We start from the raw sequence: 52,874 nt of genomic DNA on the forward strand, positions 1-52,874 counted from the left end.
GGCCTCCAATCCAGCCAGCATCTTGAATCACAAACATCCGGCTTTGGGAATCCTACGATTCTCTCAAAATAGGAATCGCTCTAGCGGTTATCGGCCTTTCCGGAGTATCGAAAATCATAGCTCTCCGCCGTCATCACAGGAGAGCAGCCATGAACACCCTCGTCACATCAGCCTTTCTCGCCGTCATCGGCATCGCAGCCGCGCCTGCCGCCGAGGCTGGAGAACTCTGGCGCGCCACCGGCCTCGAACAACCGGAATCGGCACTGTTCGACGCAGCCAACAATCGCCTTATCGTTTCCAACATATCAGGCAATCCCGGCGAGGCCGACGGCAACGGCTATCTCAGCGTGCTGTCCGTGGACGGCAGGACGGTCACCCGGCACTGGACCGACGGCATGGACGCGCCCAAGGGTATGGCGATAGCGGGCGGCAAGCTCTATGTCGCCGACATCACCAAGGTTCGCGTCGTCGACCTCGCTAGCGGCAAGCTCGTCGCCAGCATCACGGTACCGAACGCTGTTTTCCTGAACGACATGACATCGGACCAATCAGGCAAGATCTATGTCACCGACATGCTGGCCGACACGATCTATCGCATCGACGGCGAACAACCGGAACTGTTCGCTAGGGATGCGATGCTGGCTTCGCCCAACGGCGTCTTCGCCGATGGCGACAGGCTGATCGTCGCCTCCTGGGGCAAGGGCATCAAGCCCGACTTCAGCACGGCGGAGCCGGGTGGGCTGCTGTCGGTCGACATCGCCAGCAAGGTGGTTTCGCCCTTGCCGGGCGCGCAGAAATTCGCCGATCTCGATGGCGTCATAGCCATCGGCGACACCATCTACGCCACCGCCTACATGACCGGCACGCTCTACCGCTATCAAGCCGGCGGCGCGCCGGAAGCGTTGGCGCATTTCAAACCGGGCAGCGCCGACATCGGCACCGACGGCAAGTCGATCCTCTATGTGCCGTTGATGAACGAGGGCGAAGTGGCTGCGCTGAAGCTCGACTGAGAGCCATGATCGGTGCCTCAGGGCCGATCTCTGAGACGTTCGCCAACAGCCCCTGTCGTTCATCGGCGAGGATCGCCAACTCGAACTCTTATTGTGGCTAGTAAACGACGTCGCCCGGATCGGCCCGCCAAGCGCCAATAGCGTACATTGCCAAGCAGATATTTTGATGTCGCCTTTGGGCCGGTAGCAGTCCGTCAGCTTCTAGTGGAGAGGCATCGAAAGCGGACATCGGGTTGCGGGCGTACCGACGGCTCAATTGGGGCCGGCAGCAGACTGGCTGGTATTGTCGGGCAGCCGACGGTGGCGACGACGTAGGGAGACCGGTGCGGAGAGGGGAATCTGTGTTCTCAAACCAGCATCGACTGCTGGGCGGAGATACCCGCCGTCGCGCCTTGCGATATTGCCGTGGTGACCGAGGCCATGGCCGGGTTCGCAAGATCGCCGGCAGCATAGATGCCGGCTGTGCTGGTTTCGCGGCGCTCATCGACCTTGATGGCGATGCCGAGGGGCGTATTGACCGTGGCGAGGCCCACTAATTCATGCAGGCTTGCGGACGGCTTGTTGCGCGGATGCGCGAACAGGATGTCGACCGCGGCATTGCGGCCGCTCTCGAGATTAACGGTGGTGATATGGCCCCGGTGATGGGCGATTTCGGCGATCCGGCCATCAACGATAGGTATGTTGCGGCGCGCCAGATCGGCTCGAACATCGGGTGAAATGTCGTGACCATCGGCGAAGACCGTCAATGTTTCGGTCCAGTCGTGGTACAGCCTGACATAATTGTGCGACGGCGGGCCGGACCAGACGAGGCCCCAATGCTGGTCGGCGACTTCAAAGCCATCGCAATAGGGGCAGGGCACAATGGATGTGCCCCAGCTTTCGGCAAAGCCCGGAACATCCGGCATCTGGTCGGCGACGCCATAACTCAGGATCAGGCGGCGCGCCCCAAGGCGTTCGCCATCGCCAGTGAGGACCGAGAAATCGTCGATGGTGCCGGAGATGCTGTCGGCCCGGCCATTGACCAGCCTGATCGTGGGATAACGCGCCAGTTGCTTCCGCGCTTCGGCCAGGATGTCCAGCGGTGGCTTGTGATCGTGGCCGAGCAGACCATGCGAGTGGCCGGCGAAGCGGTTGCGCGGCAGGCCGGTATCGAGAACGGTGACCTTGCGGCGGGCACGTCCGAGCTGCAGGGCGGCGGCGAGACCGGCAAAGCTGCCGCCGATGATGATGACGTCATCCATGGTGATGGGCTCCGTGTGTGGATGAGGGATGGCTTGGCCTGGCTTGCACATTTTTGACACTGCGTGGTATCGTAATTCAAGAATTATGATACTGTCAAGGACTGGAATTGTCGTGACCGAAAACAGCCAGGGCCGGCGCGGCCGGCCCGCCAATGAGGCGCTTGGCCAAACGATAGTCGACGCCGCGTGCGAACTCTTTGAGGAATTGGGTTTTCATGCGACGACATTGGACAAGGTCGCCCAGAGAGCGAAGATATCCAAGCTCAGCATCTATCGGCACTTCGAGAACAAGGAGGCGCTGTTCAGCGCGGCCATCGCGGCCCGCTGCCATCAGTTTGCACCACAGGCCCTTTTTGAAGGCGTCGACGGTTCGGCCGAAGATCAGCTCATGGTGGTGGGATCATCCCTGCTTCGCACGCTGTTGAACCCGGACGTCCGCAGTGTCGAAGCCATGATCATGGCCGACAAGACGAATCAAAAGTCGTTAAGCAAGCTCCATTACGAAGCCGGCCCCGCCCATGTCATCGCCCAAATCGAGGCCCTGTTGCGTCAGTTGCACGCGAAGGCGGTTCTGAACGTGACCGATCCTCTCCGGTCCGCCCGCCTGTTTGCCGCGCTTATCAAAGGATCCGATCTCCTGATTATCGCACGCTTCGATGAGGCGAGAGCAGAGGACGACAACGAAATCGAATCCTATTGCCGGTCGGCCGTCGCCATGTTCATCGCCGCGCACGGTGGCACGACCACCCGGGCGGATAGCCCAGGAGTACTTGCATGATATTTGGGGCTCGCATTGACATCAACGCGACTATTATCGTTGGGCAGCGGGCTGACCGGCGGCGTAACCTGCTACCACCCCATTCGAGGCCTTAGTGCTGGCTTAGCAGACCGTCAGCTTTCGGGAAGCTGCAACGATAGTCTGAATGGCGGAAACGAGGGCGCAAAGCGGCCGTTCACGTCGCGCCGTGCGTGAGTCAACCCAGGGCCAAAACGTTTGCGTTCAACCGGCGGACACCTGTGTGGCCCGCCGACCGGCAAATCCCGATTTCTACTCTGCCTCCAGCTTCCCTTTCAGCTGCGCCCGCGCATCCTTGATCGAGGCGGCATAGGTCACCAGCGGGCGCTTGACGCCGTGGTTGATCAGCATACGCCGGATCTGCGGCGCGGCACCTGATATGATGAAGCGGACGCCGGCGCGTTTCGCCTTGTGGGCGGCGCCCTCGATGACGTTGGCCGCCGTCGAATCGAAGAACGGTACGGCCGAGCAATCGAGGATGAAGTTTTTGCGCTGGTCGGCGATGCGGTCGAGCACGGTGCCGACGGTCGACGCGGCGCCGAAGAAGAAAGCGCCGGAGATGCGGTAGACCACGGTGTCGGCGTCGGTAGCCTCGCTGGCATCGTAGGCGTTGGTGCTGTCGGCGACATCCTCCTGCACCAGCGGCTGATCGGCCTCGACGGCAATGGACTTGGCCATGCGGTCGATGAACAGGATCGACCCCAGCACGAAGCCGACGACGATGCCTTCGGTCAGGTCGCGGAAGATGACGAGCAGGAAGGTCGCCATCAGCACCAGCGCGTCGCCGCGCGACGTGCGCAGCAAGGTGGCGAAGGCCTGTTTCTCGAACATGTTCCAGCACACGACGGCCAGCACGCCGGCAAGGGCGGCGAGCGGGATGTAGCTGGCGAGCGGCGCCGCCACCAGCATCAAAGCGAGCAGGATGGCGGCGTGGACGATGCCCGAAACCGGTCCGTGGGCGCCGGCCCGCACATTGGTCGCCGTGCGGGCGATGGTGCCGGTGGCACAGATGCCGCCGAACAGGGCGGACGCGATGTTGGCGAAGCCTTGCGCCACCAGTTCGCAGTTGGAGCGATGCCGCCGGCCGGTCATTCCGTCGGCGACCACTGCCGACAGCAGCGATTCGATGGCGCCCAGCAAGGCGAAGGCAATGGCATCCGGCAGCACGTCAATCATCCTGTCCAGGCTGACCGGTGGCAGAGCGGGCATTTGCAGGCTGCGCGGGATACCGCCAAAGCGGGTGCCGATCGTCTCCGCCGGCAGCGCAAGAAGCGCCACGACCAGAGACGCCAGCCCGATGGCGATGAGCATTGCGGGCCATGTCGGCCGCCAGCGCTTCAGGCCGGCGATGGTGACGAGGGTCAACACCGCCACCAAGGTCGCCGCCGGGTTGATGGTGCCGGCCGCCTCGGCGACCGCCATCAACTTGGACACCAGCGGTCCGGGCTCCTTGCCGGCAAGCCTCAGCCCGAACAGTTCGACGATCTGCCCGGAAAAGATGATGACGGCGATGCCGGCGGTGAAGCCGACCGTCACCGGATAGGGAATGAACTTGATGTATGTCCCAAGACGAAGATAGCCGATGGCGAGCAGGAAGACCCCTGCCATCATCGTTGCCAAAAGCAGCCCATCGATGCCGACACGGGCAACCGTCGCTGCCACCAGGACGATGAAGGCGCCGGCCGGACCGCCGATCTGGAAGCGGCTGCCGCCGAGCGCCGAAATGATGAAGCCGCCGACGATCGAGGTGTAGAGGCCGCGCTCGGGAGCGACGCCCGATGCGATCGCGATCGCCATCGACAAGGGCAGCGCGACGATGGCGACCGTCAGCCCGGCAATGGCGTCCGCCTTGAAGTCGGCGAAGGTGTAGCCCTCGCGCCAGACCGTCACCAGCTTGGGCGTGAACAATTCGGAAAATGTCGGCTTTGCCGACCCGTGGGCCGACCCGTGGCCAAACCGGTGGGCCGACTTATGGACCGGTTGATGCACTGCCCGCTGCGTCTGATCCATGGACTGCCTTTCGCACCCTGAAAGGCGGCGGGATCGTCGGCAGGGCTGTCGGCGGTCGCCGTCGCGACTTTATGCCGGCTCAGCCTTGGGACCCCGCGGCACGGCAGGCTTGAGGCGCACGCCCCGGCCGCCGCGCTCGCTGGTCTGGTTCTCGCCGATCAGCTCCACCCCGGCCTCGTCGAGAGCCTGGATGACCTTCATCAGCGTGTCGACCACGCCCCTGACCACGCCATCGCTCGCCTCCATGCGCTGGATGGTCGGAAGCGAAACGCCGGCGCGCTCGGCGAGCGTCTTCTGATCGATGCCGGCCAGCGCCCTTGCGGCGCGCATCTGCGCGGCAGTGATCATCGGCCACAATCCCCGTCTGAGTCTGCAGGAGTAAGGTGTAATACCATCATAGTGATGTTTCAAGCATTAGTATGAACCTCTGAGACGTAATGGGGCGGGCGTGACCGATCATTTTCAGATACTTCCCGGGATTGCGCGCTAGGGTGTCCATCTGGGCAGGGGGTAACGCGGTTGAGCATCCTCAAGACCTTCATGACGTGGGCGGCCTTGCTGTCGGCCGGCTGCGGGCACGGGCTGATCAACCGGCTGATCTAGGACGTAAACTCATAAACGCGGAATTATGAGGATAGAAAAGCGGTCCTTTCAAAAGTGGCCGGTTGGGTCACGGTTTTGAAGCGTAAACCAGACCGAGGAGGCTCTTTCCGAACCGTTCATCCCATAGCCGACCCCAATCCGCGATAAGCCGCTCCTCTGGTGTGACTGCGCGTCTATATTCTACTAACCTCGATATGCCGCCGTCTTCCGTCTCAACATCTGCATGGGTCATTTTCGGAGTTCCGTCAGAAAAGCGTAGATACATGTACGCAAAAACAATCAGGTGCCGCTTTCCCAATGACGCGACACGCTCGTCAATTGTCTTGACCGCAGACTGCACTGCATTGAAATCAGCAATCCTTACCGCTCGCTCAAGCCGAACGAAGTCCAGAAAAACCAACTGATTCGTGATCGTAATAAGCCCGTCGGGCGTCTTATCGACGCCATGGGAAATCAGTTTCTCCTTGACGAATCCATAGATCGAACCGGGCATTCACAGCGTTTACAATGTGAACCACTGCGTTCGCTAGGAGTCTTTTCGACTGGCGGCTTTCTTATTGCTGCTAAATCTGATTCAGGCTCGGCATGAGCCGATATGACCTGACCGACTTCGAATGGGGCGTGATCCAGCCGCATCTGCCCAACAAGGTGCGAGGCGTGCCGCGTGTAGACGACCGACGTGTAATGAATGGCATCTTCTGGGTTCTGCGCTCCGGTGCGCCGTGGCGCGACCTGCCCGAGCGGTACGGCCCACGAACCACCTGCTACAACCGCTTCGTGCGATGGCGGAAGGCGGGCGTGTGGGACCGGCTGATGGATGCCATCACCGCCGCGCACGACGGTGACATCCAGATGATCGACAGCACCTCTGTTCGCGCCCACCAGCAGGCCGCGACGGCAAAAAAGGGGGGCCAGATCACTGTCTCGGTCGATCGCGCGGCGGGCTCACGACGAAAATCCACGTCGTTGTCGATGCGCAAGGGCTCCCCATCCGGCTCGGCCTGACCGCCGGACAGGCGCATGACAGTCAGATCGCAGATCAACTGCTCAACCACCTCAGCCCGCGCACCATCGTGCTGGCCGACAAGGCCTACGATGCGGATCGCATCCGCTCCTTGATCGAGGAGCAGGGTGCAACGCCCAACATCCCGCCTAAAAGCAATCGGCGCTGGAAGCCGTGCTTCAGCAAACGGCTCTACCGCGAGCGCAATCTGATCGAGCGCTTCTTCTCCAAGCTGAAGCACTTCCGCCGCATCGCCACCCGCTACGACAAGCTCGCCGCCAACTTCCTCGCTATGGTCCAGCTCGCTTCAATGCGCCTGTGGCTGCGCGCTTATGAGTCTACGGCCTAGTCTCCAGTCTCGCCGTCCGGGTGCTGCCCACGCCATCGCTGCCACGCCCGGGCAGCGAGCCAGCAAAGCATCGCCCAGACGAAGCCCGCGCACCAGCCGGCAAGCACGTCCGATGGCCAGTGGACGCCAAGATAGATGCGGCTGATGCCAACCAGCAGCGTCGTCAGAACCGCCAGCGACAGCACATAGATCTTCGTCATTCGACCGGGCAGGAAGCGTGCCGCCAGCGCGCCGAGCGTCAGATAGGTCACCGCCGACAGCATGGCGTGGCCGCTCGGAAAAGACAGCGTCGTTTCGTTGACGAGATGCGAGACGAGTTCGGGGCGCGGCCGGTCGATGCCGGCTTTCAGCAGGCTCGACAATACCTGCCCCCCGGCCACCGCCACGAAGATGAAAAGGGCGGTCGCCGGCCTGCGGATAAGCAGGAGATACACGATGACCGCCGTCACGATCAGCACCAGCACGCTGCCGCTGCCGAGGCTGGTGATGTCGCGCATCGCCCCTTGCAGCCACAGCGGGCCGACCGGGCTGTCGGGGCGGCCCGCCTGGCGGAAGGCGAGCAGGATTTCGGTATCGAAGGCGTGCGGCGTGGTGGCGCGCGCCATCTCCATCAGCTCCTCGAATCCCCACAGGCCGGCGGCGATGACCAGGCCGGCCAGCAGCACCGGGAATTCAACCCGGTTGAGCAAAGCGTTCGCGGCGTTCTTCATCGGCAATTCGCCCGTTACAGCCGGCCTTGCAGATAGGGTCCGAGCGTGATCAGCGCCACCGCTGCGATCGCCAGCATGATCCCGGTCGCCTGCAGCGCATTGACGCGCTCGCCGAAGAAGACCAGTGCCACGACGTTCACCGAGACCAGCTGGATGACGGCGGAAAGGCTGAACGACACCGACATGCCGAATTCGCGGATCAGCCGCAGCATGATCAGATTGCCCAGCGAATAGAGTGCCAGCGTCAGCGCGATCTTGCCAAGGCTCGGCGCCAGGCCCCATTGCTTGGCGGCTGTCGCCGCCAGCAGGAAAATGACCGTCGAAAAGCCGAGCTGCAGCAATCCTGAAAAACTCAACGCTCCGTCCCCTCTCGAAGCGGCTCCCGCCGCGTGTGTCGCGGACGTTGTTTCCCAAGCGCGCCGGGACGTCAAGCGACCTCGACCAAACGAAGCTCTTGGCAATGGCAAGCCGGAAGCTCAAAGTACTACCATCGCCCAATCTGTCGGTTCGAAGGGCGGTCAGGGGCTCATGATTCGCAGTTTTCAAAACCTGGTGCGGCGCTGGAGCGAGCTTTCCCTTGCCCTGCAATTCGTCATTGCCGGCGGCTTTGGCCTGCTGGCTGTCATGTTGGTGGTCGGCACCTGGGTGACGGCGCAGATCCGGGACGGCGTCATCCGCAATTCGGCCGCCACGACGGCCCTTTATGTCGACAGCGTGATTGCGCCGCTGCTTCCCGACTTGCGCAAGGAGCAGGAGCTCAGCGAGTCCGTCAAGCAGGCGCTGGACGAGACGCTTGGCCAGGGCGCGCTTGGTAAGCGCCTCGAATCGTTCGTACTCTGGCGCCGCGACGGGACGGTTCTCTACGCCAAGGAGACGGCCCTGATCGGCCGCCGCTTCGGTCCGAGCGACAATCTGCGTTCCGCCTTCGAAGGCAACGTCGTCGCTGAATTCAATACATTCGATGATGATGAACGCGAGGAGAAGGCTACCCGCTTGCCCTTGCTGGAGATCTACAATCCCGTGCGCGAGCCCTGGTCGGGCGAGGTGGTGGCGGTCACCGAGTTCTATGAGATCGCCGACGATTTCCAGGCCACCCTGGCGTCCGCTCTGTGGTCGAGCTGGCTGATCGTGGCCGGCGCGACCCTGGCGGCATTCCTGCTCCTGTCGGGCATCGTCCTGCGCGGCAGCCGCACCATCGACGACCAGCGTGGGGCGCTGCGCCGCCAGGTGTCGGAGCTGCAGGGTCTGGTGGCGCAAAACAGTGCCTTGCGACTGCGCGTGCAACGGGCCTCTCGCCGCGCCACCGCGCTCAACGAAAGATATCTGCGCCGCATCGGCGCCGACCTCCATGACGGCCCGGCCCAACTCGTGGCCCTGGCGGCGCTGCGCATGGATAGTCCGATATTTTCCAGCGATGGCCATTCGGGCGTAAGCCGTTCGACCGAGGTCGCGATGATCCGCAAGACACTGGAGGATGCGATGCGTGAAATACGCGGCATCTGCACCGGCCTTGTCCTTCCGCAGATCGAGACGGCTGCCGCAAACGACATTCTGCGGCTGGCCGTCAAGGAACACGAGCAGAGGACGGGAACGTCGGTGACGCTGACGCTGGCCGGACAGTTGCCGGAACCCGGCGCTTCCGAGAAGATCAGCATCTATCGTTTCGTTCAGGAAGGGCTGAACAACGCCTATCGCCACGGGCTAGGCAAGGATCAGGCAGTGAGCGCCGGGATGAAAGGTGGCAGGCTTTTTGTCGAAGTGTCGGACGGCGGGCCGGGTTTCGATCCGGCGGCACGGGTCGAGGGTCTCGGCCTCGCCGGCCTCAGGGAGCGGGTCGAAAGCATTGGCGGACAGTTCGAAACCTTGACCGGGCCGCAAGGTACGCGTTTGGTGATCCGTCTGTCGGTCGAGGAGCAAGCATGACTGGTACCATCCGCATCGCCATTGTCGACGATCATCCCCTCTTTCGCGAAGGTGTGACGCGCAGCCTGTCGGAGATCGGGGGCTTCGAGATGGTTGGCGAGGGCGCCACGGCGCAGGATGCCGAACGCCTCGCCACGACGGTGCGGCCCGACATCTTGCTGCTCGATATCTCCATGCCTGGCGGCGGGCTGACCGCGGTCGCAAGCATCCTCGCCAGCCATCCCGCCCAGAAGATCGTCATGCTGACCGTTTCGGAGGCCAATGCCGATGTGACAAAGGCGCTGAACGCAGGGGTGAATGGCTATGTCCTCAAAGGCGTCGGGTCGCGCGGGCTCGCCGACATCCTGCGCAATGTTGCAGCCGGCGAAAGCTATCTGTCGCCGACGCTGTCGGCCCGGCTGCTTTCGGATCTCCAGTCCCAGCAGCCGACCGACGGCATTGCGGAACGGCTGCGGCAGCTCACCGATCGGCAGACGGAAATCCTGCGGCTGGTGGCGGAGGGGCTGAGCAACAAGGAAGTCGCCTTGCGGCTTGAGCTGCAGGAGAAGACCGTCAAGCACCACATGACCGGGGTGCTGTCGAAGCTCAATGTGCGAAACCGCACCGAAGCGGCCTTGATGATGCGTGAGTTGCGCGACCGCGACAGGCCTTCTTAGAGCATTTCACCGTTTCACGGAAACGGCGAGCTGCTCTAATTCTTTGTTTTGACGCGATTCTAGACGGAAAACCGCTTCACACTTTTCCTAGAATTGCTCTAGGCCAGGTACGGGGAAATGCGCAACGGTTTCCCGTCCCGGATTGCGCAAAAGCACGTCGCGCCTCGGGACTGCAGCCATTGCGGTGCCGAAAACCGAGACGCTGGCCAAAAACGAGGTCACCTCCGCCGGGGGGCGGCGGAGGTGACGTGCAAAGCTGACCGTTGCCTGTTGGCCAGCTTCACAAGGCCTTGAGACGATTGGCATCGGCCGGGGTAGCCTGGCGGTCGATGATCGTGCGACCGAGCGCGTCCTTCATGCTGAAACGACCGTTCTCGAGCTTTTCCGTTATGCCGTCGGGGTGCCGGACCGTGATCTTGTTGTCGGTCACGTCGACCTTGTCACCGGTCTTTGCATTGACATGGCTCCCGCTCTTACCCTGATTGGATCCTGATTTGCCGCTGTTGCCGCTGTTGCCATTCCCATTGCCGTTGCCGCTGTTCCCGCTATTGCCTCCGCCGGAATTGCCGCCGTTGCCGCCCCCACTGTTGCCTCCGCTCCCACCACCACCGTTGCCGCCGCCACCTTTGCCGGCATATGCGCTGGCGGTCTGGATGCCGGAAACGGAGCCGTCCAGGACAATTTGGTAGGGAGCAATCGTCAACGCCAGCGCCGCTGCCGATTTGAGCGCCAGCCGGCAACAACGGGTCGTGACCGATCTGTGCATTTTGATCTCCGACGACTGAGCCCGGCGCGCCCCACCCCAACGTTGCAGTGCAACAACATTGCCGAAAGACGCGGCGCCCGGAAGCGACCTCCGACCGTTGCGGTTGTCAACTAGGACCTTTGCAAGCGCAAGATTGGACTAAAGTCCCAAGCCTATGCTACATTAGCTTTGCATGAACGGCGCCGCGACCGCCATCGCTAAACGGGAGACTCGCTTTCCCGACGCCTGACGACGGCAGACGCCGAACATCAAGTCACCTCCGCCGGGGGCGGCGGAGGTGACTTGTCGAGCCGGCTTTGTCCGTTGATCCGTTGGCAACGACTGACGTCATGCGCCGTTGTAAGATGCGCGCGAAACATGCCGCCGAAGGTCTCCTTCCTCTCGAAAAGACGGTTCCGGAGCAGCTCACGGCCTTCGGGAATGCTGAGCCAGCGCTGCGCGTAGTGCCTGTCGCGTCTGAAAGGTCTCCCGATGTCACGAAAATGTGACCCGGCGATTATAAGGGGGGTCAACAGGTACCCCACGCTCCAGCCACCCGACAGCCAGAGGCAAGCCACGATGACTGACCTTCGCTCCCCCGACACCCGATTCCGCACCAGCCTGCTCGAGGAAAACGACGGCCCGGCCATCAACGCCTCCGACAACCGCACCATGGGCGAGATCATCGCCGCGCGGTTCTCGCGCCGCGGCTTCCTCAAGGGCTCGCTGGCCGTCTCGGCCATCGCCGCCACCGTCAGCCCGCTGGCGCTGATCAGCGCCGACGAGGCCAGGGCAGCGGGAGGCTCGGCCTTCGCGTTCGACGAACTCGAGGCCGGCATCGACGACAAGCACCATGTCGCGTCGGGTTACGATGCCGATGTCCTGCTGCGCTGGGGCGATCCGTTGTTTGCCGATTCGCCCGACTTCGACCCGACGAAACAGTCGGCCGAGGCCCAGGCCAAACAGTTCGGCTACAACAATGACTATGTCGGCTACATCCCGATCGACGGCTCGGCCGAACATGGCCTGCTGGTGGTCAACCACGAATACACCAATCCGCATCTGATGTTCCCGGGCATCGTGAAGATCGTCGAAAAGGACGGCAAGAAGTCGGCAGAAGTCGCACCCCTCTCGAAGGAGCAGGTCGATGTCGAGATGGCCGCCCATGGCGGCACCATCGTCGAGATCCGCAAGGACGGTGGCAAATGGCAGGCGGTGCGCGACGGCAAGCTCAACCGCCGCATCACCTCCAACACCGAAATGGCGCTGTCCGGCCCGGTTGCCGGCCATGACCGCGTCAAGACCAATGCCGATCCGTCCGGCACCAAGGTGTTCGGCACGTTCAACAATTGCGCCGGCGGCGTCACGCCCTGGGGCACCTATGTGATGGCCGAGGAGAACATCCATGGCTATTTTTCCGGCGAGCTGCCGGAAGGCCACAAGGAAGCCGCGAACTACAAGCGTCTCGGCATTCCCGAAGGCGCCTATGAATGGGCGGCGCATTACGAGCGTTTCGACCTCGCCAAGGAACCCAACGAAGCCAACCGCTTCGGCTGGATCGTCGAGGTCGATGTCAACGACCCGACCTCGACGCCGAGGAAGCGCACCGCCATGGGCCGCTTCAAGCATGAGGGCGCCGAATCGATCGTCGCCAAGGACGGCCGCGTCGTCTTCTATCTCGGTGACGACGAGCGCTTCGACTATGTCTACAAGTTCGTGACCAGGGCCGCGTTCAATCCGAACGATCGTGCCGCCAACAAGGACCTGCTCGACGATGGCACGCTGCATGTCGCCAAGTTCGCCGAAGACGGCACGGTCGAATGGCTGCCGATCGTCTTCGGCCAGGGGCCGCTGACGGCTGAAAACGGTTTTGCCAGCCAGGCCGACGTGCTGATCGAGACGCGCCGCGCCGCCGACCTGCTCGGCGCCACCAAGATGGACCGCCCGGAAGACGTCCAGCCCAATGGCGTCAACGGCAAGGTCTATGTCATGCTGACCAACAATTCGAAGCGCAAGGCCGACCAGGTCGACGCTGCCAACCCGCGCGCCGAAAACGCCTTCGGCCACATCATCGAAATCGCCGAGGACGGCGGCGATTTCACCGCCGCCAAGGGCAAGTGGGAAGTGCTGCTGAAATGCGGCGATCCGGCGGTCGCCGATGTCGGCGCCACCTTCTCGACAGCAACGACGGCCAATGGCTGGTTCGGCATGCCCGACAATTGCGCGGTCGATTCGGCCGGGCGTCTCTGGGTCGCGACCGACGGACAGGGGCCGAAAGCCACCGGCCGCACCGATGGCCTGTGGGCAGTGGACACCGAGGGGGCGGCGCGGGCGACCTCGAAACTGTTCTTCCGCGTGCCGATCGGCGCCGAGATGTGCGGTCCGCTGTTTGCGCCCGACGACCAGACCGCCTTCGTCGCCGTCCAGCATCCGGGCGACGGCGGAGAGGACTGGGAAGCGTTCGGGCGCCCCTCTTACTATGAGGACCTGTCGACGCGCTGGCCCGATTTCAAGCCCGACATGCCGGTGCGGCCGTCGGTGGTCGCCATCACCAGACAGGGCGGCGGCAAGATCGCGGTCTGATTGCCCACTCGCATGGGCAGCAGCGGAGCAGAATTTGCGCCGCTGCTGCGCCTTGAAGCCGCGGCATGTATCCCTTGGGCTGCGGAGCAGCTCCAGAGGTCTGCGCCGCGTCGCTTCGCTTCTTGCTCCGCCCCAGGATGACGAGGTGACGGGGGGAAGTCGGTCAAGCCTCGGGAAAGACTGGCAATTTAAACGTGGCGCTCTAGGTCGTTATCAGGAGATCGCCATGTCGAAGTCCGTCTATGACCGTGGCTTGCTCAAGCCAGCCGATATCGCCAAGCTGCAGCGCGTGTTCGACGAGGCCTGCCGGCGGCGCGAGGCACATCCCGATTCCGCCGACGCGCGGGAAATCGCGCTTAACCTGCTCGCCCTGCACAATGCCGGCATGGTGGAAGAAGACATGCTGATGGAAGCCGTCGGTTTCCGGCGGCTGGAACCGAAATCAGCGTGATGCGCTGGATTGGTGCGGGGCCGACCTTGCAATTCGTTTGGCGATCGCCTTGGCCAGGATGCCGGCATTGGCGAAGCAGCCGCGAATGCTTGGCCGCATGCCGGTGAACCACAGACCGGGCAATTTTGGATCAGCTTCGCCACCGTTGAAGAGCGGAACGCCCTTGGCGTCGAGCACGCCGAGCTTGCCGACCATGGGCTCCAGCCCGGTGCGGTAGCCTGTCGCGGCAATGACGATGTCGGGATAGATCAGGCTGCCATTGGCCAGGATCACGCCATCGCGGGTGAATTCCCGTATGCCCGGCACGACGGTGATCTTGCCGGCCTTGATGGCGCCGACGGCGCCGTCGTCGGCGGCGATCGCGGTGTAATCCGAGCTCAGGCGGCTGGCGCCGCCCGCAGGCGCGGGCGGCAGGCCGAATTTGGTCAGGTCGCCGAAAACCAGCCGCTGCGTTGCCGCCATCACGGCATCGGCGATCCGCAAAGGCAGGCGCGCCATGAGCGGCGAAAGCCTATGCACGGCGATCTTGGCAATCCGCTTGGGCAGCAAAGCGGGGCCGTTGCGGGCCGACAGCCAGATGGCTGCCGTGTTGATGCCGGCCAGATGATTGAGCGCGTCGAAACCCGAATTGCCGGCGCCGACGACCAGCACTCTTTGGCCCGCATAGGCTTGCGCGTCACCGAAATCCGCCGAATGAACGATGCGCCCGGCGAAATCCTTCATGCCTTTCCATTCGGGGGTGAATGGCTGCCTGTCGCGGCCGGTGGCGATGACGACATTGCGGGCGAAGCGCGGTCCGGCGCTGGTGCGCAATGCCCAGTGATCGCCCTTGAAGGTGATCTCTTCGACCGCGACGCCAAACTGCACCGGCAGCCGGTTCTCCTTCTGGAAATCGTTCATGTGGCGGATGACGACCATCCTTTGCGGAAAGGCGGGCGTGCCAGGGGGAAAGGCGAGACCAGGCAGCGAAGAAAGATCGCGATGGGTGTTGAGATGCAATTGCTGGTGGCGCCGGTGCCAGGGCTCGGCCAGCCGGCTTTCCTTTTCCAGGATCGCCGTCGGCACGCCGGCGTTCATCAAGGCATGCGCGGCGGCCAGCCCGGCAGCACCGGCGCCGACGACGATTGCCGGCTCGACCATGGCCGGCAGATCCGCAACCGATCTGATTGTCGTATCAGTCATTCACTCGAATCCCATTGGACGTCCCGCCGCAAGGCTCGCAGGACGCTGTAACCGTTTGATCGCGCGCAGGATCCCTGCAGCAAACCGCGGCCGAATTTCGAGCGATGCGATTTAGCGCCACACGCCGGGCCGCGGTTGCGCTCTATATGGCATATGCGCGATATCAACGGTAATCAGTTCGCGGCAATGTGATTGATTCGAGGCCTTGGGTGGCTGGCGGGTCTCGGTTATCCCCCACGCGCATGCCCGAAGTCGAGTCCGATTTTCGAGTCATGCGCAGAATCAAAGTGTTACAGCACCTTGGCGCGTCCTGGACGGCCGGCGCTGTAGGTGGCACGCGGAATCTCGACCATGCCCTCCTTGCGGTTCTATTTCGACAAGATCCTTGAGGCCGCCGCGCCCGAGGTCGAGCGGCAGGCGCTGACCCATGTCGAACGCCTGGCACTGGTGCGCCGCTATGGCGACTTCTCGCTCGCCTATTCCACCGCCGTGCAAGGCAAGCTTTCCTATTTCGGCGACGCCGACGGCTACATCGCCTTCGGTACCAAGATGAAGCACCACTTCGCGCTCGGCGACCCGGTGGCGGCTCCGGCGCGTCGGGCCGATTACATCAAGCGCTTCGTCGAGACCGCCGGCAGCCCATGGTTCGTGCAGGTCGGCGAGGACACCGCATGCGTGCTGGCCGGGCTTGGATACAAGGTCAATCGCCTCGGCATCGACACCCGCCTCGCCCTGCCCGAGCATGATTTTTCCGGGAAGCGCAACGACACCGTGCGCTACTCCGAGCGCTGGCTGCTGAAGAAAGGCTTTTCGTTCGAAGAGGACAAGCGCACCATCTACCTCGACGAGATCGCCCGGCTTTCGGAAAACTGGCGCGGCGACCGCATCGTCAAGCGCTGGGAGATGGGTTTTCTCAACCGCCATTTCGCCGACCATCTCGGCACCGACATGCGCCGTTTCGTCCTGCACGGTCCCGATGGCGAACTGGTCGCTTTGCTCGACTTCGACCCGTTGTTTGCCGACGGCAAGGTCATCGGCTACACCACCGCCTTCAAGCGCAAGCATCTCGACGCCTCACCGCATGCCGAGATCGGCCTGACCAAGTTCGCCGTCGACCGTTTTCGCGAAGAGGGCATCTCGGTGGTCACGCTCGGCCTGTCGCCGCTCGTCGATGTGGGTCCGAGCGGATTTGCCGAAAGCGATTTCTGGCGCAATGCCTTCCAGCGCGCCTATTCTTCGCCCTGGGTCAATCGGCGCAGGTTCAACCTGCAGGGCCAGGCGGCGTTCAAGCGCCGCTTCCACGGCGTCGAGGAGCCGGTCTACATCGCCTTCCGCAAGGGAACGTATGTCGAGATGCTGGGGCTGCTGCGGCTGGTCAAGGCGATCTAGGTCTGCTGATATTCAGGTGATGCCGGCCTGCAAATGGCGGCTTCCTGCGCTTCCGGTGCTCACGTACGAAAAGTACGCTCCGCTCCGGTTCTCGGAATCCACCATTTTCGTCTCGGCCTGACCTGAATCTCAACAGACCTGTACTTTCGCCGCTCAATTCCTCAGCCGATAACCGGTCCTGAAGATCCAGGCGACGATGCTTATGCAGACCAGCAGGAAGACGACCGTCATGCCGAGGCTGACGCCGACCGAAACGTCGGACTTGCCGTAGAAGCTCCAGCGGAAGCCGCTGATCAAATAGACGACCGGGTTGAACAGCGTCACCGTGCGCCAGATCTCGGGCAGCATGTTGATCGAATAGAAGCTGCCGCCGAGGAAGGTCAGCGGCGTGATGATCAACAGCGGCACCAGCTGCAGCTGCTCGAAACTCTTCGCCCAGATGCCGATGATGAAGCCGAACAGGCTAAAGGTCACCGCTGTCAGCACCAGGAAGGCGAGCATCCAGAACGGATGCAGGATGGTCAGCGGCACGAACAGCGAGGCGGTGGCCAAGATGATCAGGCCGAGGATGATCGACTTGGTCGCGGCGCCGCCGACATAGGCGATGACGATCTCCAGATAGGAGACCGGCGCCGACAGAAGCTCGTAGATCGAGCCGACGAATTTCGGGAAATAGATGGCAAAGGAGGCGTTGGAGATCGACTGCGTCAACAGCGACAGCATGATCAGACCCGGCACGATGAAGGCACCGTAGCTGATGCCGTCGATCTCGGTGATGCGCGAGCCGATGGCCGAGCCGAAGACGACGAAATACAGCGACGTCGAGATGACCGGCGAGACGATGCTCTGCAGCACGGTGCGGAAAGCACGGGCCATTTCCATCCGGTAGATCGCCCATACTGCGCGAAGGTTCATGGCGGCGCGCAGGTTCATGGCTCCCTCCTCACCAGATTGACGAAGATCTCCTCGAGCGAAGAGTTTTGCGTGTCGATATCGCGGAACTGGATGCCGCCGGCCTCGAGATCGCGCATCAACGAGGCGACGCCGGGCCTCTCGGCCTGATTGTCATAGGTGTAGGTCAGCTGCCCGCCATCCGGCGACAATTCCAGCGCATAGCGCGAGAGCGCCTCGGGAACGGCCGTCAGCGGATTGCGCAGTTCCAGCACCAGCCGCTTGCGGCCGAGCTTGCGCATCAGTTCGGCCTTGTTCTCGACCAGGATGATCTCGCCGCGATTGATGACGCCGACGCGGTCGGCCATCGCCTCGGCTTCCTCGATATAGTGCGTGGTGAGGATGATGGTGACGCCGTCCTCGCGCAGCCGGCGCACCATCGCCCACATGTCCTGGCGCAGCTCGACGTCGACGCCGGCGGTCGGCTCGTCGAGGAATAGGATGCGCGGCTCATGCGACAGCGCCTTGGCGATCATCAGCCGGCGCTTCATGCCGCCCGACAAGGTGATCGCCTTGGCGTCCTTCTTGTCCCACAGCGACAGGTCGCGCAGCACCTTCTCGACAAAGCCGGGGTTGGCCGGCTTGCCGAACAGGCCACGGCTGTAATTGACCGTCGCCCAGACGCTCTCGAAGGCGTCGATGGTCAGTTCCTGCGGCACCAGCCCGATCAGACCGCGCGCGGCGCGATAATCCTTGTTGATGTCGTGGCCGTCGACGGTGACCGTGCCCGACGAACGGTTGACGATGCCGCAGACGATCGAGATCAGCGTCGTCTTGCCGGCGCCATTGGGTCCAAGCAGCGCGAAGATCTCGCCGCGCTGAATGTCGAGATTGACTTCCTTGAGCGCGGTGAAACCGGTTGCGTAGGTCTTGGAGACCCCGGAAATGGACAGGATGGAAGGCATGGATGAAAACGGCTGCTTGAAAGAGGTCCCCTGATATAGGACGAATGTCGGTGCTTGCAACCGCAAGTCAATGCCCTGCTGACAGTTCTCGACAATCGTGCCGGCCGGCCGTTGCAGGTGCGGCGCACAGGCCCGGAGTTGCGCGGCACGCAACCGGCAAAATTGTCCTGTGGCGTTCAGCCTCGCGGCAGGACGCCGCTTTGACGTGAACTCGCTTCGGGCCTATCCTTCGCGAGTATTTGCAGCAGCCGGAGCCCATCATGGACCCGCTCATACTTTCGCGTATCCAGTTCGGCACGAATATTTCATTCCATATTCTATTTCCGACGATCACCATTGCGCTGGGTTGGGTGCTGCTGTTCTTCAAGCTGCGCTACAACGCGACCAACGATTCCGCTTGGATGCGCGCCTATTTCACCTGGGTGAAGGTTTTCGCGCTGTCCTTTGCCATGGGCGTGGTTTCGGGCGTCACCATGAGCTTCCAGTTCGGCACCAACTGGCCGGGCTACATGGAAAAGGTCGGCAACATCGCCGGGCCGCTGCTGGCCTACGAAATCCTCACCGCCTTCTTCCTCGAAGCGGCCTTCCTCGGCATCATGCTGTTCGGCTTCCGCCGCGTCTCCAACCGCATCCACACGCTGGCGACGGTGCTGGTCGCCGGCGGCACCACCGTCTCGGCATTCTGGATCATCGCGCTCAATTCCTGGATGCAGACGCCGGCCGGCTTCGAGATGCGCGACGGCGTGGCGCATGCGGTCGACTGGTGGGCAATCATCTTCAACCCGTCAATGCCTTACAGGCTGACCCACATGCTGCTGGCGTCGGGGCTGACGGTGTCGTTCCTGATCGCTGGCCTGTCGGCGCTGCGCTATCTCACCGGCGACCGCTCGGAATCGATGTGGAAGGCGCTGCGCACCGGCGTCTTCACAGCGGCGACCCTGATCCCGATCCAGATCTTCGCCGGCGACCAGCATGGGCTGAACACGCTGGAGCATCAGCCGCAGAAGATCGCCGCCATGGAGGCCAACTGGAACACCGGCCCCAACGTGCCGCTGGTGCTCTTCGCGCTGCCCGACGAGGCAGCCAGGGAGAACAAATTCGAGATCGCCATTCCCGATGGCGCCAGCCTGGTGCTGCGGCACTCGACCAGCGGCGTGGTGCCGGGGTTGAACGACTATCCCGGCAATCATCCGCCGGTCTTTCCGGTGTTCTGGGGTTTCCGCATCATGGTCGGCACGGGCATATTGATGCTGCTCGTCTCATGGTCGGCGGCCTTCTTCCTCAAGCGCCGGCACAGCCTGCCCAAGCCGCTGGCCATGCTGATGGTGCCGATGGCGCTGTCGGGCTGGCTGGCGACGCTGGCCGGCTGGTACACCACCGAAATCGGCCGCCAGCCCTGGCTGGTGACCGGCGTGCTGAAAACCGCCGACGCGGTCGGCCCGGTGGCCGGCAGCCATGTCGCGCTGACGCTCGCCATATACCTCGTTCTCTATGTGCTGTTGCTGATCGCCTATCTCGGCGTGCTGGTGCACCTGGCGCTGAAGGCGGCGAAGGACGGCGATTCATCGCCGCTGCCGGGCGTCATGAACGCCGCCATGTCGCAGCCGGCGGCTGGCGAGTAGGAGAAGAAAATGAGCTTCGACTGGCCAACCGCGCTCCCCTTGATCTTCGCCGGCCTGATGGGCCTCGCCATCCTGATCTACGTCATTCTCGACGGTTTCGATCTCGGCATCGGCATTCTGTTCGCCGCCGCTGAAGACGCCGAACAGGATACGATGATTGCCGCGATCGGCCCGTTCTGGGACGCCAACGAAACCTGGCTGGTGCTGGCCGTCGGCCTGCTGCTGGTCGCCTTCCCGCTGGCGCATGGCGTCATCCTGACGGCGCTCTACATTCCGGTCTTCGTGCTTTTGCTCGGGCTGATCCTGCGCGGCGTCGCCTTCGATTTCCGCGCCAAGGTGCCGACCGAGCGCAAGCACCGCTGGAACCGTATTTTCTTCCTCGGCTCCATCATCGCATCGCTGGCGCAGGGCTATATGCTGGGCGTCTATGTGCTGGGCCTCGATGTCGGCCTCGGCGGCGTGGCGTTCGGCGTGCTGGTGGCGTTCTGCCTTGCCGCGGCCTATGCGGCGATGGGCGCCGCCTGGGTGATCTACAAGACTGAAGGCGAGTTGCAGAGGAAGGCCGTGCGCTGGCTGCGCACCGCGCTGGTGCTGACCGCGCTCGGCATGGCGGCGGTGTCGCTGGCGACGCCCTTCGCCAGCCCGCGTATCTTCGACAAATGGTTCGTCTGGCCGGAAATGCTTTATCTGTCGCCGCTGCCGATCCTGTCGGCGCTTTTGTTCCTGTGGCTGTGGCGGCAGACCTTCCATCTGCCGAAGCCCGACGACCGCCATTCGTTGATGCCGTTCCTGACGCTGGCCGCCATCTTCGCGCTCGGCTTTGCCGGCCTCGCCTGGTCGTTCTACCCGTTCGTGGTGCCGGATCGCCTGACCATCTGGCAGGCGGCTTCCGCGCCGGAGAGCCTGGCCATCATTCTGGCCGGCACCGTGGTCGTGCTGCCGGTCATCATCTTCTATTCGTTCTATGCCTACCGGGTGTTCGGCGGCAAGGCGACGGATTTGACTTATGATTGAGGTGGGTCAGTGGGGGTGAAGGTGTCAGCGGCTACCGTGCCTTTGTCATCCTAGGGCGGAGCAAGGAGCGAAGCGACGCAGCGCAGACCCTAGGATCCATGCCGTAACGGTGGTGCAGTGATCCGACGGTGCAAGAAACGGTGCGCCTACCACCCCGCCCCGCGAAAAAGCTTGAACCACTCCGGATTCGCTTTTTCGATCAGGTCGATCTTCCATTGGCGAGGCCAGCGCTTCAGTGATTTCTCGCGCTGGATGGCATCAGTGATGTCGAAAAATTCCTCATACCAGACCAGCCGCTGCACGCCGTAGCGGCTGGTGAACCCTGCGCCTTGGCCGGATTTGTGTTCCGGCATGCGGCGGCCGAGGTCATTGGTGACACCGATGTAGATCGTGCCACGCTTTTGGCTAGCGGTCATGTAAACGTAGCCTGTCATCGCGCGAAGATAGCTGGCGATCTGCCGGGCAGCCATCCCGCCCCGTTGCATTCTACGCCCAACGTCGCGGCATGGATCCTAGGGTCTGCGCTGCGTCGCTTCGCTCCTTGCTCCGCCCTAGGATGACGAAGGGAAGGAGGGCATCGCCGCCCTTCGCACCTCCCACACGCCAACCAGCGCTATCTCAATTGCTCGCCGACAGCACCAGCACGGGCTTTTCGCTGTAGAGCGTCGGGAACAGTGCCTTCAAGTTCGCCACCTTGGGCAGGTCGTTGTAGACGATGTAGGGATAGGTCGGATTCAGCGTCAGGAAATCCTGATGGTAATTCTCGGCCGGATAGAAGGTCTTGCCGGTTTCCAGCGTGGTGACGATCGGCTCCGGGAACACCTTGGCCTGGTCGAGCTGGGCGATGTAGCTTTGCGCGATCTTCCTCTGTGCATCGGTTTCGGCGAAGATCGTCGAGCGGTATTGCGTGCCGGAGTCCGGACCCTGGAAATTCAGCTGGGTCGGGTTGTGGGCGACCGAAAAATACACCTGCAGCAACTGGCCATAGGTGATCTCAGACGGATCGTAGGTGATCTCGACGGATTCGGCATGCCCGGTGCGGCCTGAGCCGACCGTCTCGTAGACGGCGGTGTCCCTGTCGCCGCCGGTGTAGCCGGAGACGGCCTTGGTGACGCCCTTGACGTGCTGGAAGACGCCCTGCACGCCCCAGAAGCAGCCGCCGGCGAAGATTGCCTTTTCAGTGCCGGTGGCCGCCTTCTCGTCGATTGCCGGCGGCGGGATCTTCACCGCGTCCTCGGCTGAAACCGCCGGCGTCAGCCAGAAGGCGGCGCCCGCTGCGGCAAGTGCCAGGGCGGCGAGCGCGCTGCGGAAGACGTTCGACGATTGTCTGGTGACTGGTTTTTGAATGTCGGTCATGGCTTGAGCTCCTGTGACGTCCATCATGTGGAGTCTATTGGATAAGATACGATCATGCGACGGGCGAGTTGCGGCCGAAGCCTCACTTTCACGTGCATCCGGCTTCGGACCCGCGGGACCGAAGCCGGAAACAGCACCACCTTTACTTGGCCGGCGCCATCGCATCCGTTGCCGGCTTCATGGCGTCGGTTCCCGGCTTCATGGAATTGGTGGCCATCGGGTCGGCCGGCTTCATCGCATCGGTTGCAGGCTTCATCGCATCCGCGGCCGGTTTCATCGCATTTGCAGCCGGCTTCATCGCGTTGGTCGCGTCGTCGGCACGGGCGATGCCGCCGGCAAACAGTGCCGTCGAGCACAAAGCGAGAGCGAGCGCCGGCAGCGTCAGGCGGGAAATGGTCATTGATGGTCTCCTTGGGGTTGGGTCGTTGAAGGCGCGCCCTCTTGGCGGCCGTGCTATGCGGCGCCGCTCCATGCGGCGTTGCGCAATCTCTTGCCGAAGCGCGATCTAGTCGGCCGCGGCAGCCAGGATCGGCCCGCCACCGGGCGACTGCACGAGCACGGCGGTGCTCAGGCCGCCGGATGCGGCGGGCAGCGGATACGTCGTGGCCGCGCCGGTCCAGCTGCCGAGGTTATTGAGCGCATGCACGACATTGGCGTGCGGCAAGGTGCGGCCGGTGTTTTCGCCGCGCGCCACCGGCACCTCGACGACGCCCTTGGCATAGCGCACCAGCCAGACATCGGCGTGGCCGCCAGGTGCGGCGCCGGCGCCGATGCTGATCTTGCCGCCATCGAGCGACAGTGCCGGGCCTCTTATCCGGCCGCTCGCCGAGATCAGCTTTTCGATCTCGCCGGGTGCGGCGCCGACGACATCGGCATGGCCGTTGACCACCACTTGCGGCGTGAACGGCCCGTCACGGCCGAGCGCCGGCTCGTAATTGACCTGGCGCCGGGTGAATTCCTGTTTTCCGAAAATATCCTTCCAGCCGAGATAGTCCCAGTAGGTGACGTTGAACGACAGCGCCAGCACGCCGGGCTGGTCCTTGACCCTGATCAGATTGGCGTTGGCCGGCGGGCAGGACGAGCAGCCCTGGCTGGTGAACAGCTCGACCACGGTGAGCGGCTGGGCCGCCGCCGCACCGAGCGACGCCGCCAGCGCGAGCGCTGAGAGGCTGGACACTTTGATGAACGTGCAGGATCGCGACATCGGCTTGCTCCGTGGGCAGCGGCGCCTGGATGCACCGCTCATGTCCCCACTTCGCCGCTGCTTGCTGCTTCGTTACAGCGCTCACCGATTTGTGATGAAGGTTCGGGAGATCGCAGGGAAAGCCGGAGGGACAGCACCCCCCTCTGGCCTGCCGGCCATCTCCCCCGCAAGGAGGGAGATCGACCCTCATCACGGCTTTCGCCTATCACTAGCTTCGCAACAGGAGCGCGGCCGACGAAGCTGCCAATCTCCCCCCTTGCGGGGAGATGTCCGGCAGGACAGAGGGGGGTGTGAAGGATCGCCAAGCCTCACAAGCCCATAGGGCGTTTAGCCTGGGGCAGCGTCTACTGCGTCAGCACCGTGTTGGAGGGCCGCTTGTTGAAGTCGCACTTGCCGGTCACGCTGTAGAAGAAGTCGGCGTTCGTGACGTCTGGCAGTGGAGGATTGTTGCCGCCGTCTTCCCATGCCTGGTCGCTGGTCTGGCTGCAAGGCACCACTTTGAAGATGTCGACGTCCGTGTTGCTGGCAACCTCGACGGGGAGGTATTTGGAAGGGTCCAGTGCCTTTTGTGCCGCGGTGTTGTACCCGGCGCCGAGGTAGAGCCGGTTCGACGTGTCTGTATTGTTCGACTTGAGCGGGTTGACCGGTCCGGACGGCACATCCATCTGCAGATAGAGCTTGTCCACCGTGCTCACGTTGATTGTTGCGCCACTGCTGTTTCCGGCGGTATTCGTGGTCGCGCACGTCGTCTTGAAATAGATGGTGGCGCTCGTCTTTCCGCTTTTTGCCACCGCGGTGCTTCTGTAAACTCCCGCAGTGGCAGTGAAATCGGTTGCCGATCCTACTGTCGTGCACACTTGGGTCTGAACCAGCGTATCGGTTGGTCCCGTGGTAATAGTTGTCGTGCCGTAACCTTTCGGCTCGGTAGCCGTATAGGTCTTACCCCCGCTCGTATAGGAATAACTATACGCTTTGTAGTTATAGTTGGCCTTCATCATGGCCGTCGGTGTGGTCGTGGAGGTCCAACCGTAGGGAAGGCCGTACAAGGTCATGGTCTTGTTCCAGTAGCCTGAAACGTGATCGACGTTGAATGTGGCCTCCACCAGTGCGGGCGTCTTGCTCACCGCCGACGAGACACCGACCGCCACCGTCGGGATCCTGGCGATCTGCATGAACACGGTCGGCATGGCGTAGCTTGCCGAGGCCCGCGCTGTGGCGGTGCCGTTGGCGCTGACGTCGAAGCTGTTCAGCGTCGCTGTGCCCTGTCCGCCGTTTTCTCTGTAGGTATCCTGGAGCACCACCTGGCGCTGCGGCTTCGTCGAGGCCGTTTCCATCGTGGTGATCGACAGGATCGCGGCGTCGAGTGCCGCCTGCTCGGTCGACCTGGTCTGGACCGCGGAGGTGTAGTCGACGGAAAAGCCGATCGCGGTGATCAGCGGAATCATGGCGAGAACAAGTATCGGTGCGAACGAGCCGCTCCGCGACTCGATAAAACTGCCTGCAAGCCCCCGCATGCCTTCGTCCTTACATCAGATATTTCCCCCCGCTAACATGCCGATCACAAATTATGCTCTAACGCGCGTGGTTAAAATTTATCGATTTTTCGAGGAATCCGGGGGAAAAGGCGACAAGCGCCCGCACCGCTTGCCCCGGCAGCGGCCTGCTCTGCCTTCCCGGCAGCGCCCGTACGGCTTGCCAGGCAACGGGCCGCGCCACATGTGCGGCGGCAGCCTGCCGCTTGCTCGGGCAAGCCACCCCTGCTAAACGCGCGCCATGAGCACGCCCCTCGACCACATCCGCAATTTCTCCATTGTCGCCCATATCGACCATGGCAAATCCACGCTTGCCGACAGGCTGATCCAGCTGACCGGCGGGCTGGAGCTGCGCGACATGAAGGAGCAGGTGCTGGACTCGATGGACATCGAGCGCGAGCGCGGCATCACCATCAAGGCGCAGACGGTGCGGCTGAAGTACCACGCCAACAATGGCGAGGACTATATCCTCAATTTGATCGACACGCCCGGCCATGTCGACTTCGCCTATGAAGTGTCGCGTTCGCTCGCCGCCTGCGAGGGTTCGCTGCTGGTGGTCGACGCTTCTCAGGGCGTCGAAGCGCAGACGCTGGCCAATGTCTACCAGGCGATCGACAACAACCACGAGATCGTCGTGGTGCTGAACAAGGTCGACCTGCCGGCAGCCGAGCCCGAGCGCATCCGCGAGCAGGTCGAGGAGGTGATCGGCATCGACGCTTCCAACGCCGTGCTGATCTCGGCCAAGACCGGGCTCGGCATTCCCGATGTGCTGGAAGCCATCGTGCACCAATTGCCGCCCCCGCGCGAAGGCGACGCGACCGCCCCGTTGAAGGCGATGCTGGTCGACAGCTGGTACGACGCCTATCTCGGCGTCATCGTGCTGGTGCGCGTCATCGATGGCGTGCTGAAAAAGGGCCAGACCATCCGCATGATGGGCACCGGCGCAAAACATCTGGTCGAGCGCACCGGCGTGTTCACGCCGGCCCGCATCAATGTCGACGAGCTCGGCCCCGGCGAGTTCGGCTTTTTCACCGGCTCGATCAAGGAAGTGGCCGACACCCGCGTCGGCGACACCATCACAGAGGACAAGCGCACAACCGCCAAGGCGCTGCCCGGCTTCAAGCCGGCGCAGCCGGTGGTGTTCTGCGGCCTGTTCCCGGTCGACGCCGCCGATTTCGAGGATTTGCGCGCAGCGGTCGGCAAGCTGCGCCTCAACGACGCCAGCTTCTCTTTTGAAATGGAAACCAGTGCGGCGCTCGGCTTCGGCTATCGCTGCGGCTTCCTTGGCCTGCTGCATCTCGAAATCATCCAGGAGCGGCTGGAGCGCGAGTTCAACCTCGACCTCATCGCCACGGCACCGAGCGTCGTCTACCGGCTGGCTCTCACCGACGGCTCGATGAAGGAGCTGCACAACCCGGCCGACATGCCCGACGTGGTGAAGATCTCAGCGATCGAGGAGCCGTGGATCCGCGCCACCATTTTGACGCCTGACGACTATCTCGGCGGCATTTTGAAACTCTGCCAGGACCGGCGCGGCATCCAGGCCGACCTGTCCTATGTCGGCAAGCGCGCCATGCTGATCTACGACCTGCCGCTCAACGAAGTCGTCTTCGATTTCTACGACCGGCTGAAGTCGATCTCCAAGGGCTACGCCTCCTTCGACTATCACCTCACCGACTACAAGGAAGGCGACCTCGTCAAGATGTCGATCCTGGTCAATGAGGAGCCGGTGGATGCTCTTTCCATGCTGGTGCACCGCACGGCGGCGGAAAAGCGCGGAAGGCAGATGTGCGAGAAGCTGAAGGAGCTGATCCCGAACCATCTGTTCAAGATCCCGATCCAGGCGGCAATAGGCGGCAAGGTCATCGCCCGCGAAACCATCTCGGCGCTGCGCAAGGATGTCACCGCCAAATGCTACGGCGGCGACGTGAGCCGGAAGCGCAAGCTGCTGGACAAGCAGAAAGAAGGCAAGAAGCGGATGCGCCAGTTCGGGAAAGTGGATATCCCGCAGGAGGCGTTTATCCAGGCCTTAAAAATGGGTGATTAGCCTTTTAAGTAGTGCCGAAGTTAAAGAAATGATGCTAAATTGCCTCGCAGCGGGGGTGATTCATGGCGACAATTGCGAACTACATTTCTGAAATAATTAGCTTTCTAGTCGGCGCGTGCGCCGGCTCACTTATTACGTTCCAAGTTATCAAAACCAGGGCAGGTCCCGGTGGAACCGCTGTAAACCAAGGTGGAGCTACTGCTGGCGGTGATGTGGTAGGGCGCGACAAGACCACTATCAGATAGTGTGTCTACTGGGGCGCGGACCGTGACGATAACTACCACCGTTGATCAATCGGGAGCCAGTGCAGAGCGCGATCTAGCTGGCCGGGATATCCATAACACTTACAACTATCCTGTCCTCAACAGGGTAAGCGCTGTAGAAAAATTGCTGCAGAGACTTCAAGTCGAAATGGAGCAAAATCTAACCGTCCGCGACACCATTGACCGTCTTCAGCGATTTTATTCGCAGCGTTCTCATGATGGTATAAACGGACTTAAGGCCAAATTAGAGGTGAGCGGCCGAGAGTCGTCCTATTTTGCCGCCCTGGAAATGAAGGAGATGTTCGTTAAACTCCTGGAGCGCTGGTCGCTCTATGCATCCGCACAGCAGATAATGGCGCATCTTTTAGCCAGGGCGGAGCGGCAATTTAACGACATAATACTCCCTCAAATTTCAAATTGCGATGAGGCTCAAATTAACAAGATTACCAATGAGCTTATAATCTCCCCGACGGTTGACGATTGCGGTGCAAGCGTGTTTGAAATAGATCATAATACGGCCATGGGTATGGTTTATTGGCTTGCTGAACAGTGTTTTATACGTTGGCATAAATGACGCAGTTATCCTTCCAGCCGGCCTTTGATGCGTTCCACACAGTGTTCAGATTCTTGCGTCTTCGAGCTGTTGTGGAGGCTGTTGGGCCGCTACCTTACGACAAGATTCGGATATTGGATTTCTACCTGCTCTTCCCCCACAAGATTCAGGACATCCGTCTGACGCAGAAGCATCAGAAGTTCAAAAAGTTGTCGGAAAAGTATTTCTATATGAAGCCGTATGGGGAGCTTCCTGACTCGCGCATGTTGCTTGAACGTATGGGGCCGATGCAAGTCGCCGCAGCCCAGACCCTCGCCACTCGGTCGCTGATGAGTAGCGAGGCGCTTGAGCATGAGGAAGTCCGGGCTACGAAGGCAGCACTCCCACCCGAACTGGCGACACGCATCGAGCAGCTCAATGAGTCACAATCAGATCTGATGGAGTTTTTGAGCATTCTAGCGAACGACTATCCCCTCGCGGGGGACAGCGGCCTAAAGGCACGAACCGGTTTAATGGAGCATCGATACGATGCGATATGAGCCAACGCTAATTGTAACTCGCGTGGTGGTCGAGCGCGGGAAGCTGGTAGTTTACGACGAAAAGTTTCACGAGGGTGTCAATGTCGTTCGCGGAGACAACTCCTCGGGTAAGTCCACGGTATTGAATTTCATTTTCTATGGGCTTGGCGGGGAATTGGGTGATTGGAGCGCCGTCGCTCGTCTCTGCACCAGGGTCATCGTCGAGGCGCGCATCAACGGGCGTATAGCGACTCTTAGTAGAGAGATTTCCGAGACCAGCGGCCAGCAACCAATGGAAATCTTCGGCGGTCCGTTCGAGCTAAGCTTGGGTGCCGCTCGATCGGAATGGGTACGCTATCCATACAAAACTACGAATAATCGAGAGAGCTTTTCTCAAGCGATATTCACTCTTCTAGGTATTCCTGAAGTCTCTAGTGATCTGTCTGGCAATATAACGATGCATCAGATATTAAGATTGCTATACGCCGATCAGCTAAGCCCTATTGAAGATATATTTCGCTTTGAGCGATTCGACCAAGCGAACTTACGCGATACGGTAGGTCGGTTGCTTTGCGGAGCTTATGACAGCGCGTTATATGATAACGATCAGAAGATAAAAGAATATGGTAAAGAGCTGGACAAAATAATTGGTCAACTGCACAGCCTGTTCCTGATTCTTGGAAAGGTCGGCGGCTCGGACCAGGGACTGACCCCTGAGTGGATTGAAGCACAGAGAAAAAGTCTGGCGGGCGAGACGGCTGCTAATCAAAACGCTATCGAAAAAGCGGAGCAGGCGCTATTTGCAAGCAAAGCCGAAGATGAATTTACGCTCGAAATCCAAAATAAGGTTTACCGAGAGGTGCAGGAGCTTCAGTCCAACCTGGTGTATGCTCGTCAGGAGCGGGACGGACTGACGCTAACCATTGTTGACTCCGACTCGTTCTTATCGAGCCTTCGAAGCAAAGTCGATGCCCTCAAAGACTCTGCAAAAGTGGTTGAACATATCGGCGAGGTTCGGTTTCAGTGGTGTCCAGCATGCTATGCGCCCTTGGATGACGATCCCGTTCCTCACAGTTGCCACCTCTGCAAGACGCCCTTTGATTCAGAGCAGACCCAGGTGCGGGTTTCTGCGTTGATTCTGGACACTAGCTTGCAAATAAGTCAGTCAGAGGAACTTCAGAAAAAGCGCAAGGAACGCCTCACGCAGCTTGATACCAAATTGCATGTGTTGGAGGAGCAGTGGCGGCGGGCTTCTATGCAATTGGCTTCGGCACAGCGTCTTCCATCGACTTTGGCGAGAGAGCGACTTGGAGAGCTACATCGACGCTCGGGCTATCTGGATCGCCAAGCCGAAGATCTTGAACAAAAGGCTCATCTGGTCGAGACGGTTCGAGCGCTATCAAGCAGACGGGAGGATCTCGAGGGCGAGATAGCGAAATTGAAATCAAAAAATGAGGCTTTGCGTGCGCAGCAGCAGAACAGGCTATCCATAGCATACACCCGCATCGCCGATGAGGTAAAAGAACTGCTTCGAAACGATTTGAGAAGGCAGGATATTTTTGAGGACCCAAAGGAGGTCAGTTTTACATTCGGAGGGAACAAGGTAAGTGTAGATGGAGAGAATTACTTCTCGGCAAGCTCTAGAGCTGTTCTAAAGAGCAGTTTCTATCTAGGATTTTTGGCCGCAGCGACAAAGACGGATTTCTTTCGTCACCCTCGCTTCTGCATGATTGACACGCACGAGAACATGGGCGTCGAAGCAATTCGAAGCCAGAACTTCCAGTTGCAGATCCTGCGGGTGTCTAAGGAGAGCAAGGTTGAGCACCAGATCATTTATGCGACAGCAATGATTGAACCGGAATTGGAGGACAACTCGTATACGGTGGGTGCATTCTCCACGAGCGATGATAAGACAATCGCGATCAGGCTATCGTAGGCTCGCGCGCACCCGATCGCCTCACCGGAGAGCCACTAATCCCCAAGTTTGGGGGCAAGGCAATGTTTAAACGAAAAGTCGATGCGGCTTCCGTCGGTTCTAATTATCCAAAAACATCTGCCGCCAAAATCGTCGGGCGCGTCACCGACCTCAAAATGATCGATCCCCGATCCGACCTTTTCCCGTTCCTCGTCATGTCGCCTCAAGAGCGCTCGAAGCTCCGGCGCGTCAAAGTTGTCTACTCTTTCTCCAACCATATATTTATAAAGTATCCCCCGAAAGAACTCGGTCGCATCGCCTGCCTTTGCGAAGCGTCGGGTTTCGAGTTGTATTGATCTTTTGGCCACAGACGTTACCCAAGCGAGTGATCGAATTATTCTATTTCTTAGGCTGCTTGACGTCGGAATTAAAGGTCGCCTCCTCCGATGAGGTAACAATCCATTTCTCTATAGTCACTTTGATCCCGATAGCCTTGGCTGTGGCAACGCCAGCTGCCTTCAAGGCAGCTACCGCAGCATCACGTGTAGCGAACGTTCCTTCCAAAGTCGTGTTCGGAAGTCGATACCAATCTTTTCCGTCCGTGACCCAAAGGCGCCAGCCAAGCTTCGTGGCTTGTTCAAGGAACTCCGAGTAAGGTTCAGGATTGGTCTTCATAAGGTCATAAGTGGCGAGGTAGTCTGGCATAACGGAAAAGCCCAACACGTTGAACAATTCCCGATACCCGAAAACGCCAGGCAGAAGCAAGCAAAACAAAATTCGACACCAGCTGGCTGGGCTTTCAGGCTAAGTCCTTCCTCATGGGACATTTCTAGGCTGGTCCACGTGACTTGTTTGTGGAGCTCGTATTTGTTGACATCTACAGCAATCCACTGAAGAGCACGCAGACCTCCGGGGCTGTTTTGCCGATATCGATACGCCAGCCCAATCCTTTGAGAACGCCTCCCTCTGCAGTATAGTCTGCTTTGGCTTGGGAGGCATCACATGCGTTCCACCTCAGACACCGTCGCCGCGATCGGCCTCGCCATCGGTGGCGCATTCGGGCTTGCCGGCACATTCGTCGAGCGCGCCGAACTGCGCGAAACGCTATGGACGATCAACGGTGTGGCGCTGGTGGTGGCGACCGCGCCGCTGACGATGAATACCAGCGGCTCGGCAATGACTGCGTCGCGGCCGGCTTCCTGACCTTTCTTGCCGGCGAGACCCTGCTGATGGCGGGCAATGCGGCGGGGCTGGAGGCCAGCGTGCCTTCCTATGTCGGCGGCATCTCGCTGTGGGCGGCGGCACTTGTCATGGTCAGCGCGCCGAAAACCTTCGCCCTGTGGATGCGGCTCACCGCGCTCGTGGCCGCCGTGCTGTTTGTCGTCTCGGCTTGCATGATCATCTGGGGTGCGCCCTTGCACCTCGCCGCCGCTGCCCGCCGCCGGCTATCCGTTCCTGGTGCTGACTTTTATCGGGTGGATCTGGACGCTTCTCCGGCCCGCGCGGTGAGCTGGTCAGGACGCGTGCATTGACAGCCACTGTCGCCGGACAGCGCCTTTTTCAATCACGCAACGGGCATACCAGTCCGCACCAACCCTGAGTTGGTTGATCGTGCAGACTCGGAGCGCTAGAAAATCCGGGCGGCGGACCTTAATCAGTTCGCCAGTGGCCGGCGCGGGCTCAGGCAACTGCCTCACCGGCATTCGCGCCGGCCATTTCCCAGTTGCATATGGCCAGCGTTGGCGCTGCCCCTCATCTGCCGCCATCTTCTCCCCGTAAACGGGGCGAAGGACGCGGTGGTCGATGATTTCGCTAGTCGCCAACCTTGCAATGGAGGCGCCGGGGATGGCGCGGCTTGGTTCCTCGCCCCACGAAGTGGGGAGAGGTGGCCCGGCGAAGCCGGGACGGAGAGGGGCCAGCGCGGCGTTGGGAGGTAGTTTCTCAAGGGTTGCTGTCGTGTCAGCCAGCTCTCATTCTTGATACGGTTTTGGTTTCGCGAAGGGCGTCCCCCGCTCCGTCCCGGCTTCGCCGGCCCACCTCTCCCCCACTCCCGTGGGGGCGAGGAACCCAAGGATGGAAAGCCTCAACTCTCAATCCAAACCTTCTCAAAATGCTGCTCGAGCGCCTGGTGCTGTTCGCAACCTTCGACGCCTTTGCGGTACGTCCGGTAGACCGAGCGCCAGTAGGGTTGGATGATGATGCCGGAGTCGCGCAGATTCTCCTCGATCTTGGCCATGATCTCCTTGCGCGCCCTGGCGTCCGGGGTCGCCAGCGCCTTGTCGAGCAGCTCGTCGAACTCCTTGCTGGCGTAGGCGCTTTCGTTCCAGGCGGCGCCCGATTTATACGCCAGCGCCAGCACCTGGACGCCGAGCGGGCGGCCGAGCCATTCGGTGCAGGAGAAGGGGTATTTGCTCCAGTCGTTCCAGAAGGTGGCGGCGGGCAGCACGGTGCGCTTGATCTTCAGGCCGGCCTCGCGCATCTGCGCGCCGATGGCGTCGCCGGTGGTCTTTTGCCATTCGACATCGACGGAGATGAGCTCGAACTCGTGATCGGCCTTGCCGGCTTCCGCGAGCAGCTTCTTCGACTGGTCGAGGTCGCGCTTGGCCGGGCCGATATCGGCATATTCGGGGTGCATGGGGCCGACATGGTGGTTGTCGGCGGGCTTGCCGCGGCCGCCGAGGCCGAGCGCCAGCACGGCGGAATTGTCGACGGCGAGCTGGGCTGCGCGGCGCACCTTGACGTCGTCATAGGGCGCGTTGCCGACATTGAAGCGGGCGACGATGGTGGAGCCGGTGGCGATCTCGGAATTCATCAGCCCCATCTGTTCGGTCTGCGAGACGGCATCGGAGGCGGTCTCGTGGTCGGTGTCGATCTCGCCGGATTCGAACGCCGACAGCATGGCGTTGGGGTCGGAGCCGTAGTCGACCCATTTGATGCCGTCGAGATGGAATTCGCCCTTCCACCAAGGCTTATCCCTGCGCTTCACCTCGGCACCGGTCTCGGCATCCCAGCTGACCAGCTCGCAGGGGCCGGTGGTGATGGCCAGCGCCTTCAGCGGGTCGCCATCGCCCTCATAGGAGCGGTGCATGATCAGTGCGGGATAGTCGGCCATGCCGGCGATCAGCGAAATGTCGGGTTTGGGCAGATTGAGCTTGATGGTGAAGTCGTCGACCTTGGCGATGCCGCCATCGACGACCTTCTTGGTGTCGGCATTGACCAGCGCGCCCATGCGCGCGGCGACCGAATTGCCGGGCACCGAGGCATCGCACCAGCGGGTGAGGTTGTGGATGACATCGTCGGCGTTGAAGGCATCGCCATTCGACCAGGATATGCCCTTGCGCACATGCAGTGTGAGCGTCCTGGCGTCGTCGCTCGCCTCCCAGCTTTCGAGCAGCCAGGGCTCGAAGGAGAAGTCGGTGTTCCAGCGCACCAGATATTCGTTGCAGTGGCGGGCGACATTCGACATCTCCACGCCGTCAAAGGTGCGCGGATCCTTGAAACCCTTGACGTTCATGGCGACGCGCAGGACGCCGCCCTTCTTCGGTTCCGCCGCGCGGGCAGGGGTGGTGCTGAGCCCGCCCAGTGCCAGCGCGCCGGCGGCGCTGACGCCGAGGCCGGCCATCAGGGCCAGATATTCGCGGCGGTTGATGCCGCCGGTCCTGAAATCGTCGGCGACGGGCTTGGCTTTCGGGTGCAATTTGCGATCGGTCAGCATGAATTTCATCGTCGTTCCCCTGTTGTTGATGCATGCCGCCCAAAAGTGCCCAGCGGTTTTGGGACAACGGCATGCACAGAAAAATCGCCCCGGCCGATCGACAGACGCGGGGGCGGACGCGACCGCCGGGACGCCATTGCCTGAGGGGAATGATAGAGCGAGGTGACGCTGGGAAGTGTTCGGGAATCCGCAGTGATTGTGCGGGGTTCCGCAGGGGCCAAGCGAGGGCCTCCCCTTCGAAAATTGGCGAAGGGTGACGTGACAGCCAATCTCCCCCCTTGCGGGGAGATGTCCGGCAGGACAGAGGGGGGTGTGAAGGATCGCCAACCTTCGATCCCCAGATCATTTAAAATCGGTCTGAGAACGCGGCTGGACTTAGCTGATTAGCTGAAAGGTCAGCGGGACAGCACCCCCCTCTGTCCTGCCGGACATCTCCCCCGCAAGGGGGGAGATTGGCGCCTCACCGCCGGCGCCTTCCTTCCTCAGCCACTCAATACGGCCAGTCACCCCTGCCCAGCGCGGCAACCGCCGCCACAATCCGCGCAAACGCCTCCGCCGCTGCCGGCACCGTGCTGCGCGCGCGCAGGAAGCTGTGCACCAGTCTCGGTTCCTCGTGCCACCACGCCTTGCCGCCAGCGGCCACAATGCGGTCGCGGTAGGTCTCGCCATCCGAGGACAGCGGGTCGCATTGCGCCGTGACGATCACCGTCGGCGGCAGGCCGGTGAAATCGGTGTCGCGCAGCGGCGAGAAAGTGGGATCGTCAAGCGATTGCCGCCTGGCCGAGCGGACGTCGCGGTAGAAGGCGATGTCGGCCACCGACAGCAGCGGCGCCTCAGTGTGCTCGATATAGGAGCCGGCGCGCTCGTCGCCGCCGAGTTCGGGGTAGATCAGCACTTGCCCGACCGCAGCTCTGATATGGCGGCGCGTCGCCTGCGCCACCGCGGCGGCGAGGTTGCCGCCCGCACTTTCGCCGCACAGCACGAGCGGCAGGCCTGATGTCACCGCTGCCCATTCGAAGGCGGCCAGCGCATCGTCGAAGGCGGCGGGGTGCACGTGCTCTGGCGCCAGCCGGTAGTCGACCGACAGCACGTCGAAGCCGGTGCCGGCGCAGAGCTCGGCGCAGATGTCGTCATGGCTGTCGAGCCCGCCGAGGATGAAGCCGCCGCCGTGGTAGTAGATCACCATCGCCTGGGCGGCCTTGCTGGCAAACCGGTAACGGCGGACCGGGATGTCGCGGCCGGCGGCGGCGATCAGGCCATCGCTGGCCTTGACGCCGGGCGGGCGGCCCTGGTGGAAGGCGCGGCTCATCCGGTCATAGACTTCGCGCTGCTTGCCGATCGGCAGGCCGATGATTTCGGGCGGATACCAGGCGTTGACCGCGTCGATATAGGCCCAGAGCTCTGGGTCGAGGCGGGTTTCGTAGGGGCCCCTGGTCATGCTTTCGACAGTCATAGATCGGCGTAGAGCGCGGCCGCATTGTCGAAGGTGAAACGCAGCGGCACCGAGCCCTCGACCTGCCAGGCTGTGACGGTCTCGCCCGCCAGCAGCCGGCAGGCGCCGTCGGTGTCGGTGACGGCGCCGCCGTAGAGCCGGTTGGCGAGGTTGAGGATGCCGGTCTGATGCATGGCCGCACTGCCGCTGCCGCAAGCATCCTTGACCAAAAGCACGCGAAATCCTCTGGCCACCGCATCCTTGACCGACGCGTCGATGCAGGCCTCGGTCCAGACACCTGCCACAACCAGCCATTCGATGCCCGAAGACTTGATGTCACGCGCCGCCGGCCCCGAACGGAAGGCACTGGCCTCGGCCTTGACGAGCAGCGCCTCGCCATTGGCCGGCGCCACCTCATGGCAGATCTCGGTCAGCGGATCGCTCTTGTCGGAGAAGGCCGACTTGCCGTCCTCACCGACCGGGTGGAACGGCCGGTCCTGGCTGTCGAGATCGACGATGTAGGCCCAATGGTAGAGCGGCACATGGTGCTGCCGCGCCGCCGCCTGCAGGCGCTGGACGTTGGCGAGGATGCCGGCAAAGCCGTCGACCAGGTAGCGCTTGTCCTGCCGGTGCTCTTCCTGCAGGTCGATGAAGATCGCGGCCACCGTGCCGCGCTTGATGGCGATGGGGGTTTTCATGCGGCTTCATTATCCACGGGCGGAGCAGTCCAAGACTCTTGCCTGTGCCGGTGGGACAGCACCCCCCTCTGCCCTGCCGGGCATCTCCCCCGCAAGGGGGGAGATCGGCCGTCGCGAATGCCCTCGCCAATCGTCAGAGTTGCAGGAAAAAGCGCTCCAGGCGACGCTGCCAATCTCCCCCCTTGCGGGGGAGATGTCCGGCAGGACAGAGGGGGGTGCGACGGAATGAGGCGCTTGTTGTGAGCGTTAGTTGCGCGTATCAAACCTGCGTCTCCAGAAACTCATCCTCATAGGGAAAGCGCGACAGAAGCTCCGTACCAGTCTCGGTGATCAGGATCTCGTCCTCCAGCTTGACGCCCTCGCGGCCGCCCTTTTCGCCGATGTAGCTTTCGACGCTCACCACCATGCCTGGCACGATATGGCCGTCGCGGCCATAGGTCTCGTAATCCATGGAATGCGCGATGAACGGCGTTTCGCCATGCATGCCGACGCCGTGCATGACCGAGGTGTAGCGCTGGTCGACGAAACGGTCGGGGATCTTCCACGCCTTCTCGGCAATCTCGCGGAACGCCATGCCGGGTTTGACGATCGAGATGTTATGCTGAACCTGATCGTGCGCCATGCGGTAGAGCGACTTCTGGTAGGGCGTCGGCTTGCCCGGCCCGCAGCGGAAGGTGCGCGAGAAATCCGAATAATAGCCGTAGCAGCCGATGGTGTCGGTATCGAGCGCCAGCAGTTCGCCGGGGCGGATCTTGCGGCCGCTGGCCTCGTTGAACCAGGGGTTGGTGCGCTGGCCGGAGGCCAGCAGCCGGGTCTCGATGAACTCGCCGCCCTGGCGGATGACCTCGCCATACATGATGGCGAACAGGTCGTTTTCCGAGACGCCGGGCTTGATCGCCTCGCGCACCGCATAGACGGCGGCCTCGGCGCCGGCCATCGATACCTGCAGGCATTTGACTTCCTCGGGCGTCTTGACGGCGCGTACCGCCAGGATCTCGCCCTGGCAATCGCGAACCTCGCAGCCGCGCTTTTCGAGCGCTAGCGCCTGCAGATGGCTGCAGCGATCGAGGCCGAGCTTCATCGAGCCACCGCCATGCTGCTTCAGAAGCTCGGCGATCTCGTCGGCGAAGGGACCGGCGGTTTCGTCGTCGCGGCCCGACACCGACGACCAGACGAGCTTGGAAGGACGCGCCTCGTCGATCGTGTCGAGCACCATGGAGACATGATAGCTCTGCGGGTATTCGAACAGCACGATCGGCCCGTCGGTCGGAATGAAGAAATAGCGGGTCGAGTTGCGCAGGAAATAGCCGAACATATTGCGCGAGCCGGTGGCATAGCGCTGGTTGTAGGGGTCGAACAAAACGACGCCGCCATAGCCGGCCTCGCGCATCCAGCCGCGCAGTTTCGCCAGCCGGCCCTTGCGCAGCGCATCGGCATCGATGAAGGACGGCTCGGTGTCCGACAGCCACATACCGCCGGCCGGATCGGCGGCAGCGGGGTGGCGCATGCGGTCCTTGAAGTCCACGTCCTCGGTGCTGTCGGGGTCGAATACGACGATGCTCATGGGGGTACGGCCTTGGCTGGGTTGCGAGGTCGGAGCATGACGCAGGAGGGGCGGAGGGATTGTGCGGAAAACCGCGTTTGTTGTGCGGGATGCCGCGGGCAGATGCGGAACGCTGGCGGGACAGCACCCCCCTCTGGCCTGCCGGCCATCTCCCCCGCAAGGAGGGAGATTGGCTGTCACGAGCGCTTTCGCCAATTTTCAACGTTGAAGAAAGCGCGGGAGGCCAAAGCCGCTGATCTCCCCCCTTGCGGGGGAGATGTCCGGCAGGACAGAGGGGGGTGCTGTCCCGCCAACATCGACAAACTAATGCCGCCTCGCCAATCTCGGCGGATGCCCGTGCTCCTCGCGAAACGCCCGGGCAAAGCTCGACATCGAGGCGAAGCCGCAGGCCAGCGCCACGTCGCGCACGGCGAGCGTCGAATGCGCCAAAAGGTCGGCGGCACGCTTCAGCCGGAGCCGCCGGTAATAGCCATTGGGCGAGATGGCGAGTTCGGAGCGGAAGGAGCGTTCGAGCTTGTCGGAGGAGACGCCGAGCTTCGCGGTCAGCTCGGCCATGCCGAGCCGCTCCTCGACCGCGTCCTCCATGATGGCGATGGCCGACAGCACCAGTTCGTTCTGGACGCCGGTGCGCAGCCGCAGCGGCATCATCTTGCGGTCGATGCTGGAGCGCAGCTGGCTGTGCACGAACCATTCGGCGACGCCGGCGGCGAGCTCGGCGCCGTAATCGCGGGTGATGATCTCCAGCATCATGTCGAGGCTGCCGACGCCGCCGGCCGAGGTGAAGCGCTTGCGGTCGATGACATAGAGGTCGCGCCTGAGCTCAATGTTGGGGAAGGCCTCGGTGAAGGCGGCCTGGCTGGTCCAGTGCAAGGTGCAGGCATGGCCGTCGAGCAGGCCGGCGCGGGCGAGGAAGAACGCCGCATCGGCCACCGCGCCGATATGGGCACCGTTGCGCAGGCTCTTGCGGATCCAGTGTGCTGCGTCCTCGGCGACGAGATGATCGGCATCGCCGCCCGAGCAGACGACGATGCGATCGACCTTCGGCGCATCCTCGGCGTAAAAACCCGGCTGGATAACGACGCCGTTCGACGCCTCGACCGCGCCTTTCGTGCCGCCGACGATGATCCAGCGATAGCATTCTCTTTTCGCCAGGACATTGGCGGCACGCAGCGGCTCGATGACCGAGCTGAACGCCATCATCGGAAAGCCGGGAAACACCAGCACCGCGAAGGTGAGCGGGGTGTCGGTGGGTTTGGGTGGGGCGTGTGTAGCCATGGGGCGCTACACTTCGGGCAGATGGGGTTCGGGGTCAACGGGGCGATGACCGGCGCAAGACTGCGGTTGCTTTCACCGCCACCGCGGCGAAGAAGTTTTGTCTGATGTCGGCGGGACAGCACCCCCCTCTGGCCTGCCGGCCATCTCCCCCGCAAGGAGGGAGATTGGCAGCTTCGATGGCGCCGCTCGTCTTGCAACGTTCGAGATTAGCGAAAGCGGAAGTGACATCTGATCTCCCCACTAGAGGGGGAGATGTCCGGCAGGACAGAGGGGGGTGTGAAGGATCGCTGCCTATCCCCCCAGCGCCTGATCCAGATCCGCGATCAGATCGTCGCCATCCTCGATCCCCGCCGACAATCTTACCAGCGAATCCGATATGCCGATCTCGGCCCGCTTCTCGGCCGGAATGGACCCATGCGTCATCAGCGCCGGATGCTCGATCAGGCTTTCCACCCCGCCGAGGCTTTCGGCGAGCGTGAACAGTTGCGTGCGTTCGAGGAACTTTTTGGTGCCGGCAAGGTCACGGTCGAGCACGGCTGTGATCATGCCGCCGAAGGCGTGCATCTGCTGGACGGCGACGGCGTGCTGCGGGTGGCTGGCGAGGCCGGGATAGATGACGCGGCGGACGTCGCGGCGCGCTTCCAGCCATTGCGCGATCTTGAGGCCATTGGCGGAATGACGCTCCATCCTGAGCGCCAGCGTCTTGAGGCCGCGCAGGGCGAGAAAACTGTCGAACGGGCCTGAAATGGCGCCGATGGCGTTCTGCAAGAATTTCAGCTGGGCGGCGAGCTCCTTGTTGTCGCCGACCACGGCGACGCCGCCGACCATGTCGGAATGGCCGTTGAGATATTTGGTCGTCGAATGCACCACGATGTCGATGCCGAGCTCCAGCGGCCGCTGAATATAGGGGCTGCAGAAGGTGTTGTCGGCGACCGTCAGAATCCCCTTGCGCCTGGCGAGTGCGGCGACGCCTTCGAGGTCGACGATGCGCAGCAGCGGGTTGGTCGGCGTCTCGACCCACAGCATTTTTGTCTCGGGCCGGATCGCCGCCTCGACGGCAGCGAGGTCGGTGAAGTCGACGAACGAGACCTGCAGATTGGCCGAGCGTTTGCGCACCCGCTCCATCAGCCGGAACGAGCCGCCATAGATGTCGTCGGTGGCGACGATGTGGGCGCCGGAATCGAGCAGCTCCAGCACGGTGGCGATCGCCGCCAGGCCGGAGGCGAAGGCAAAGGCGGCCGAGCCGCTTTCGAGATCGGCCACGGCGCGCTCGAAGGCAAAGCGCGTCGGGTTCTGGCTGCGGGCATATTCAAAGCCCTTGTGAACGCCGGGCGACTGCTGGGCAAAGGTCGAGGTGGCGTAGATCGGCACCATCACCGCGCCTGTCAGCGGGTCGTGGCTCTGGCCGCCATGGATGGTGCGCGTCGAAAAGGCCAGACGGTTCTTGCCGGCTGAAGATGGGCTGGCTGGCGGAGTATTGCTGGTCATCGTGCGCGCCTCAGATGGTTGATCAGGTCGATGCGGGTTATCAGGCCGACGAATTCGTCGCCGTCGAAGATGATGGCGACCTCGTTGCGGTCGAACACCGGCAGCAGCGCATCCAGCGTCTGGCTGGCCTGCAGCGTGTGCAGATTGGAGGTCATGGCCGTGCGCACCGGGCCGTTGAAGCGCTCCCAGCGGCCGTCATAGGGGCCGTCGACATGAGCAAGAATATCGCTTTCGTCGACGATGCCGACGAGCTTGCCATTGTCGAGCACCGGCAGCTGCGAGACATCGGAACGGCGCATGCGGCCATAGGCGTTGAGCAGGCTTTCGTCCGGGCCGACATAGACGGTGTCGCCGGTGCGGTGCGAGCGCATCACCAGGTCGCGCAGATCGCCATGCTGCTCGTGCTCGGCCAGCCCCTGCTCGGCCAGCCAGAAATCGTCGAACACTTTCGACAGATACTTGTTGCCGCTGTCGCAGACGAAGGTGACGACGCGTTTCGGCACCGTCTGCTCGCGGCAATAGCGCAGCGCGGCGGACAAAAGCGTGCCTGAGGACGAGCCGGCGAGGATGCCTTCCTTGGACAAGAGGTCGCGGACCGCCAGCATGCTCTGCTTGTCGGGGATGGAATAGGCCTTCTTGACCAGCGACAGGTCGGCATTGGGCGGCACGAAATCCTCGCCGATGCCTTCCACCGTCCAGCTGCCGGCCTCTTCCATCTTGCCGGTCTTGATCAGCGGCGCCAGCACCGAGCCGACCGGATCGGCCAGCACCATTTCGGTCTTCGACGACACCTTGGCGAAGTAACGGCCAAGCCCGGTCAGCGTGCCGCCGGAGCCGACGCCGACGACCACGGCATCGACGTCACCGTCGAGCTGCGAAAAGATCTCCGGGCCGGTGGTGGTTTCATGCGCCAGCGGATTGGCCGGGTTGGCGAACTGGTTGGCATAGAAGGCGCCGGGCGTTTCCGCTGCGATCTTCTCGGCCATGTCCTGGTAATATTCGGCATGGCCCTTGCCGACATCGGACCGCGTCATGCGCACTTCGGCGCCGAGCGCGCGCAGATGCTGGATCTTTTCGCGCGACATCTTGTCGGGCACGACCAACACGATGCGGTAGCCCTTGGGGATGCCGACCTGGGCGAGGCCGAGGCCGGTATTGCCGGCGGTCGCCTCGACAATGGTGCCGCCACGCCTGAGCTTGCCCTGCTTTTCAGCCGCGGCGATCATCGACAGCGCGATGCGGTCCTTGATCGAGCCGCCGGGGTTCTGGCTTTCGAGCTTGATGAACAGCCGGCACTTGCCGGTGTCGAATTTGGTCAGCTCGACCACCGGCGTCTGGCCGATCAGGTCGAGAACCGACGCATAGGGCGGACGCAGGCGGGACAATTCGTCGGCTGCGGCGATCTCGTGCTCGCTCATATCGATGCTCCATGACCAAGCGACCGCCTCGAGGCAGAGCGGCAGCGTATCCTCTTTTCCAGCCCTTTGCAGTCGGAAAGAAGATAGATCGTGCCAATCAACCGGCCAGATGCGGAATGAAATTCCGGGTTGTGGCTGTGGTCTCAAACAAAACGCTACCGCAGCACTCCGTCACACCCCCCTCTGGCCTGCCGGCCATCTCCCCCGCAAGGGGGAAGATCGGATGTCGCCGCCGGTTTCGCCAATCTCCAACGCTGAAGAGAACGTGCCAAAAGTGAAGCTGCCAATCTCCCCCCTTGCGGGGGAGATGTCCGGCAGGACAGAGGGGGGTGCTGTCCCGCCGGCATCAAAGGTCCTGCTTCAACCCAGAAGCTGCTTGCTCAGCCTCGCACACTGCACGCGGATATCCGGAATGGCGTCGATCTCGAAGAAGGTGCCGCGCGTCAGCGGGCCGACGGCGAGGATCTTGGCCGAGACGGTTCCGTCGCCGGCGATGATCTCGCATTTGGCCGATACATCGAGGCCGATGCGCAGCGGATCCGGCCGTGCCAGGCCGCGGTCGACCAGCGAGCGCACGACGCTGTTCGACGAGGTCGAGATGTCCCTGACGATACCAGAGCAATCATAGATGCGGGCGACCTCGAAGGTCTCGAGGCGCTGCGTGTGGCGCGACTGGACCTGGACGGTGAATTCGCCGTTGCGCGCGATGTCGACGACGCGGCCGGCGACCAGGCGGATGCGGCCGGACCGCACGGCTTCGGTGACGCGGGCGTAGACCTCGGGCGCCATGCGATGGCGGTGGATGTCCCACCAGGCCTTGGTGTGCTCGACGAAGCGGCGCTTGGCGGAAGCCGGCCAGTTCTGCCAGATCTTCTGGTTGAACGGCCGCAGGCCGTCGACGACGTCGCGCCAGTCGATGCCGGCCTTCTGGTTTTCCTTGATCAGGTCGCGGAACCAGCCGACGAAATAGGAGAGCTGCGTGCCGAGCGGAATGTCGGCGACGTCGAGCTTGATCGGATTGCCCTTACGATGCGGCGAGGGCAGCAGGCCGCGCCTGGATACCGCGATGATGTCGCCGCGATGGCCGCGCTGCTCGAGCGCCAGGAAGGCATCGACCATGCTGAGGCCGGTGCCCAGCACCATGACGCCGGCGTCGGGGGGAAGTGCTGTGTCGGCTTCCGATCCCATCCTGATGGCATGGCCCTGCGCCGGCTCCTCGTCGTGGCCGGTGGCCAGCACGGCGAGATGCGCAACGACGCTGGTGCCGTTGGCCAGCGCCACTTCGACACCGGATGCGGTGGGCGTGATCGAGAGGCTTTCCTCGCGGATCAGCCGAAGCCGCCCGGTCTGCTTTTCGCGCGCCTGCAGCTCGTCGAGCAATTCGCCGAGGTAACGGGCATAGATGCTGCGCGGCGCATAGAAGGGCGCCTGCTCGGCCGTTGCCAGGCCGCGCTCCTGCAGCCAGCGCCAGAAATTGCCGGGATCGTCGGCATAGGCGCTCATGCCGGCGGCGCTGACATTCAAGACATGCGCCGAGAGCAGCGTCGAATAGGCGATGCCCTGGCCGAAATGCGGGCGCCTTTCGATCAGCGTGACGCGCAGGTCGGGATTGGGCGACTTCAGGAGATGCGCGGCCAGCACGACGCCGCTGGCGCCGCCGCCGACAATGATGATGGAGTTGGCACGCCCGGTCATAGGCATGCCTTCGCTCTGCGCAGCGCCAGTGTCAGGCCTGGACCTTCACCGCGACCGGCAGGTCGTCGATGCGCTTCGCGACCGATAGGTCGTCGAGGACGATGTCGCGCATTTCCGCGAGGCTGCGCTGATCGAGCACCTCGGCGATCGCCTGCCGGACCTCGAGCATCAGGTGTCGGACTTGGCATGTCGCCTCGTTGCAATCTTCACAGCGCTGGTACTGGGTGCGGCTGGCGCAGGGGATCGGCGCCAGCGGACCGTCGAGGACGCGCACGACATGGCCGACCTTGATCTCGTCGGCGGGGCGCGCCAGGCGATAGCCGCCATCCTTGCCCTTGCGGCTCTGGACGAAGCCGGCATTGCGCAACTCGCCCAGGATGGCGTCGAGAAATTTCTTCGGGATGTTGTTGCCGGTGGCGACGTCGTTGACGAAGGCAAGCTGCCCGGCCGGCAATCGCGCGAGATGGACGAGCGCCTTGAGGCCGTACTTGCCCTTTTTCGTGAGCATGAGATCAAAATTTCTCTGTCATGCGACGGCGTGGAACCATCGGTTGCAAAACACCTGGCGTGCGTTGCCGCCGCGTCCAAGCCCGCATGACACATAAATTCTAGTGACATGATGTACAAGCCGAGAACTGTTGATTTTGCTTCGTTTTCAAGCCGCTTTGGCCATTTTAGCCCGACCTTGTGCCCTCGAAAGCACAAAAATGCCCTTTAAGAGCAGTGGGATGGCAAAATGGTCCTCCAGGGCAGGATGTGGTCGGCATCGACTGACGCGACGGCGAAAGCCGATCCATGCCGCGAGCGATCATGGTGATGTGGTGGCCGCTCATTGCCGACTCCAACTCTCTCATGTCGATAATAATACTATACTTATGCTGGAGCACTGTGGAAGGTGTTTTCGAATCCATGGCTTTTTTGGGTATGGATTTGCCTGACAGGGGCAAGACTAGGAATTCTCGTTCGCGATCGAGGTCATGCCATTCCTTCGAGCGTTGGTGCGTGCAGAACCTTGCCGGACGCTGGCAGGACAGCACCCCCCTCTGCCCTGCCGGGCATCTCCCCCGCAAGGGGGGAGATTGGCAGATCCACCGTAGGTTCAACACCTGCAACGATGGCGATTGGCGAAAGCCGGGATGACAGCGATCTCCCTCCTTGCGGGGGAGATGGCCGGCAGGCCAGAGGGGGTGCTGTCCCGCCGACATCGGAAGACTTCGGACAGTAGCCGAGCCCCCAACGTCACGGCTTGGATCAAGCCAGGAGATCGCTTGCAGCCGCCACATCCGCTTCGCCACCCAGCACCGACAGCTTTTTTCTAACAAGCTCGCCTTGGTTGGAAGGATTTAACTCTACAAGAGCGATAGAATTAGCTGACTATCATAGGGCATTCCGGTTTTTCTCTTTTCAGGAGCCCTTCATGTCCACCATTTCGCGACGCATTATTCTGCTCTCGTCGGCGGCACTGGCCGGTGCGGCCTTCCTCGGCCCGGCCCTTGCCGACGACCTCAAGATCACCATCGGCTATCAAACGGTAGTCGAGCCTTCGAAAGTGCCGCAGGCCGACGGCGCCTATGAAGAGGCGACGAAGGCCACCATCGACTGGCGCAAATTCGATTCCGGCGCCGATGTCATCGCCGCGGTCGCTTCCGGTTCGGTCGATATCGGCTATGTCGGCTCGAGCCCGCTGGCGGCGGCGGCGAGCCGCGAGCTGCCGATCCAGACCATCTTCATCGTCGGCCTGATCGGCGAATCCGAGGCGCTGGTGGCGCGCAACGGCGCCGGCATCGCTGGGGTCGCCGACCTCGCCGGCAAGAAGGTCGCCGTGCCCTTCGTCTCGACGACGCATTACAGCCTGCTCGCCGCGCTGAAGCACGAGGGCGTCGATCCGAAGTCGGTCGAGATCCTCAATCTGCGGCCACCGGAAATCGCGGCGGCCTTTTCCCGCGGCGATATCGACGCGGCCTATGTCTGGGATCCGGCGCTCGGCCAGATCAAGACGACCGGCAAGGTGGTGGTGGATTCCTCGCAGGTCGCCGCCTGGGGCGCGCCGACCTTCGACGCCTGGATCGTGCGCATCGACTTCGCCGAAAAGAACCCTGAGGCAGTGCGCGACTTCGTCAAGGTGACGGGCACCGCCTATGCCGAGTTCCTCGCCAAGCCCGACGCCTGGTCGGTGTCGTCGCCACAGGCGGCCGCGATCGCCAAGATCACCGGCGCCAAGCTGGAAGAGGTGCCGCAGCTGCTCAAGGGCTATGTCTTCCCGACGCTCGAAGAGCAGGCTTCGGACAAGTTCCTCGGCGGCGGCACGGTCAAGGCGGTGGAAGCGACATCCGCCTTCCTCAAGGAGCAAGGCAAGATCGACGCCGTGCTTCCCGATTATTCCAAATACGTGTCGTCGAAATACGTCACCGAGGCGCTTGCCTCGAACTGAACGCCTGACGCCAAACGAACGCGCGCGGATCTTCTTCCCTGACGCCGCGTGCTGCCTGCCCCGGAACCGCTGACGAGGAGCGGTTTCGGGGCAGTCGGATTTGCTTCAAAATCGGCGAGGTATCCATGCCGCATCTCGTGCTCGACCCCCATCTCGTACTGGACAAGGTCTCGATCCACTATGACGGCCAGGCGGAGCCTGCCGTCGAACGGGTGTCGATCGATGTCGCCAAGGGCGATTTCGTCGTGCTGGTGGGCCGTTCCGGCTGCGGCAAGACCTCGCTGCTCAACGTCGCCGCCGGCCTTGTCGCGCCGGCGCGAGGTACGGCTTCCATCGACGGCAAGCCGATCACCGCGCCGGGCTCGGACCGGGCGGTGGTGTTCCAGAACGATGCTTTGTTCCCATGGCTGACGGCGCGCGAAAACGTTGCCTTCGCGCTCAGGCTGCGCGGTGTCAGGCCAGCCGAGCGAGCCCAGCGCGCCGATGAGTTGCTGGCGCTGGTGAAGCTCACCGACGCCGGCGACAAGCGCATCTGGGAGCTTTCCGGCGGCATGCGCCAGCGCGTCGGCCTGGCCCGGGCGCTCGCCGCCGAACCCGAATTCCTGCTGCTCGACGAACCGCTCGGCGCGCTCGATGCGCTGACGCGCGAACGCATGCAGACGACGCTGCTCGATCTGTGGACGGCAAGCGAGGTCGGCGTGCTGATGGTGACGCATGGCATCGAGGAGGCGCTGGTGCTGGCCACCCGCATCGTCGTGCTGGCGCCCGGGCCGGGCCGCGTGGTGCGGACTTTTGAACCCGGCTTCTCCAGGCGCTACGCGTCTGGCGAAGCCATTCGCACGATCAAGGCCGATCCGATTTTTTCCGAAGCCCGCGCGGACTTGACCGATGCGATCTTCGAAGGAGAAGCGGCATGACCGTTACTTCCTACACGGAGCGACCGGGACACAAGATCGACGAGGCCGACGGCCTGTCGGTGCCATGGTCGCGACCCAGCCCCAAGCGTAAAGGCGTTTCGGCCCGCGCGGTCAGCGCTGTCACCATCCTGGTGGTGCTGGCGCTGTCGGCCCGCCTGCAACTGGTGTCGCCAGTGTTTCTGCCATCGCCTGCCGCCGTGTGGAACAAGTTCATCACCGTCGCTCGTGACGGCTTCGTCGATGCAACGCTGCTGCAGCATGCCGTCGCCAGCCTGTGGCGGATATTCGCCGCGCTGGTCGCCGCCATCCTCATCGGCGTGCCGGTTGGGCTCGCCATCGGCATCAGCACGATCGGGCGCGGCATCTTCGATCCGCTGCTGGAATTCCTGCGGCCGATCCCGCCGCTCGCCTACCTGCCGCTGGTCATCATCTGGTTCGGCATCGGCGAGCCGTCGAAGATCCTGGTGATCGCCATTGCCATGCTGGCGCCGGTGGCGCTGTCGACCGCGTCCGGCGTTCGCGGCGTCTCGCAGGAGCGCATCAATGCGGCGCGCTCGCTGGGTGCTACCCAGCGCCAAGTGGTCCGCCACGTCATTCTGCCCAGCGCGCTGCCGTCGATCCTGACCGGACTGCGCATCGCGCTCGGCGCCGGCTGGTCGACGCTGGTCGCCGCCGAACTGGTGGCGGCGACACGCGGGCTTGGCTTCATGATCCAGTCGGCCGCCCAGTTCCTCGTCACCGACGTGGTGGTGATGGGCATATTGGTGATCGCGGCCATCGCCTTCGTGCTCGAATTCACCATCCGCAGGCTCGAACGCGTCCTCGTCCCGTGGGCGGGACGCGAATGATTGGAAACCAGAAGAGCAGGAGAATGACGATGACCCATTCCACCGCCGTGCTGTTCGCCCAAGCCGGTAACTGGCTTCTCGCCTGGACCAGGGAAAGCCAGCCGCTAGAACAGCAACCGAAATCGCCAACGCCGGTCCGCTGGGACGCCGAGCGCGACCGCCTGCCGCCACGCGACGAGAGTTTTTACTGGGCCTGGCAGTATTGGTCGCAGTGAAGGGCGTGGGCACGACTTGTGTCACGAAGACGGCTTAACTTAAGCTTCGTCATCCTAGGGCGAAGCAAGGAGCGAAGCGACGCGGCGCAGACCCTAGGATCCATGCCGTGACGGTGGTCGTAGAATGCGGCGGATCAGAAATGTCGCTTTGCACGCCAACTCACGCGGGCTACCCTTCAACCATGACCGGCTATGCCTACATGACCGCGAGTCAGAAGCGCGGTACGATCTACATCGGTGTCACCAACGACCTCGGCCGCCGCGTACCCGAGCACAAGTCCGGCCAAGGCTCAGGCTTTAAGTCGCTACGGCGTGCAACGCCTTGTCTGGTACGAAGAGTATTTCGACATTACCGACGCCATCCAACGTGAGAAATCACTGAAGCGCTGGCCACGACAATGGAAGATCGAACTGATCGAGAGGGCCAATCCGGAGTGGTTCGAGCTCTTTCGTGGAACCGGCTGGTCGGCGCTCGGTTCCTTGCACCGCCGGAGCATAGCATCACCGTCACGGCATGGATCCCAGGGTCTGCGCCGCGTCGCTTCGCTCCTTGCTTCGCCCTAGAATGACGAAAGCTGGGGCTGCCCGCAGAAAACAAATCCGCTCTTCAAGTCCATCTCGCAAAATTATTCCTCTACTAAATTTATAGAACTACCTAGCCTGATCCATCTTCCAACCGGCGAGGCCATTTCCCGGCGCCGATCCGCAGCGAAGGAGAGGGATCAATGTTCAATCTGACCAAGCCTTTCAATCTGACGAGACGTGTTTTCGGCATCGGCCTGCTGGCGGCTACGGTTGTCCTGTCATCCGGCGCCACAGCGCAGGAGCTGAAGCAGCTCAGCATCGGCTATCAGAAGACCGGCCTGCCGGTGATCGCCAGGCAGCAGCAGGTGATCGAAAAGGCACTTGAAGACAAGGGCGTGACGGTCAAATGGGTCGAGTTCACCGCCGGGCCGCCGCTGGTCGAGGCGCTCAATGTCGGCGCCATCGATGTCGGCTGGACCGGCGACGCACCGCCGATCTTCGGCCAGTCGGCCGGCGCCAACATCGTCTATGCGGCGGCGCTGCCGTCGAATGGCGACGGCGAGGCGATCTTCGTCAAGCCGGCGTCGCCGATCCAGTCGGTCGCCGACCTCAAGGGCAAGCGCGTCGGTGTCGGCAAGGGCACCAGCGCGCATAATCTGCTTGTCGCCGCACTGGAAAAGGCCGGTATTCCGTTCGACCAGATCACGCCGGTGTATCTCAGCCCGGCGGATGCGGCCGCAGCCTTCGCCAGCGACCAGATCGATGCCTGGAGCGTTTGGGATCCGTTCTTCGCCATCGCCGAAACCCGCTACCAGCCGCGTGTGCTGGCCCGCTCCAGCGAGGTGCTCAAGGTCAACACCTACTTCCTCGCCAACAAGGATTTCGCCAAGGCGCACCCCGAAACCATCGCCACGACGATATCGGCCCTTGGCGAGGCGGCGAAATGGGCCGACCAGAACCGAGACAAGGTGGCCGCGGCGCTGCATGATGTGACCGGTGTGCCGCTCGACGCGCAGATCATCGCCGCCAACCGCACCAAGTTCGGCATCTTTCCGATCACCGACGAGATCATCGCCGGCCAGCAGGCCACCGCCGACCGCTTCTATAAGCTCGGGCTGATCCCGAAAGCGGTCCGCATCTCCGACGCGGTGTGGACAGCACCCGGCAACTAACTTGTCCCCTGACGGCGCCGGGTGAGAACGCCCGGCGCCCTTTGCGTTTGCACCCATATCTCCAGGAGATCCGCCCGTGACTGTGCCAGACATGACCGCGCCTGCCAGCACCGCACCGCTCGATTTCTTCTGGTTCATCCCGACGCATGGCGACGGTTCTTATCTCGGCTCCGAGCAGCAGCAGCGGCCGCCCGAATTCGGCTACTTCAAGGAGATCGCGCAGGCGGTCGACCGGCTCGGCTTTCCCGGCGTGCTGCTGCCCACGGGTCAGAACTGCGAGGATTCCTGGATCACCGCGACGGGCCTCGCGACGCTGACCGAAAAGCTGAAGTTTCTCGTTGCGCTGCGGCCGGGCGTCACGCTGCCGACTTTCGCCGCACGCCAGACCGCCGCCCTCGACCGCTTGAGCAATGGCCGCCTGCTGCTCAATGTCGTGGTCGGCGGCAACCCGACCGAGCTCGCCGGCGACGGCGTCTTCCTGCCGCATGACGAGCGCTATGCCCAGGCGCATGAGTTCCTGACCATCTGGCGCGGCCTGGTGTCGGGCCAGCGGGTCAATTTCGACGGCAAATATTACCGCGTCGAGAGTGGCCGCCTCGACCTTCTGCCGCACCAGGAGCGGCCGCCGCTCTATTTCGGCGGGTCGTCGGACGCGGGCCAGGACCTCGCCGCCGACCTCGTCGACATGTATCTGACCTGGGGCGAGCCGCCGGCGCAGGTTGCCGAGAAGCTGGCCGCGGCGCGCGCAAAAGCGGCACTGCGCGGCAGAAAACTGCGTTTCGGCATCAGGCTGCATTTCATCGTCCGCGAGACCGAGGACGAAGCCTGGCGCGCCGCCGACCGGCTGATCAGCCATGTCACCGACGCCCAGATCGAAAATGCGCAGGCGCGCTTCCTCAACCAGATGGATTCGGTCGGCCAGCGCCGTATGGCGCAATTGCATGGCGGACGCCGTGACAGGCTGGTCGTCTCGCCCAATTTGTGGGCCGGTGTCGGGCTGGTGCGCGGCGGCGCCGGCACGGCACTGGTCGGCACGCCGGAACAGATCACTGAGCGCATCCGCGAATACCAGGCGATCGGCATCGATACCATTATCGGCTCCGGCTATCCGCATCTTGAAGAAGCCTACCGTGTCGCCGAGCTTCTGTTTCCAAAACTCGGGCTCGGCAGCAGGCGGCAACGGGCGCATGAGAACATCGCCAACGAATTCTCGGTCGGCTTCCATGGCGCCAACCGCCTGCAGGCTTCGTCATGAGCTTTTCCACGCGCCTGCATAGCAATGCCATCGGCTGGCTGCTGCCGGCGCTGGTTATTGCCGGCTGGGAGATTGCCAGCCGCGCGGGCGTCATGCCCGCCAACGTGCTGCCGGCGCCGAGCGCGGTCGCCGAGGCCTTCTGGCGGCTGACGCTGTCGGGCGAACTGGTCCGCAACATCGGCGTTTCGACCGCGCGCGCCCTTGCCGGCTTTGCCGTCGGCGGCTCGATCGGCTTTGCGCTTGGCCTTGCCAACGGGCTGTCGACGCTCAGCCGCGGCCTGACCGACACGACGCTGCAGATGATCCGCAACATCCCGCACCTGGCGCTGATCCCGCTGGTCATCCTGTGGTTCGGCATCGACGAGGAAGCCAAACTGTTCCTGGTGGCGCTTGGCGTGTTCTTTCCGATCTACGTCAACACGCTGCTCGGCATCCAGAGCGTCGACCCGCAGCTGGTCGAGATGGGCCGCGTCTACGGCATGGACCGACGCGCCCTGTTCTTCCGCGTCATCCTGCCCGGCGCGCTGCCGGCGATCTTCGTCGGCCTGCGGTATGCCCTGGGCATCATGTGGCTGACGCTGATCGTCGCCGAAACCATCTCGGCCAGCTCCGGCCTCGGCTACATGGCCATGCAGGCGCGCGAATTCCTGCTGATCGACGTCGTCGTGCTGTCGATCCTGATCTACGCGCTGCTCGGCAAGCTCGCCGACAGCCTCGCCCGCCTGCTCGAGCGGCTGTCGCTCGGCTGGCATCCGGCCTTCCAGAACGGATGAGAGATTGCCCATGACCGCCGCCAGCCTGACCGCAGCCCGTTCCTTCGTCGCCACGCCGGTGCGGCCGATCGGCTCCGTCGAAGGGCAGCGGGCCTTTGCCTTCAGGCAAGCCGGCAAGCGCTTCGGCGACAAGACCGTGCTCGACGGCATCGACCTGGACGTGCCGGCCGGGCAGTTCCTTGCCGTCATCGGCAAGAGCGGCTGCGGCAAGAGCACGCTTTTGCGGCTTCTGGCCGGGCTCGACCGGCCGACATCGGGATCGCTGACATTCGGCGTCGAAGAGGAAGGACACAGCCGCACGCGCTTCATGTTCCAGGAGCCACGGCTCCTGCCCTGGGCCAGCGTGGTGAAAAACGTCGAGGTCGGGCTGACCGGGATTGCTTCCGGCGCGGAGGCAAGGCAACGCGCGCTCGACATTCTCGGCGAGGTCGGGCTTGCCGATCGGGCCGACGAATGGCCTTCGGTGCTGTCCGGAGGTCAGAAGCAGCGCGTGGCGCTGGCCCGCGCGCTGGTCGGCCACCCGCAGATCCTGGCTCTCGACGAGCCGCTCGGCGCACTCGACGCGCTGACCCGCATCGAGATGCAGCAGCTTCTGGAACGCATCTGGATCGCGCAGAAGTTCACGGCTGTGCTGGTCACGCATGATGTCGCCGAAGCCGTCGCGCTGGCCGATCGGGTCGTGGTGATCAGCGAAGGCCGGATCGCGCTTGATCTGGATGTGCCCGTGGAACGGCCACGGCGGCGTGGTTCGGTCGAGCTTGCGCGGCTTGAGGGCAAGATACTGGACCGGCTGTTCGGGTAGGCTGTCGGGGGCGGCGGCGCAATTGGTGAGCGGCTTCCCCCTCTCCGTCTCGGCTTCGCCGAGCCACCTTGTATCTACACGAGAGAGATTTCGTGGGATTAGAGCGATTGAGCCAAGGTC

The 52,874-nt window shown here is 62.7% G+C and carries 49 protein-coding genes and 2 pseudogenes; 25 read left to right on the top strand and 26 right to left on the bottom strand.

All coding sequences use genetic code 11. The features are described from left to right. Window positions 1–149 precede the first annotated feature (149 nt). On the top strand, window positions 150–1,010 hold the full coding sequence (locus NKI99_RS29870; RefSeq protein WP_352613134.1) for an SMP-30/gluconolactonase/LRE family protein: 861 nt from the start codon (window positions 150–152) through the stop codon (window positions 1,008–1,010). Between the two features lie 347 nt (window positions 1,011–1,357). On the opposite strand, the gene NKI99_RS29875 is transcribed toward NKI99_RS29870, so the two are convergent. Then, window positions 1,358–2,251: an NAD(P)/FAD-dependent oxidoreductase gene (locus tag NKI99_RS29875; RefSeq protein WP_352613136.1), complete on the bottom strand. Its 894-nt coding sequence runs from the start codon at window positions 2,249–2,251 to the stop codon at window positions 1,358–1,360. A 106-nt stretch (window positions 2,252–2,357) separates the two neighbouring features. On the opposite strand from NKI99_RS29875, the gene NKI99_RS29880 reads away from it, so the two are divergent. After that, window positions 2,358–3,029: a TetR/AcrR family transcriptional regulator gene (locus tag NKI99_RS29880; protein ID WP_502895366.1), complete on the top strand. Its 672-nt coding sequence runs from the start codon at window positions 2,358–2,360 to the stop codon at window positions 3,027–3,029. A gap of 270 nt (window positions 3,030–3,299) precedes the next feature. On the opposite strand, the gene NKI99_RS29885 is transcribed toward NKI99_RS29880, so the two are convergent. The 3 genes from NKI99_RS29885 to NKI99_RS29895 all read right to left on the bottom strand — a co-directional run bounded on the left by NKI99_RS29885 (window position 3,300) and on the right by NKI99_RS29895 (window position 6,153). Then, complete coding sequence (locus tag NKI99_RS29885; protein ID WP_352613138.1) at window positions 3,300–5,057, bottom strand: SulP family inorganic anion transporter; 1,758 nt, start codon at window positions 5,055–5,057, stop codon at window positions 3,300–3,302. Window positions 5,058–5,126: 69 nt separating this feature from the next. Beyond that, on the bottom strand, window positions 5,127–5,405 hold the full coding sequence (locus tag NKI99_RS29890; RefSeq protein WP_023813472.1) for a helix-turn-helix domain-containing protein: 279 nt from the start codon (window positions 5,403–5,405) through the stop codon (window positions 5,127–5,129). A 322-nt stretch (window positions 5,406–5,727) separates the two neighbouring features. Further along, window positions 5,728–6,153 (bottom strand): hypothetical protein, encoded by a 426-nt coding sequence (locus NKI99_RS29895; RefSeq protein WP_352613140.1) that lies wholly within the window; start codon window positions 6,151–6,153, stop codon window positions 5,728–5,730. A 92-nt stretch (window positions 6,154–6,245) separates the two neighbouring features. Here NKI99_RS29895 and NKI99_RS29900 point away from each other — a divergent pair. Continuing rightward, window positions 6,246–7,012, top strand: a pseudogene (locus NKI99_RS29900) (IS5 family transposase). Here NKI99_RS29900 and NKI99_RS29905 read toward each other — a convergent pair. Next, window positions 7,009–7,722, bottom strand: a complete 714-nt coding sequence (locus tag NKI99_RS29905; protein ID WP_352613142.1) for a phosphatase PAP2 family protein — start codon at window positions 7,720–7,722, stop codon at window positions 7,009–7,011. The pseudogene NKI99_RS29900 and the gene NKI99_RS29905 sit on opposite strands and share 4 nt — an antisense overlap. A gap of 14 nt (window positions 7,723–7,736) precedes the next feature. After that, a complete protein-coding gene (locus NKI99_RS29910) occupies window positions 7,737–8,078 on the bottom strand; it encodes a hypothetical protein (protein ID WP_013528672.1) in 342 nt (113 codons plus the stop codon). A gap of 172 nt (window positions 8,079–8,250) precedes the next feature. Between NKI99_RS29910 and NKI99_RS29915 the strand changes: the two genes are divergently transcribed. Both NKI99_RS29915 and NKI99_RS29920 read left to right on the top strand, forming a co-directional pair. Continuing rightward, window positions 8,251–9,645 (top strand): sensor histidine kinase, encoded by a 1,395-nt coding sequence (locus tag NKI99_RS29915; protein WP_023813469.1) that lies wholly within the window; start codon window positions 8,251–8,253, stop codon window positions 9,643–9,645. Further along, complete coding sequence (locus tag NKI99_RS29920; protein ID WP_023813468.1) at window positions 9,642–10,301, top strand: response regulator; 660 nt, start codon at window positions 9,642–9,644, stop codon at window positions 10,299–10,301. The genes NKI99_RS29915 and NKI99_RS29920 overlap by 4 nt, the downstream gene beginning before the upstream one ends. 280 nt (window positions 10,302–10,581) lie before the next feature. On the opposite strand, the gene NKI99_RS29925 is transcribed toward NKI99_RS29920, so the two are convergent. Then, a complete protein-coding gene (locus NKI99_RS29925; RefSeq protein WP_352613144.1) occupies window positions 10,582–11,067 on the bottom strand; it encodes a hypothetical protein in 486 nt (161 codons plus the stop codon). A 558-nt stretch (window positions 11,068–11,625) separates the two neighbouring features. Between NKI99_RS29925 and NKI99_RS29930 the strand changes: the two genes are divergently transcribed. Further along, entirely contained in the window at window positions 11,626–13,629 is a 2,004-nt protein-coding gene (locus NKI99_RS29930; protein ID WP_352613145.1) for a PhoX family protein, read from the top strand. A gap of 226 nt (window positions 13,630–13,855) precedes the next feature. Beyond that, window positions 13,856–14,080: a hypothetical protein gene (locus NKI99_RS29935; protein WP_013528677.1), complete on the top strand. Its 225-nt coding sequence runs from the start codon at window positions 13,856–13,858 to the stop codon at window positions 14,078–14,080. On the opposite strand, the gene NKI99_RS29940 is transcribed toward NKI99_RS29935, so the two are convergent. Continuing rightward, entirely contained in the window at window positions 14,072–15,262 is a 1,191-nt protein-coding gene (locus NKI99_RS29940; protein ID WP_352613147.1) for a flavin-containing monooxygenase, read from the bottom strand. The two genes, NKI99_RS29935 and NKI99_RS29940, sit on opposite strands and share 9 nt — an antisense overlap. Window positions 15,263–15,613: 351 nt before the next feature. On the opposite strand from NKI99_RS29940, the gene NKI99_RS29945 reads away from it, so the two are divergent. Then, window positions 15,614–16,651 (top strand): phosphatidylglycerol lysyltransferase domain-containing protein, encoded by a 1,038-nt coding sequence (locus NKI99_RS29945; RefSeq protein WP_352613148.1) that lies wholly within the window; start codon window positions 15,614–15,616, stop codon window positions 16,649–16,651. 153 nt (window positions 16,652–16,804) lie between these two features. Here the strand turns inward: NKI99_RS29945 and NKI99_RS29950 are convergent, their stop codons facing one another. Further along, complete coding sequence (locus NKI99_RS29950; protein ID WP_128305642.1) at window positions 16,805–17,566, bottom strand: ABC transporter permease; 762 nt, start codon at window positions 17,564–17,566, stop codon at window positions 16,805–16,807. A gap of 14 nt (window positions 17,567–17,580) precedes the next feature. After that, complete coding sequence (locus tag NKI99_RS29955) at window positions 17,581–18,507, bottom strand: ABC transporter ATP-binding protein (RefSeq protein ID WP_023813461.1); 927 nt, start codon at window positions 18,505–18,507, stop codon at window positions 17,581–17,583. 260 nt (window positions 18,508–18,767) lie between these two features. Between NKI99_RS29955 and NKI99_RS29960 the strand changes: the two genes are divergently transcribed. Beyond that, window positions 18,768–20,129, top strand: a complete 1,362-nt coding sequence (locus NKI99_RS29960; protein WP_352554369.1) for a cytochrome ubiquinol oxidase subunit I — start codon at window positions 18,768–18,770, stop codon at window positions 20,127–20,129. A gap of 9 nt (window positions 20,130–20,138) precedes the next feature. Further along, window positions 20,139–21,143 (top strand): cytochrome d ubiquinol oxidase subunit II, encoded by a 1,005-nt coding sequence (locus NKI99_RS29965; protein ID WP_128305637.1) that lies wholly within the window; start codon window positions 20,139–20,141, stop codon window positions 21,141–21,143. Between the two features lie 146 nt (window positions 21,144–21,289). Here NKI99_RS29965 and NKI99_RS29970 read toward each other — a convergent pair whose 3' ends face one another. The 5 genes from NKI99_RS29970 to NKI99_RS29990 form a co-directional block, all read right to left on the bottom strand. Further along, on the bottom strand, window positions 21,290–21,577 hold the full coding sequence (locus NKI99_RS29970) for a GIY-YIG nuclease family protein (RefSeq protein WP_352613184.1): 288 nt from the start codon (window positions 21,575–21,577) through the stop codon (window positions 21,290–21,292). 184 nt (window positions 21,578–21,761) lie between these two features. Beyond that, window positions 21,762–22,499: a peptide-methionine (S)-S-oxide reductase MsrA gene (msrA, locus tag NKI99_RS29975; RefSeq protein WP_352613149.1), complete on the bottom strand. Its 738-nt coding sequence runs from the start codon at window positions 22,497–22,499 to the stop codon at window positions 21,762–21,764. A gap of 142 nt (window positions 22,500–22,641) precedes the next feature. Next, window positions 22,642–22,899, bottom strand: a complete 258-nt coding sequence (locus NKI99_RS29980; protein ID WP_352442941.1) for a hypothetical protein — start codon at window positions 22,897–22,899, stop codon at window positions 22,642–22,644. 105 nt (window positions 22,900–23,004) lie between these two features. Then, entirely contained in the window at window positions 23,005–23,703 is a 699-nt protein-coding gene (locus NKI99_RS29985) for a DUF1223 domain-containing protein (protein ID WP_352613151.1), read from the bottom strand. A gap of 344 nt (window positions 23,704–24,047) precedes the next feature. After that, window positions 24,048–25,217 (bottom strand): TadE/TadG family type IV pilus assembly protein, encoded by a 1,170-nt coding sequence (locus NKI99_RS29990; RefSeq protein ID WP_352613153.1) that lies wholly within the window; start codon window positions 25,215–25,217, stop codon window positions 24,048–24,050. A 259-nt stretch (window positions 25,218–25,476) separates the two neighbouring features. Here NKI99_RS29990 and lepA point away from each other — a divergent pair, with 259 nt between their 5' ends. The 4 genes from lepA to NKI99_RS30010 all read left to right on the top strand — a co-directional run bounded on the left by lepA (window position 25,477) and on the right by NKI99_RS30010 (window position 30,552). Continuing rightward, window positions 25,477–27,282, top strand: a complete 1,806-nt coding sequence (lepA, locus tag NKI99_RS29995; protein WP_127808532.1) for a translation elongation factor 4 — start codon at window positions 25,477–25,479, stop codon at window positions 27,280–27,282. A 267-nt stretch (window positions 27,283–27,549) separates the two neighbouring features. Beyond that, a complete protein-coding gene (locus tag NKI99_RS30000; RefSeq protein WP_352613154.1) occupies window positions 27,550–28,119 on the top strand; it encodes an ABC-three component system protein in 570 nt (189 codons plus the stop codon). Further along, window positions 28,116–28,637 carry an ABC-three component system middle component 5 gene (locus tag NKI99_RS30005; protein WP_352613155.1) on the top strand — a complete coding sequence of 174 codons (522 nt, stop codon included), beginning with the start codon at window positions 28,116–28,118 and terminating at the stop codon, window positions 28,635–28,637. Before NKI99_RS30000 ends, NKI99_RS30005 begins: the two co-directional genes overlap by 4 nt. Next, complete coding sequence (locus tag NKI99_RS30010) at window positions 28,627–30,552, top strand: AAA family ATPase (RefSeq protein WP_352613156.1); 1,926 nt, start codon at window positions 28,627–28,629, stop codon at window positions 30,550–30,552. The genes NKI99_RS30005 and NKI99_RS30010 overlap by 11 nt, the downstream gene beginning before the upstream one ends. A gap of 35 nt (window positions 30,553–30,587) precedes the next feature. Here NKI99_RS30010 and NKI99_RS30015 read toward each other — a convergent pair whose 3' ends face one another. After that, entirely contained in the window at window positions 30,588–30,809 is a 222-nt protein-coding gene (locus NKI99_RS30015; RefSeq protein ID WP_352613186.1) for a DCL family protein, read from the bottom strand. A 121-nt stretch (window positions 30,810–30,930) separates the two neighbouring features. Continuing rightward, the gene (locus NKI99_RS30020) at window positions 30,931–31,263 is read right to left on the bottom strand and encodes an alpha-amylase family protein (protein ID WP_352613157.1); all 333 of its coding nucleotides are present in this window, start codon (window positions 31,261–31,263) and stop codon (window positions 30,931–30,933) included. Between the two features lie 270 nt (window positions 31,264–31,533). Between NKI99_RS30020 and NKI99_RS30025 the strand changes: the two genes are divergently transcribed. Both NKI99_RS30025 and NKI99_RS30030 read left to right on the top strand, forming a co-directional pair. After that, window positions 31,534–31,734, top strand: a complete 201-nt coding sequence (locus NKI99_RS30025) for a hypothetical protein (RefSeq protein WP_352613158.1) — start codon at window positions 31,534–31,536, stop codon at window positions 31,732–31,734. A 26-nt stretch (window positions 31,735–31,760) separates the two neighbouring features. Then, on the top strand, window positions 31,761–32,063 hold the full coding sequence (locus NKI99_RS30030) for a hypothetical protein (protein WP_352613160.1): 303 nt from the start codon (window positions 31,761–31,763) through the stop codon (window positions 32,061–32,063). Between the two features lie 551 nt (window positions 32,064–32,614). Here NKI99_RS30030 and NKI99_RS30035 read toward each other — a convergent pair. The 9 genes from NKI99_RS30035 to NKI99_RS30075 all read right to left on the bottom strand — a co-directional run bounded on the left by NKI99_RS30035 (window position 32,615) and on the right by NKI99_RS30075 (window position 44,324). Further along, window positions 32,615–34,255 carry an ABC transporter substrate-binding protein gene (locus NKI99_RS30035; RefSeq protein ID WP_352613162.1) on the bottom strand — a complete coding sequence of 547 codons (1,641 nt, stop codon included), beginning with the start codon at window positions 34,253–34,255 and terminating at the stop codon, window positions 32,615–32,617. Between the two features lie 481 nt (window positions 34,256–34,736). Next, window positions 34,737–35,684: an alpha/beta hydrolase gene (locus NKI99_RS30040; protein WP_352613164.1), complete on the bottom strand. Its 948-nt coding sequence runs from the start codon at window positions 35,682–35,684 to the stop codon at window positions 34,737–34,739. Between the two features lie 11 nt (window positions 35,685–35,695). Beyond that, window positions 35,696–36,376 (bottom strand): isochorismatase family protein, encoded by a 681-nt coding sequence (locus tag NKI99_RS30045; RefSeq protein ID WP_352613166.1) that lies wholly within the window; start codon window positions 36,374–36,376, stop codon window positions 35,696–35,698. Window positions 36,377–36,635: 259 nt separating this feature from the next. Then, entirely contained in the window at window positions 36,636–37,940 is a 1,305-nt protein-coding gene (locus NKI99_RS30050) for a M24 family metallopeptidase (RefSeq protein WP_352613168.1), read from the bottom strand. Window positions 37,941–38,243: 303 nt separating this feature from the next. Then, window positions 38,244–39,215 (bottom strand): GlxA family transcriptional regulator, encoded by a 972-nt coding sequence (locus tag NKI99_RS30055; protein ID WP_128305626.1) that lies wholly within the window; start codon window positions 39,213–39,215, stop codon window positions 38,244–38,246. A gap of 291 nt (window positions 39,216–39,506) precedes the next feature. Beyond that, complete coding sequence (locus tag NKI99_RS30060; RefSeq protein WP_352613170.1) at window positions 39,507–40,703, bottom strand: trans-sulfuration enzyme family protein; 1,197 nt, start codon at window positions 40,701–40,703, stop codon at window positions 39,507–39,509. Next, entirely contained in the window at window positions 40,700–42,121 is a 1,422-nt protein-coding gene (locus NKI99_RS30065; protein ID WP_352613171.1) for a pyridoxal-phosphate dependent enzyme, read from the bottom strand. The genes NKI99_RS30060 and NKI99_RS30065 overlap by 4 nt, the downstream gene beginning before the upstream one ends. 360 nt (window positions 42,122–42,481) lie before the next feature. Continuing rightward, window positions 42,482–43,816, bottom strand: a complete 1,335-nt coding sequence (locus tag NKI99_RS30070) for an FAD/NAD(P)-binding protein (protein WP_352613173.1) — start codon at window positions 43,814–43,816, stop codon at window positions 42,482–42,484. A 31-nt stretch (window positions 43,817–43,847) separates the two neighbouring features. Further along, window positions 43,848–44,324, bottom strand: a complete 477-nt coding sequence (locus NKI99_RS30075; protein WP_352613175.1) for an RrF2 family transcriptional regulator — start codon at window positions 44,322–44,324, stop codon at window positions 43,848–43,850. A gap of 909 nt (window positions 44,325–45,233) precedes the next feature. Between NKI99_RS30075 and tauA the strand changes: the two genes are divergently transcribed. The 9 genes and pseudogenes from tauA to NKI99_RS30120 all read left to right on the top strand — a co-directional run bounded on the left by tauA (window position 45,234) and on the right by NKI99_RS30120 (window position 52,754). Beyond that, entirely contained in the window at window positions 45,234–46,247 is a 1,014-nt protein-coding gene (gene tauA, locus NKI99_RS30080) for a taurine ABC transporter substrate-binding protein (protein WP_352613177.1), read from the top strand. A 125-nt stretch (window positions 46,248–46,372) separates the two neighbouring features. Continuing rightward, window positions 46,373–47,164 (top strand): taurine ABC transporter ATP-binding protein, encoded by a 792-nt coding sequence (locus NKI99_RS30085; RefSeq protein ID WP_023813438.1) that lies wholly within the window; start codon window positions 46,373–46,375, stop codon window positions 47,162–47,164. Beyond that, window positions 47,161–48,012 (top strand): ABC transporter permease subunit, encoded by an 852-nt coding sequence (locus tag NKI99_RS30090; protein WP_352613179.1) that lies wholly within the window; start codon window positions 47,161–47,163, stop codon window positions 48,010–48,012. The genes NKI99_RS30085 and NKI99_RS30090 overlap by 4 nt, the downstream gene beginning before the upstream one ends. A 29-nt stretch (window positions 48,013–48,041) precedes the next feature. Further along, window positions 48,042–48,227 carry a hypothetical protein gene (locus tag NKI99_RS30095; protein ID WP_013528709.1) on the top strand — a complete coding sequence of 62 codons (186 nt, stop codon included), beginning with the start codon at window positions 48,042–48,044 and terminating at the stop codon, window positions 48,225–48,227. A 182-nt stretch (window positions 48,228–48,409) separates the two neighbouring features. Then, window positions 48,410–48,692, top strand: a pseudogene (locus tag NKI99_RS30100) (GIY-YIG nuclease family protein); the annotation flags it as partial. A 260-nt stretch (window positions 48,693–48,952) separates the two neighbouring features. Further along, window positions 48,953–49,924 carry a sulfonate ABC transporter substrate-binding protein gene (locus NKI99_RS30105; RefSeq protein ID WP_352613181.1) on the top strand — a complete coding sequence of 324 codons (972 nt, stop codon included), beginning with the start codon at window positions 48,953–48,955 and terminating at the stop codon, window positions 49,922–49,924. A gap of 91 nt (window positions 49,925–50,015) precedes the next feature. Beyond that, the gene (gene ssuD / locus NKI99_RS30110) at window positions 50,016–51,179 is read left to right on the top strand and encodes an FMNH2-dependent alkanesulfonate monooxygenase (RefSeq protein ID WP_352613188.1); all 1,164 of its coding nucleotides are present in this window, start codon (window positions 50,016–50,018) and stop codon (window positions 51,177–51,179) included. Next, a complete protein-coding gene (locus tag NKI99_RS30115) occupies window positions 51,176–51,952 on the top strand; it encodes an ABC transporter permease subunit (RefSeq protein WP_352613182.1) in 777 nt (258 codons plus the stop codon). The genes ssuD and NKI99_RS30115 overlap by 4 nt, the downstream gene beginning before the upstream one ends. A gap of 10 nt (window positions 51,953–51,962) precedes the next feature. Further along, on the top strand, window positions 51,963–52,754 hold the full coding sequence (locus tag NKI99_RS30120) for an ATP-binding cassette domain-containing protein (protein WP_127268050.1): 792 nt from the start codon (window positions 51,963–51,965) through the stop codon (window positions 52,752–52,754). Window positions 52,755–52,874: the final 120 nt, after the last annotated feature.

The organism is Mesorhizobium sp. M0239 (genome assembly GCF_040321815.1).
In the GTDB taxonomy this organism is placed as follows: Bacteria; Pseudomonadota; Alphaproteobacteria; order Rhizobiales; family Rhizobiaceae; genus Mesorhizobium.

Excerpts from the sequence above, each read along its gene's own strand:
- NKI99_RS29870 (WP_352613134.1), top strand. The coding sequence starts at position 150 with ATGAACACCCTCGTCACATCAGCCTTTCTCGCCGTCATCGGCATCGCA.
- NKI99_RS29875 (WP_352613136.1), bottom strand. The coding sequence starts at position 2,251 with ATGGATGACGTCATCATCATCGGCGGCAGCTTTGCCGGTCTCGCCGCC.
- NKI99_RS29885 (WP_352613138.1), bottom strand. The coding sequence starts at position 5,057 with ATGGATCAGACGCAGCGGGCAGTGCATCAACCGGTCCATAAGTCGGCC.
- NKI99_RS29890 (WP_023813472.1), bottom strand. The coding sequence starts at position 5,405 with ATGATCACTGCCGCGCAGATGCGCGCCGCAAGGGCGCTGGCCGGCATC.
- NKI99_RS29895 (WP_352613140.1), bottom strand. The coding sequence starts at position 6,153 with ATGCCCGGTTCGATCTATGGATTCGTCAAGGAGAAACTGATTTCCCAT.
- NKI99_RS29905 (WP_352613142.1), bottom strand. The coding sequence starts at position 7,722 with ATGAAGAACGCCGCGAACGCTTTGCTCAACCGGGTTGAATTCCCGGTG.
- NKI99_RS29915 (WP_023813469.1), top strand. The coding sequence starts at position 8,251 with ATGATTCGCAGTTTTCAAAACCTGGTGCGGCGCTGGAGCGAGCTTTCC.
- NKI99_RS29920 (WP_023813468.1), top strand. The coding sequence starts at position 9,642 with ATGACTGGTACCATCCGCATCGCCATTGTCGACGATCATCCCCTCTTT.
- NKI99_RS29925 (WP_352613144.1), bottom strand. The coding sequence starts at position 11,067 with ATGCACAGATCGGTCACGACCCGTTGTTGCCGGCTGGCGCTCAAATCG.
- NKI99_RS29930 (WP_352613145.1), top strand. The coding sequence starts at position 11,626 with ATGACTGACCTTCGCTCCCCCGACACCCGATTCCGCACCAGCCTGCTC.
- NKI99_RS29935 (WP_013528677.1), top strand. The coding sequence starts at position 13,856 with ATGTCGAAGTCCGTCTATGACCGTGGCTTGCTCAAGCCAGCCGATATC.
- NKI99_RS29940 (WP_352613147.1), bottom strand. The coding sequence starts at position 15,262 with ATGACTGATACGACAATCAGATCGGTTGCGGATCTGCCGGCCATGGTC.
- NKI99_RS29945 (WP_352613148.1), top strand. The coding sequence starts at position 15,614 with ATGCCCTCCTTGCGGTTCTATTTCGACAAGATCCTTGAGGCCGCCGCG.
- NKI99_RS29950 (WP_128305642.1), bottom strand. The coding sequence starts at position 17,566 with ATGAACCTTCGCGCAGTATGGGCGATCTACCGGATGGAAATGGCCCGT.
- NKI99_RS29955 (WP_023813461.1), bottom strand. The coding sequence starts at position 18,507 with ATGCCTTCCATCCTGTCCATTTCCGGGGTCTCCAAGACCTACGCAACC.
- NKI99_RS29960 (WP_352554369.1), top strand. The coding sequence starts at position 18,768 with ATGGACCCGCTCATACTTTCGCGTATCCAGTTCGGCACGAATATTTCA.
- NKI99_RS29965 (WP_128305637.1), top strand. The coding sequence starts at position 20,139 with ATGAGCTTCGACTGGCCAACCGCGCTCCCCTTGATCTTCGCCGGCCTG.
- NKI99_RS29970 (WP_352613184.1), bottom strand. The coding sequence starts at position 21,577 with ATGACAGGCTACGTTTACATGACCGCTAGCCAAAAGCGTGGCACGATC.
- msrA (WP_352613149.1), bottom strand. The coding sequence starts at position 22,499 with ATGACCGACATTCAAAAACCAGTCACCAGACAATCGTCGAACGTCTTC.
- NKI99_RS29980 (WP_352442941.1), bottom strand. The coding sequence starts at position 22,899 with ATGACCATTTCCCGCCTGACGCTGCCGGCGCTCGCTCTCGCTTTGTGC.
- NKI99_RS29985 (WP_352613151.1), bottom strand. The coding sequence starts at position 23,703 with ATGTCGCGATCCTGCACGTTCATCAAAGTGTCCAGCCTCTCAGCGCTC.
- NKI99_RS29990 (WP_352613153.1), bottom strand. The coding sequence starts at position 25,217 with ATGCGGGGGCTTGCAGGCAGTTTTATCGAGTCGCGGAGCGGCTCGTTC.
- lepA (WP_127808532.1), top strand. The coding sequence starts at position 25,477 with ATGAGCACGCCCCTCGACCACATCCGCAATTTCTCCATTGTCGCCCAT.
- NKI99_RS30005 (WP_352613155.1), top strand. The coding sequence starts at position 28,116 with ATGACGCAGTTATCCTTCCAGCCGGCCTTTGATGCGTTCCACACAGTG.
- NKI99_RS30010 (WP_352613156.1), top strand. The coding sequence starts at position 28,627 with ATGCGATATGAGCCAACGCTAATTGTAACTCGCGTGGTGGTCGAGCGC.
- NKI99_RS30015 (WP_352613186.1), bottom strand. The coding sequence starts at position 30,809 with ATGGTTGGAGAAAGAGTAGACAACTTTGACGCGCCGGAGCTTCGAGCG.
- NKI99_RS30025 (WP_352613158.1), top strand. The coding sequence starts at position 31,534 with ATGCGTTCCACCTCAGACACCGTCGCCGCGATCGGCCTCGCCATCGGT.
- NKI99_RS30030 (WP_352613160.1), top strand. The coding sequence starts at position 31,761 with ATGGCGGGCAATGCGGCGGGGCTGGAGGCCAGCGTGCCTTCCTATGTC.
- NKI99_RS30035 (WP_352613162.1), bottom strand. The coding sequence starts at position 34,255 with ATGAAATTCATGCTGACCGATCGCAAATTGCACCCGAAAGCCAAGCCC.
- NKI99_RS30040 (WP_352613164.1), bottom strand. The coding sequence starts at position 35,684 with ATGACCAGGGGCCCCTACGAAACCCGCCTCGACCCAGAGCTCTGGGCC.
- NKI99_RS30045 (WP_352613166.1), bottom strand. The coding sequence starts at position 36,376 with ATGAAAACCCCCATCGCCATCAAGCGCGGCACGGTGGCCGCGATCTTC.
- NKI99_RS30050 (WP_352613168.1), bottom strand. The coding sequence starts at position 37,940 with ATGAGCATCGTCGTATTCGACCCCGACAGCACCGAGGACGTGGACTTC.
- NKI99_RS30055 (WP_128305626.1), bottom strand. The coding sequence starts at position 39,215 with ATGGCTACACACGCCCCACCCAAACCCACCGACACCCCGCTCACCTTC.
- NKI99_RS30060 (WP_352613170.1), bottom strand. The coding sequence starts at position 40,703 with ATGACCAGCAATACTCCGCCAGCCAGCCCATCTTCAGCCGGCAAGAAC.
- NKI99_RS30065 (WP_352613171.1), bottom strand. The coding sequence starts at position 42,121 with ATGAGCGAGCACGAGATCGCCGCAGCCGACGAATTGTCCCGCCTGCGT.
- NKI99_RS30070 (WP_352613173.1), bottom strand. The coding sequence starts at position 43,816 with ATGACCGGGCGTGCCAACTCCATCATCATTGTCGGCGGCGGCGCCAGC.
- NKI99_RS30075 (WP_352613175.1), bottom strand. The coding sequence starts at position 44,324 with ATGCTCACGAAAAAGGGCAAGTACGGCCTCAAGGCGCTCGTCCATCTC.
- tauA (WP_352613177.1), top strand. The coding sequence starts at position 45,234 with ATGTCCACCATTTCGCGACGCATTATTCTGCTCTCGTCGGCGGCACTG.
- NKI99_RS30085 (WP_023813438.1), top strand. The coding sequence starts at position 46,373 with ATGCCGCATCTCGTGCTCGACCCCCATCTCGTACTGGACAAGGTCTCG.
- NKI99_RS30090 (WP_352613179.1), top strand. The coding sequence starts at position 47,161 with ATGACCGTTACTTCCTACACGGAGCGACCGGGACACAAGATCGACGAG.
- NKI99_RS30095 (WP_013528709.1), top strand. The coding sequence starts at position 48,042 with ATGACCCATTCCACCGCCGTGCTGTTCGCCCAAGCCGGTAACTGGCTT.
- NKI99_RS30105 (WP_352613181.1), top strand. The coding sequence starts at position 48,953 with ATGTTCAATCTGACCAAGCCTTTCAATCTGACGAGACGTGTTTTCGGC.
- ssuD (WP_352613188.1), top strand. The coding sequence starts at position 50,016 with ATGACCGCGCCTGCCAGCACCGCACCGCTCGATTTCTTCTGGTTCATC.
- NKI99_RS30115 (WP_352613182.1), top strand. The coding sequence starts at position 51,176 with ATGAGCTTTTCCACGCGCCTGCATAGCAATGCCATCGGCTGGCTGCTG.
- NKI99_RS30120 (WP_127268050.1), top strand. The coding sequence starts at position 51,963 with ATGACCGCCGCCAGCCTGACCGCAGCCCGTTCCTTCGTCGCCACGCCG.